The sequence below is a fragment of the Streptomyces sp. NPDC051109 genome (assembly GCF_044455885.1).
Taxonomy (GTDB): Bacteria; Actinomycetota; Actinomycetes; order Streptomycetales; family Streptomycetaceae; genus Streptomyces.
In genome coordinates, this window is the sequence record NZ_JBITFF010000016.1 from 55408 (window position 1) to 112710 (window position 57303).

Here is a 57303-nt window from a genome sequence, read left to right on the forward strand (position 1 = left end):
TTGGTGACGTCCACGATGGAGTGCGGACCGGGGCCGGCGATCCGGGCCATCTTGATCTGCCGCAGCGAGCGTCCGATGCCCGGGTGCGACCAGGTCAGCCAGGCCCCGTCGGGCGAGAACGCCAGGTCGGTGACGGGGCCGTTGACGGACCGGATCAGCTCGGTGACCTCGCCGCCGGATCCCTCGCCGCCGGACCCCTCGCCATCGGACCCCTCGCTCGCGTCGATGAGCAGCAGCCGCCCGTCGTTGGAGGCGATCGCGAGCCGCTCTCCGTCCGGATCGGAGAGCAGTTCCAGTACGCGGCCCAGCTCGCCGGAGGCCAGCCGGCGCGGCTCCCGGTCCCCGGAGGCCCGCGGGAGGTAGGCGATCTCGATCGCGTCCTCGCCCTCCGCGTCCGTCACGTACGCGACCTGCCCGCTGCTGCCGAGCATTTCGGGCAGCCGGACCCGTACGCCCGGGGTGTCGGCGATGGTCCGGGCGGGCCCGTCGCGGTGGGTGAGCCAGTACAGGCTGCCGCGGACGACGACCGCGCTGGCCCGCCCGGTGGCGTCGACGGAGAGCGAGTCGACGTGGCTGGCGGCCGGGACCTGGTACGTACGGCGGCCCGCCCGCGGACCTCCCAGCCTGATCGGGAGCCGGCGGGGGACGGCCTCGGGGGCCAGCGAGTCGACGAGCCAGAGGTCCCCGCCGCACTGGTACACGACGCGGGAGCCGTCGCTGGAGGCGTGCCGGGCGTAGAACTCCCCGTGGTCGGTGTGGCGGCGCAGGTCGGTGCCGTCGGGCAGGCAGGAGTAGAGGTTGCCGATGCCCTCGTGGTCGGAGAGGAAGGCGATCCGGCCGCCCACGAACATCGGGGCGTCGAGGTGGCCCTCCAGGTGTTCCATCAACTGCTTGCCGTGCAGCCACAGCCGGCCGGTGGCGCCGCCGCGGTAGCGCTTCCAGGCGGCGGGCTCGTGCGGGGGCTTGCCGGTCAGCAGCAGGGTGCGCCGCTCGCCCGCGGCCCCGTCGCGGACCTCGTCGTGGACCGCGATGTCGGAGACCGGGCCCCAGGGGAGCCTGCCGCCGGGCGAGCCGTCGGTCGGCACGCTGTAGGCCCAGGCGTAGTACGAGAAGGGCTGGCCGTGCGAGGACACGGCGAGGATGTCGCTGTGGCCGTCCTTGTCGGGCGGGGTCCAGCCGCAGACCCGGGTGTCGGTGGCGCCCCAGTAGCTGAGCTGGCGGGCCGGGCCGCCGGCCACCGGGACGAGGTGGATCTCGGGGTCGAGGCTGCGCCAGGTCGTGAAGGCGATCTGCCGGCCGTCGGGGGAGAAGCGGGGGTGGCCGACTCTGGTCCGGTCGACGGTGATCCGCCAGGCCCGGCCGGGCGTCCCGCCTTCGGGGACCAGCGGGGCGACCCAGAGGTCGTCCTCGGTCGCGAAGCACAGCAGATCGTCGTGGAGGTGCGGGAAGCGGAGGTACGCGCCGTCGTGACTCACCCCACAATGCTTTCCGCGCCGAGGGGGCCTGGCAACTCGTACAGGTGAGCCATGCCCGCGGCAGGTGACCCACGCCACGCGCCGAAGCGAAACGGAACGGTTTCGTTTCGTTGGTGGCAGGGGTATCCTCGTGGTGTACGAAACAGTTTCGTTCGCAAGGGAGGTGCCGGAGATGTCCGAAGAAGTCTCGCCAGAGGTCTCGGCGCGGCGCAGCCGGATCACCCCCGAGCGGGAGGCCGAACTCCACGAGGCGGTCCTCGACCTCCTCCGCGAGGTCGGCTACGAGGCGCTGACCATGGACGCGGTCGCCGCCCGTACCAAGTCCAGCAAGGCCACCCTCTACCGCCAGTGGGGGAGCAAGCCCGAGCTGGTCGCCAGGGCCCTGCGGTGCACCCAGCCGACCTCCCTCCGGGAGATCGACACGGGCTCGCTGCGCGGCGACTTCCACCGCATGGTCGAGCTCTCCGACAACGCGCAGATGGCGAAGGACACCGCACTGCTGCGGGGCCTCGCCCATGCCGTCCACGAGAGCCCCGAACTGCACCAGGCACTGCGCAGGCTGCTCATGGAGCCGGAGATCTCCGGCCTCGACGAGATCCTGCGGCGCGGAGTGGAGCGGGGCGAGATCGCCCCGGACCGCCCCGCCGTCCGTTTCGTGCCGCACATGCTGATCGGCGCCTTCATCGCGTTGCCGCTGATGGAGGACCGATCCGTGGACCAGGCGTTCCTCGCCGACTTCATCGACTCCGTGGTCTTCCCCGCCCTCGGCGTCTGAGTCTTCTCCACTCGGAGTCGACTCTTCCTGCTGCTCCTGACACGCCGCTCTCGTCGTCGGGCCGGCTTTCCACGCCCTGATCCGTCCGGATCCACCACGACCTGAACGGGAGAACCGCCTCCGTGGCTACCTTCCTCTACCGACTCGGCAGGGGCGCCTTCCGGCGCCGCGGCCTCGTCGCCCTCCTGTGGGTGGCGCTGCTGTTCGCCGCCGGCTTCGGCGCGGCGACGGCGTCCGCACCGACCTCCGGATCGTTCTCGATACCCGGCACGGAGGCCCAGAAGGCCTTCGACGTGCTGGACAAGAAGTTCCCGGGCATGGCCGCCGACGGCGCCACCGCCCGCATCGTCGTCAAGGCGCCCGCGGGCTCCTCGGTCAACGACGAGAAGAACAAGACCGAGGTCGAGAAGATCGTCTCCGGCCTGAAGGACGGCCCGGGCAAGGCCCAGGTCGCCACGGTCGCCGACCCGTACCAGGCCCAGGCGGTGAGCCGGGACGGCTCCACCGCGTACGTGAGCGTCAAGTACACCGTCAGCGGCATGGAGTTGAAGGACGAGACGCGCGACGCGCTCAAGGAATCCGGTACCGCGGCCCAAGCCGCCGGGCTCACCGTCGAGATCGGCGGCGACGCCCTGATGACGGCCCCCGAGACCGGCTCCGGCGAGATCGTCGGCATCCTGATCGCGGCGATCGTGCTCGTCATCACCTTCGGCTCGCTGGTCGCGGCCGGGCTGCCGCTGCTGACCGCGATCATCGGCGTGGGCATCGGCGTCTCCTCCATCACCGCGCTCGCCAACGTGCTGGACCTCGGCACCACCACCTCCACCCTCGCGATGATGATCGGCCTCGCGGTCGGCATCGACTACGCGCTCTTCATCGTCTCCCGCTACCGCGTGGAGCTCGCCGAGGGCCGCGAGCGGGACGAGGCCGCGGGCCGGGCCGCCGGAACCGCCGGCTCCGCCGTCGTCTTCGCCGGCCTCACCGTGGTCATCGCCCTCGTGGGCCTGGCCGTCGTCAACATCCCGATGCTGACCAAGATGGGATTCGCGGCCGCGGGCACCGTGGTCATCGCCGTCCTCGTCGCGCTGACGCTGGTCCCGGCCATCCTGGGCTTCGCCGGCAAGAAGGTCCTGCCCGCCGGAAAGAAGAGCAGGCTGTTCGGCAAGGGCAAGCCGGCCGGCGCCGAGCCCAAGGCCAACGGCGGCACCCGCTGGGCCCGCTTCGTCCTGCGCCGCCCGGTCATGGTGCTGCTCGTCGGCGTGATCGGCCTCGGCGCCATCGCGATCCCGGCGAGCAAGCTGGAGATGGGCCTGCCGGACGACGGCGCCCAGCCGGTCTCCACCACCCAGCGCAAGGCGTACGACCTGCTGTCCGAGGGCTTCGGCCCGGGCTTCAACGGCCCGCTGATGGTGGTCGTCGACGGCGGCAAGAAGCTCGCCGACGAGACGGTCGACCGGATCAAGGGCCTGGAGGGCGTGGCCGCGGTCACCCCGCCGACCCCGAACCAGGACGGCGACGCCGCGGTGATCACGGTGATCCCGAAGGACCGCCCGTCCTCGGTGGAGACCGAGAACCTGGTCCACGAGATCCGCGACGGCAGCGGCGACGACGTCCTCGTCACCGGCGCGACCGCGATGAACATCGACTTCTCGCAGAAGATGAACGACGCGCTGCTGCCCTACCTGGCGCTCGTGGTCGGCCTCGCCTTCCTGCTGCTGATGCTGGTCTTCCGCTCGGTCCTGGTCCCGCTCAAGGCGGCCCTCGGCTTCCTGCTCTCGGTGGTCGCCGCCCTCGGTGCGGTCGTCGCGGTCTTCCAGTGGGGCTGGCTCGGCTCGCTCTTCGGAGTGGAACAGACCGGTCCGATCATGAGCATGATGCCGATCTTCATGGTGGGCGTCGTCTTCGGTCTGGCCATGGACTACGAGGTCTTCCTCGTCACCCGCATGCGTGAGGCGTACGTGCACGGCGAGCGCCCGGGCCAGGCCATCGTGACGGGGTTCCAGTACAGCGCGCGGGTGGTCGTGGCGGCCGCCGTCATCATGATCGCGGTGTTCTCGGGCTTCATCGGCGCCAGCGAGCAGATGATCAAGATGATCGGCTTCGGTCTCGCGATCGCGGTCCTCTTCGACGCCTTCGTCGTCCGCATGGCGATCGTCCCGGCGGTGCTCGCGCTGCTCGGCCACAAGGCCTGGTGGCTGCCGCGCTGGCTGGACCGGCTGCTGCCCAACGTGGACGTGGAGGGCGAGAGCCTGCGCAAGCACCTCGAAGGCTCCGCCGATTCCTCGGAGGGTCCGGACAAGGACCGCGAGCTGGTCAACGCCTGACCTGAGCCGGATCCGCATCCGCCCGGCCCCGCACCTGATCCAGGTGCGGGGCCGGGCCTGTTGTGCGCCGGTCCCGTTCCGGCCGGGTCCGATGCGGCCGGTCTGATGCGTTCGGGCCCGTTACGCCTGTCGGGTGACGGCGGCGTTCGTACGGCGCAGGAAGCGGCGCAGTGCGGCGATGTCGAACTGGATCACCGCGACGCCCTCGGGGGAGTGGAACTCGACGACCGCCTGGACGCGGCCGCAGGGCCAGACGCGTACGTCGCCGGTGCCGGTCGGCGCCTGCAGGCCTGCTTCGAGGAGAGCCCGGGGGAAGACCCACTCGTTGTCGGTGCCCTCGGGGGAGAGCCCCGCGGGGAAGACGATCCGTACGGCGAGCGGCTGCGCGGGGGCGAAGCGCAGGGCGACCGGGATCTTCCGGAAGAGCGGGTCGTCGCTGATCACGCGGGCGGTGACGCGGTCCTCGACGGCGGCGGCGACGGCTGTGGCGACGGCGGTGGCGGCTGCGGCCGCGGGGGGATCCTCGGCGGTGGCTGACACGACAAGACTCCTCGAATCGGAACATATGAGTCCGTATTGCCCCCAGCCTCGCACATTCCCACGAATCCGCGCGGGCGTATTTATGGTGCGGACGCTCTTGCCAACGGTTTGCAAGTGGGCACTATTCTTAAGCGGTTAAAGGTTTTGCCAGCTCAAAAGACCGCAGGAAGCGGAGCAGCCACATGCATGTGCCCGACGGCTTCATCGACGCCCCCGTCTCCATCGCCGCAGGTGTCGCCGCCGCGGGCGCGGTGGCCGTGAGCCTGCGCGGCGCCCGCCGAGAGCTCGACGAGCGGGCGGCGCCGCTGGCCGGGCTCGTCGCCGCGTTCATCTTCGCCGTCCAGATGCTGAACTTCCCGGTCGCCGCCGGCACCAGCGGACACCTGCTGGGCGGGGCGCTCGCCGCGATCCTCGTGGGCCCCTACACGGGTGTGCTGTGCGTGTCCGTGGTCCTGCTCATGCAGGGCGTCCTGTTCGCCGACGGCGGGCTGACCGCCCTCGGGGTCAACGTCGTGAACATGGCCGTCGTGACCGTGGTCGTCGCGTACGCCGTCTTCCGCGGGCTGCTGAAGCTCCTGCCCGACACCCGGCGCTCGGTCACCGTCGCGGCCTTCGCCGGAGCACTGCTCTCGGTGCCCGGCGCGGCCGTCATGTTCACCCTCCTGTACGCCCTCGGCGGGACCACCGACGTCCCGCTCGGCAAGGTGTTCACCGCCATGGTCGGCGTGCACGTGCTGATCGGCATCGGCGAGGCCGTCATCACCGCCGCGACCGTGGGCGCCGTACTGGCCGTACGGCCGGACCTGGTGCACGGCGCGCGCGGGCTGGCCGCGCCGCTGAAGCTGCGCGTCGGCGGCGAGCTGGTCGACGCGCCGGCGGCGGCCCCGGTCGCGGCGCCCGCCGCCGCCCGCTCCACGAAGCCCGTGTGGATCACCGGCCTGGCCACCGCCCTCGTCCTGGCCGGGTTCGTCTCCTTCTACGCCTCCACCAGCCCCGACGGCCTGGAGAAGGTCGCCGCCGACAAGGGCATCGACCAGAACGTGAAGGAGCACGCGACCGCCGACTCCCCGCTCGCCGACTACAGCGTCAAGGACGTCGGCGACGCCCGACTCTCCGGCGGCCTCGCCGGGGTCATCGGCGTGGGCGCGACCGTGGCCGTCGGCACCGGGATCTTCTGGACCGTACGCCGCCGGCGCGCGGAAGACCTGACGGCCGCCTCCGCCGCCTCGACCGCCTCCACGGCGGTCTGAGATGGGCGCGGGCCACGCCCACAAGCTCTACCGGCACGGGCACTCGCCGATCCACGCCCTGCCGCCGCACTGCAAGCTGGCCGCGGCCTTCGCCTTCGTCGTGGCCGTCGTCTCCACACCGCGCGAGGCGGTGTGGGCGTTCGGGCTCTACGCCGTCCTCATCGCGGCCGTCGCGGCCGCGGCCCGGATCCCGGCCGGCTTCCTGCTGCGGCGGCTGCTGATCGAGGTCCCCTTCGTGGCCTTCGCCGTGCTCATGCCGTTCGTGGCGCAGGGCGAGCGGGTGGAGGTGCTCGGCATGTCGTTGAGCGTCTCGGGCCTGTGGGGCGCCTGGAACGTCCTGGCCAAGGGCACGCTCGGGGTCGCCGCGTCCGTCCTGCTCGCCTCGACCACGGAGCTGCGGGCGCTGCTGCTCGGGCTCCAGCGGCTGAAGCTGCCGCCGCTGCTGGTGCAGATCGCCTCCTTCATGATCCGGTACGGCGACGTGATCACCGACGAGCTGCGGCGGATGTCGATCGCCCGGCGCTCGCGCGGGTTCGAGGCCAGCGGGATCCGGCACTGGGGGGTGCTGGCCAAGACCGCCGGAGCCCTGTTCATCCGCTCCTACGAGCGCGGCGAGCGGGTCCACCTCGCTATGGTCAGCCGCGGCTACGCCGGCTCGATGCCGGTGATCGACGAAGTCGTGGCCACGCGCGCCCAGTGGGCGTACGCGGCCGTACTCCCGGCGGCGGCGCTCGCCGTCTGTCTGATGGGATGGACCCTGTGACTCCCTCTCCCTCTCCCTCCCCCTCCGCCTCTCCTGCCTCCCTTGAGGTCTCCGGCCTCGCGTACGCCTATCCGGACGGGCACCAGGCCCTCTTCGGTGTGGACCTGTCCGTCGGACAGGGCGAGCGGGTGGCCCTGCTCGGCCCGAACGGCGCCGGCAAGACCACGCTGGTGCTGCACCTCAACGGCATCCTCGGCGGCGGCGTCGGCACCGTGACGGTGGCCGGGCTGCCGGTCGAGAAGCGGAACTTCGCCGAGATCCGGCGCCGGGTCGGCATCGTCTTCCAGGACCCGGACGACCAGCTGTTCATGCCGACCGTGCGGGAGGACGTGGCCTTCGGCCCGGCGGCCGCCGGCATGCGGGGCGCGGAACTTGAGGCGCGGGTCCGGGAGGCGCTGGCGCAGGTCGGCATGGAGGCCTTCGCGGACCGGCCGCCGCACCACCTGTCGTTCGGGCAGCGCCGCCGGGTCGCGGTGGCGACCGTGTTGGCCATGCGGCCGGAGATCCTGGTCCTGGACGAGCCCTCGTCCAACCTGGACCCGGCCTCGCGGCGCGAGCTCGCCGACATCCTGCGCTCGCTGGACGTGACGGTGCTGATGGTGACCCACGACCTGCCGTACGCGCTGGAGCTGTGCCCGCGGTCGGTGATCCTGAGCGAGGGGGTCATCGCGGCCGACGGGCGCACGCAGGACCTGCTGTGCGACGAGGAGCTGATGCGGGCGCACCGGCTGGAGCTGCCGTTCGGGTTCGACCCGCGCTCGGTGTCGGTGGCATAAGTCCCACCGGCTGGTTGTTGGACCGCTCGTGGAGATCCAGGGTGAGGTGACGGCGGGCTTCGAGGCCGTCCGGGACGCTTTCGTACGCAACTTCGAGGTGCTCGGGGACCGGGGCGCGGCGGTGGCCGTTTACCGGGACGGCCGCAAGGCCGTGGACCTGTGGGCGGGTCCGAAGGACGTGGACGGGGGCGCCGGCGGCGAGCCCTGGGCGGCCGGCACCGCGCAGGTGGTGCGCTCGGCCACCAAGGGCGTGGCCGCCGTCGTACCGCTGCTGCTGCACCAGCGCGGGCTGCTGGACCTGGACGCCCCGGTCGGGGCGTACTGGCCGGAGTTCAAGGCGGGCGGCAAGGAGCGGACACTGGTACGGGACCTGCTCGCGCACCGGGCGGCCGTGCCGGCGCTGGACGCTCCGCTGACCCCGGCGGAGGCCGTCGACGGGCTTTCGGGGGCGCGTGCGGTCGCCGGGCAGCCGGCCTTCTGGGAGCCGGGCTCCGCGCACGGCTACCACGCGCAGACGTACAGCTGGCTGCTGTCGGAGCTGGTGCTGCGGGTGACCGGGGCCTCGCTGGGCCAGTGGCTGGCGCAGGAGGTCACGGGCCCGCGGGGGCTGGAGTTCTGGATCGGCCTGCCGGCGGGGGAGACGGGGCGCGTGGGCCGGGTGGGGCCGGTGGAGCCGCCTTCGCAATCGGCGGGTGTACTCAAGACGCGTCCGCGGAGAAACGTTTCGGAAGCCTGGGCGGACCCGTCCTCGCTGACACGGCGGGCGTTCGCCGCGATCACCCCGCTGCCGGACGAGAACGCTCCGGAGTTCCGTGCGGCCGAACTCCCCGCTTCGGCGGGCATCGGCACGGCGCGCGGCTTGGCGGGCGTGTACGCGGCGCTGCTGGGCGACACGGAGGACGGGGCGGGGGTGTTCTCCCCCGAGACGCGCCGGCTGGCGGGCGCGGAGCTGTCGTCCGGGCCGGACCGGGTGCTGGTGGTCAACACGCGCTTCGGCCCGGGGTACATGCTGCACAGCCCGGCGTCGCCGCTGCTGTCGGCGGGGTCGTTCGGGCATCCGGGGCGCGGCGGGTCGCTGGGCTTCGCGGACCCGGAGACGGGCGTCGCCTTCGGCTACGTGACGAACGCCCACGCCCAGTCGGTCACCGCGGACCCCCGGGCCCAGTCCCTGCTGCGGGCCGTCCGCGCCTCGCTCTGACCGTCCGGGGGGATCCCAGGGGCCCCAGGGTCCCCAGGGTCCCCTGGGGCCCCGGCCGCGGCCGGGGCCCCCGGACCGTCAGGAGGCGTTCAGGACCGCCGCGACCAAGGGGCCCGCCGCGTCGCCGCCGTGGCCGCCGGCCTCGACCATCGCCGCCGCGGCCACGTCGCCGCTGTAGCCCGTGAACCAGCTGTCCGGGCTGCCCGCGCCGTCGACCTCCGCCGAGCCGGTCTTGGCTCCCTTGTCGGAGCCGCCCACCGAGCTCATCGCCTGCGCCGCCGTGCCGCTGGTCGCCGTCAGCTTCATCATCCGCACCAGCTGCTGCTGGACCGAGGGCTTCATCTGCCGCGCCGCCTGCGCGATCGGCCGACCGTCGAGCTCCGGCGAGACGAGCAGCGGCTGGTGGAAGCTCCCGCTGCGCGCGGTGGCCGTGAACGAGGCGACGTTCAGCGGGTTCATGGTGATCCGGCCCTGCCCGATGTACTCGGCGGCCGCCTCCGCGCCCTTCGCCTCCGGCACCTGGCCGTCCGTCGAGCGGATGCCCGTCTTCCAGTTGTCCAGCCCGAGGCCGAAGACCTCCCGGGCCTCCTTCGCGAGCGCGGCGTCGTCGTCGACGTCGTCGATCTGCTTGATGAAGGCGGTGTTGCAGGATTTGGCGAAGCTGGTCGCGAAGTTCGCGCCGGGCAGTTCGAAGTCGTTCAGGTTGTGGAAGGTGCGGCCGCCCCATACGGCGTCCTTGGTGCACTCCGCCGGCCGGTCCGCCGCCGCCTTGCCCCGGTCGATCAGCATCGCCGCCGTCACGACCTTCATCGTCGAGCCGGGTGCCCGCCGCCCCTCCATCGCCGCGTTGAAGCCGTCCTTGCGGTTGTTGGCGACGGCCAGGATGTGCCCGTTGCCCGTCTGGACGGCGACCACCGAGGACTCCGGGTACTTGGCGACCGCCTTCTCGGCCGCCGCCTGCACCTTCGCGTCCAGGTAGGTCTTCAGCGTGCTCGGCTCCCCCTCCACCAGTGTGAGCAGGGTCCGCTTCGGCGCGTCCTGCGCCGCCGGCTCGATCCACAGCTCGGCCCCGGTCTTGCCGCCCACCTTGCCGCCGTACGTCTGGCGCAGCTGGTCGAGGACGGGCCGCAGCGACGGGTACTTCTCGGCGCTGAGCTCCTCGCCGTTGCGGTCGACGGCCTTGACCGGCGGGGCCGCGGGCGCGCCCGCGCGCAGCTTCTCGTCCTTCTGCAGCTGCGGGTGGATCACCGAGGGCTGCCAGTCGACGAGCGGCTTCCCACTGGTCAGCCCGCGTACGACGGTCAGCTTGGACTCGTACGCGAGCGGCTTGGCGGCACCCCCGAAAGTGATCTCCGCGGCGACGGAGAACGGGATGGTCGTACCCGTCTGCGCCCCCGGAGTGATCACGGCCTTGGACACGTACGCCTTGGCCCGGTAGTCGGCCACGGCGGTCTGCGCGGCCTGCACGTTGTTCGTCAACTCGGCTGCCGCCCGCGCGTCCCCGGCCGCCCAAGCGGCGAAGAAGGCCTTCGCGGTCTGTGCGGCCTCCTTGTCGGTGACCGGCCCGCTGCCCTTCTCCGCCCGCACGGCGGTGTCGCCGTTCTTGCCGTCGTCGCCGCTGTCCCCGACCAGCGCGTACACCCCGTACCCGGCCCCGCCCACCATCGCGAGGAACACCCCGCCGACGATGGCCCCTTTCGCCGCCCCGTTCACGTAACTTCCTCCCCAGATCCCCGTATTCTCTGAACGCGTTCAAAGAACCTCTGGTGTGGACCTTACGCTGTGCCAACGGAGCGCGTACAGCTTGTTATGAGACCGGAACACCGTGGCCGGTCAGCTGACCGCCACCCTGGTCCCGTCGGGGAGCACGCACCAGTATCCGCTGTAGGGCTGGCTCGTGACCGTCCCACCCTGAGCCGTGCACTCCGGGGACGTGATGGTCGGGGATGTCGCCGCCTGGGCCGTCGCGGCACCAAGGGCGCTCATGCCGACGAGGGTTGCCGTGGCAAGAGCGAGGCCGAGCAGTCGTCGTATGCGCATGACGCACCACCTCTTCCTCTTTCCAGCATGGGCACCCGTCGACGAGCCCGCGAACGGTGGGCGGCCTCGTCGCGCACGCGGCTCGCGGACGCGGGTCGCGGACGAGCTTGCGGCGGTCCGCTGGCTCACACTGGACGAAGCCGAGGGCGTCATGAAGGAAGTTTGTGCCGTGCGCGTTGCGGAGGCCCTGGACGGTGAGGCGCCGCACGTCCGGTTTCATGGCGGAGTACGGCTCGCTGTCTGACGAACAGCTCTAACGACCCTCGTCGGGTGAGGACGGTGCTCGTGGTTTCACCGTCCAGACGAAGTAGCCGTCCTCCTCGACGTCCATTCCCCTTTGGTCTGGGCGGAGGGTGGGTCGAGCCGACAGGTTCGTTGCGTGGGCCAGGTGCGATGTGTCGGAAACGTATGCAGGTTCCGGGCCGGGCTCTTCTCCGTCCTCCTCTGCTGATGCCAGCGCCCAGAGCCGCTTGAAGAACACGAACTCCTGGGCTGGATCGACGTCCTTATCGAAAGATGCCAGCCCCAAGATGACATTCTTCAGGTGATCTCGTCGCTGTTTATGTGGCTCTGTCATGATTCGATGCACGGTCGTTTGCGACAGATTGCACCGCTGGCCGATCTCCGAGAGGGAAGGATCGCCGCAGCGCCGGCGGAGCCAGCGAAGCGCACGGCGAAGGTCTTCCCGCGCTTTCGTGCCCGTCACGCTTCGGGTGGGTGGAATGTCCACGCAGCTCTCTCCTCCCGGGAACACGCCAGACCTCTTCCCGGATCGTTTCAGGTTTGTCCGCCACCGAGGCGGAGTTCGCCCGAACCCAAGTCACCTCGCCCGCGGCGTGGGGGCTCGCCCGAAGGTGGGCACGGCGCGGATCCTCCGTGCCATTGAGGAGCGAGCTCATGTTGAGGACAGCCCCCGCCTGGGTGCGACAGCGTTCGGCGATGATCGGGGGCAAGATCCAGGGGGCGCAGCGTGTGCTGTTCAAAGGGATCGCGTACGGCGCCGGAACAGCCCTCGGGGGTTATCTGATGTCGGAGGTGATCGGTTGCTGGAAGTAGCCGACTGCCTGGGACGTCTGTGGGCCGTCAAGGGGTGGCCCACGACGGTCGGCCACCACCGACAACGACGACGGCGGGCCCGGCACCATCAGGTGCCGGGCCCGCCGTCGTCGCTGCTAGACCCAGCTGTCCAGCCACATGCGGCCGCGCCAGGAGTCCATCGGGAGCGTCTGGCCCGTGTAGATCGGCCAGAAGTAGATGAAGTTCCAGACGATCAGGAGGACCAGTACGCCCGCCGCGATCGCGCCCAGCGCGCGCCTGCGCTCCGTCGAGCCCGACGGGCCCAGCAGGGCGCCGATCATCATCGCCACCGCCAGACACAGGTACGGGACGAAGACCACCGCGTAGAAGAAGAAGATGGTCCGCTCCTGGTAGTTGAACCAGGGCAGCAGGCCCGCACCCAGCGCGCACGCGATCGCGCCCGCCCGCCAGTCGCGGCGGAAGAACCACCGCCACAGCACGTACAGCAGCGCGAAGCAGCCCGCCCACCACAGCAGCGGCGTGCCCAGGGCCAGCACCTCGCGGGCGCACTTGCCCGCTTCCGTCGCCGGGCAGCCGTCCGTCCCCGGTTCGGGGGACTCGTAGAAATAGGAGACGGGACGGCCCAGGACCAGCCAGCTCCACGGGTTGGACTCGTACGTGTGCCCGGAGGTCAGGCCGACGTGGAACTTGTAGACCTCGGTCTCGTAGTGCCACAGGCTGCGCAGCCACTCCGGCAGGAACGACAGCGAACTGCCCTGGTCGTTCTTGGCCGCCCAGTCGCGGAAGTAGCCGCCCTTGCCGTTGTCGGGGGACAGGATCCAGCCGGTCCACGAGCCCAGGTACACCGCGACCGCCACCGGCACCGTCGACAGGAAGCCCGGCAGCGCGTCGCGGCGCAGCATCGCCGCGGACGGGGCGCCCGCACCGGCGGTGCGGCGCGCGGCCGCGTCCCACAGGACGGTCAGCACGCCGAAGAACGCCAGCACGATCAGGCCGTTCCACTTCGTCCCGAACGCCAGGCCCAGGCAGACGCCCGCCAGGATCCGGTACGGGCGCCAGCCCAGGCGCAGCGTCTCGGCGACGGTGGCGTCCGGGCGGGTGCGCCCCTCCTCGTCCACCGGGAGCGCGTCGGCGAGTCTGGCCCGCGCCCGGTCCCGGTCGATCAGCAGCGCCCCGAAGGCGGCCAGCACGAAGAACATCAGGACCAGGTCGAGGAGGGCCGTCCGGCTCATCACCAGGTGCAGGCCGTCCACCGCGAGCAGCGCGCCCGCCAGGCAGCCCAGGAAGGTGGAGCGGAAGAGGCGGCGCCCGATCCGGCACAGCATCAGCACCGACAGCGTGCCGAGCACGGCCGTCATGAACCGCCAGCCGAACGGGGTGAAGCCGAACATCCACTCGCCGAGCCCGATGACCCACTTGCCGACCGGCGGGTGCACGACGTACCCGGGGTCCAACGGGAGGGCGACCCCGTCGGGGTTGGCGAGGATCGACTTGTCGATGTCCTTGGGCCAGCTCGCCTCGTAGCCCTGCCGGATCGTGGCCCAGGCGTCCTTGGCGTAGTACGTCTCGTCGAATATCACCGCCTTCGGGCTGCCCAGGTGCACGAAGCGCAGCACCCCGGCCACCAGCGCCACCAGCACCGGCCCCGCCCAGGCCAGCACGCGCTGCCAGGTGCCCGCCGCGGAGAGCGGGATGCCGAGCGCCGTCCACAGCTGCACCGAGGGCCGGGCGTACGGGGGCACCAGGCGGGCGCGGACGTCCGGGCTCGGGGCGTCCGCGCGCCCGAGGCCCGGGCGCCGGGCGTGGGCGGGCGGCGCGTAGCCGAAGCTGCGCAGGCGGCGCAGCCAGGTGGACGGCTGGTCTACGCGCCCCGCCGTCGGGGCGGGCGGGGCCCCCGCGGGGCTGGGCGGCGGCGTCGCGGTACTGGTCACCGGGTCATCGTAGGGAACGCACCTGTGCGAACCCCAGCGCCGGGGACCGTCGATGCGTGTGCCGGGTGGGACGGACGACGTGTTTGCCGGTGGGACGGATGACGTCTGCCGGGTGGGAGGGCTGAGAGGATGGGCCGGTGACGACTGACCAGCCCACCGGCTCCGAAACCCCCGCTTCCGCCTCCGCCGCGGCCTCTTCTCAGGAAGGTTCCGCAGGTTCCGCAGGTTCCGCGGGTGCCGCAGGCGCGGCGGGCTCCGCGGGCGTGCTCGTGCTCGCCGGCACCCCGATCGGCGACCTCGCCGACGCCCCGCCGCGGCTCGCGGCCGAGCTGGAGCGGGCAGACGTGGTCGCCGCCGAGGACACCCGCCGGCTGCGCCGGCTGACCCAGGGGCTCGGCGTGCACACCACCGGGCGCGTCGTCTCGTACTTCGAGGGCAACGAATCGGCGCGCACCCCGGAGCTGGTCGAGGCGCTGGAGCAGGGCAAGCGGGTGCTGCTGGTGACCGACGCCGGCATGCCGTCCGTCTCCGACCCCGGCTACCGGCTGGTCGCCGCCTCCGTCGAGAAGGACATCAAGGTCACCGCCGTGCCCGGGCCGTCCGCGGTGCTCACCGCGCTCGCCCTGTCGGGACTGCCGGTGGACCGCTTCTGCTTCGAGGGGTTCCTGCCGCGCAAGGCGGGCGAGCGCCTCGCCCGGCTCCGCGAGGTCGAGGGCGAGCGCCGCACGCTCGTCTACTTCGAGGCCCCGCACCGGCTCGACGACGCCCTCGCCGCGATGGCCGAGGTCTTCGGCGCCGACCGGCGGGCCGCGGTGTGCCGCGAGCTGACCAAGACGTACGAGGAGGTCAAGCGCGGCGGGCTCGGCGAGCTGGCGGCCTGGGCCGCCGAGGGCGTGCGCGGCGAGATCACCGTCGTCGTGGAGGGCGCACCCGCGGCCCGGCCCGGCGACGTGGACGCCGAGGAGCTGGTGCGCAGGGTGCGTGTGCGCGAGGAGGCCGGGGAGCGGCGAAAAGAAGCCATCGCGGCGGTCGCGGCCGAGGCGGGAGTACCCAAGCGGGAGGTCTTCGACGCGGTCGTGGCGGCAAAGAATGCGGCTCAAAAGATGCTGTAAGACGGTAAAGAGCTAACCTGAAAAGCAAAGCTCAGACCGCGCACCGGGCGTCTTGGGGCATGAGTCGCCCAAAGACGGTCCAACAGTAGACAGGGCCTGATGCGCTCCCGCCCGAAGAGGCGTCCACTGGCAATGGCACCAGTGGAACAAGAGGAGCTGGCATGAGTGAGATCGCAGACACCTCGGTACCCGTACCCGCGCCCGCAGTGGCCGCACCCGTCTCCGTGCCGAGGCCTGGTGTGCACACCGTGCACGAGGCGTACTCCTTCGCGTGCATGAAGTGCGGCTACGCCTGGGAGCAGGGCTACGAGATCGAGCACCACGTCGACGGCCAGGGCCAGCCCTTCATCATCTACACCGTCCAGGGCGAGCGGGTCCCTTCCCCGCTGTCGAACCCGACCTGCCACAACTGCGGCGGGCACGTGGTGCGGATCATGCGCGAAGGCCAGGTGTCCTCGGTGCTCGGCACGATCGACAAGCTCTACCACCACCGCATCTCGCCCGGGATCGCCGGCCCGGTGCCGGCCGGCGCGAACGTCCCGCGGGCCCCGAAGCAGCGCAAGGCCCCGCTGCACGACGCCCCCGGGCCCGTCCCGGCGGACGGGGCCGGGGAGCGCGGGGGCCTGTTCTCCCGGCTCCTGAGGCTCTTCCGCCGGTCATGAGCACCCGGTCATGAGGGCCCGGTCATGAGGACCCGGTCATGAGGGCCCGGTCATGAGGGCCCGGTCATGAGGACCCGGTCATAAGATCGGCCCCATGAGCACTGCCGCCAAGGACGCCTCCAAGGACACCCCGCCACCGCTGCCGGAACCCCTCCGGGTGGCGGTGGCGGACTCCCACACCCACCTGGACATGCAGCGGGGCACCGTCGAGGAGGGCCTCGCCAAGGCCGCCTCGGTCGGCGTGACCACCGTCGTGCAGGTCGGCTGCGACGTGAAGGGGTCCCGCTGGGCGGCCGAGACCGCCGCCGCCCACGACAACGTCCACGCGGCCGTGGCCCTTCACCCGAACGAAGCGCCCCGCATCGTGCTGGGGGATCCCGACGGATGGTCCCGGCAGGGGGCGCGGGCCGGCGGCGGCGAAGCCGCGCTCGACGAGGCGCTGGCCGAGATCGAGGAGCTCGCGAAGCTCGCGCACGTCAAGGCCGTCGGCGAGACCGGGCTGGACTATTTCCGCACCGGGCCCGACGGAATGGCCGCGCAGGAGCGTTCCTTCCGCGCCCACATCGAGATCGCGAAGCGGCAGGGCAAGGCCCTGGTCATCCACGACCGCGAGGCCCACGCCGACGTCCTGCGCATCCTGCGCGAGGAGGGCGCGCCCGAGCGCACCGTCTTCCACTGCTACTCCGGAGACGCCGAGATGGCGCGCGAGTGCGCCGCCGCCGGGTACTACATGTCGTTCGCCGGCACCGTGACGTTCAAGAACGCCACGCCGCTGCGCGAGGCCCTCGCCGCGGCCCCGCTTGAGCTGGTGCTCGTCGAGACCGACGCCCCGTACCTCACCCCGGCGCCGTACCGCGGACGGCCCAACGCGCCGTACCTCATTCCGCTGACCGTACGGGCGATGGCGGCCGTGCGGGGGATCGGCGAGGACGCGATGGCCACCGCCCTGGCGGCGAACACGGCCCGCGCCTTCGACTACTAGGGGGTGTTTTGCCGCCGCGAGCCCGGCATGACCGGCCAGACACCCCCCAGGGCCGTCGGCCCGACCCGCGAGGCCCGACACGCAGGGTAGTCATACGACTTTTGCGAGTGACGGACGTCCGCTAGGGTGCCGTGCCCGAACCGATGGGGCCGGACCAGTGGAGCGAGCGTCGTGAGCGAGAGTCCTTTCACCGGGGTGTACGGGAACGAGGCCGTCGTCCCGGATCCCGAGCCCGCCGTCGTGCCCGCCCCGCGCACGGGGGACCGGCGGGCCGCCCGGCGCCGCAGGAGCGCCGAGGCCGCCGCCGTGCTCCCGGCCCCGACCGGACGGCGCCGCGCGCCCGCCGGGGCCACGGACCTCGCGGCGCCCGCCGGCCCCGGACCGGGAGCGGGCCCCGGCACGGGCCGCCGCCGCAGCCCGGACCCCGGCCCCTCCGCCCCCTTCACCACCGCCCCCACGGGGCGGCGCCGCCGCAGCGCCCCCGCCGCAACGGCCGCGGGCCGCGACAGCTGGCGGCGGATCGTCCCGCAGGCCCTGGTCGTCGCCTTCCTGGCCGGCGGCACCACGGCGTTCGTCGCCGCCGACAAGTCCGTACGGCTCACCGTGGACGGAGAGCCCCGGACCCTGCACACCTTCGCCGACGACGTCGGCGAACTCCTCGCCGCCGAGGGCCTCGGCGTCGGCCCCCACGACCTCGTGGCCCCCGCCCGCACCGAGGCCCTCGGTGACGGCGACGAGATCGTCGTCCGCTACGGCCGCCCCCTGCGCCTGACCCTCGACGGACAGCGCCGCCAGGTGTGGACCACCGCCGGCACCGTCGAGGGGGCGCTGCGCCAGTTCGGCGTCCGCGTCGAGGGCGCCTACCTCTCCGCCCCCCGCACCGCCCCCGTGCCCCGGGCCGGGCTCACCCTTTCCGTCCGCACCGAACGCAGCGTGACGTTCATGGCGGACGGCCGCGAGAGCACCATCCGCACCAACGCCGCCACCGTCCAGGAGGCCCTCGGCCAGGCCGGGATCACCCTCCAGGGCCAGGACACCACCTCGGTCCCGCCCGCCTCCTTCCCGCGCGACGGCCAGACCGTCACCGTGCTCCGCATCACCGGCACCCGCGAGGTCCGCGAGGAGCGCATCCCGTACGAGATCGAGACGACCGAGGACGACGGCCTGTTCGCCGGCACCGAAGTCGTCGAGCGGGCCGGCCGGCCCGGAGCGCGCCGGGTCACGTACGTGCTGCGCACGGTCAACGGGGTCCAGCAGAAGCCCCGCATGGTCGCCGAGGAGACCGTCCGCGAGCCCGTCACCCAGCTCGTCAAGGTCGGCACGAGGCCGCTGCCGGCCTCCGTGGCCGGGGCCGACGGCCTCGACTGGGCGGCTCTGGCCCAGTGCGAGTCAGGCGGCCGTCCCTCGGCCACCGACGCCTCGGGCACGTACGGCGGCCTGTACCAGTTCGACGTCCGCACGTGGCAGAGCCTCGGCGGCTCCGGCCGCCCCCAGGACGCCCCGGGCCAGGAACAGACGTACCGGGCGAAGAAGCTCTACGTACAACGGGGCGCGACTCCGTGGCCCCACTGCGGCCGTAGGCTTTACCGGTGAGCACCGCAGAGCAGCAGCCCGAAAGCACGACCGGCACGACCTCCGACGCCCTCCTCGGGCCGGCGGACATCCGTGAGCTGGCCGCCGTACTCGGCGTACGGCCGACGAAGCAGAAGGGCCAGAACTTCGTCATCGACGCCAACACGGTGCGCCGCATCGTGCGCACCGCCGAAGTGCGGCCCGACGACGTCGTCGTCGAGGTCGGGCCGGGGCTGGGGTCGCTGACGCTCGCGCTGCTGGAGGCCGCCGACCGGGTCACCGCCGTGGAGATCGACGACGTCCTGGCCGCGGCGCTGCCCGCCACCATCGAGGCGCGGATGCCGGAGCGCAAGGACCGCTTCGCACTGGTGCACTCCGACGCGATGCTGGTGGAGGAGCTGCCCGGGCCGGCGCCGACCGCGCTCGTCGCGAACCTGCCGTACAACGTGGCCGTGCCGGTGCTGCTGACCATGCTGGACCGGTTCCCGACCATCGAGCGCACGCTGGTGATGGTGCAGGCGGAGGTCGCCGACCGGCTGGCCGCCAAGCCGGGCAACAAGGTGTACGGGGTGCCGTCGGTCAAGGCGAACTGGTACGCGGACGTGAAGCGGGCGGGGTCCATCGGCCGCAACGTGTTCTGGCCCGCGCCGAACGTGGACTCGGGCCTGGTCTCGCTGGTGCGGCGGGCCGAGCCGATCAAGACGACCGCCTCGAAGGCGGAGGTCTTCGCCGTCGTCGACGCCGCCTTCGCGCAGCGCCGCAAGACGCTGCGCGCCGCACTGGCCGGCTGGGCCGGCTCGGCGGCGCGCGCCGAGCAGGCGCTGGTCGCCGCCGGGGTGTCCCCGCAGGCGCGCGGGGAGTCCCTGACGGTGGAGGAGTTCGCGGCGATCGCCGAGCACAAGCCCGCCGCCGAGAGGCCCGCGCTGTGAGCAAGCCGAAGAGCGTGACCGTACGGGTCCCCGCAAAGGTCAACGTGCAGCTCGCCGTGGGCGCGGCCCGGGCGGACGGGTTCCACGACCTGGCCAACGTCTTCCTCGCGGTGTCGCTGTACGACGAGGTGACGGTCACTCCGGCCGACACCCTCACCGTCACCTGCGCCGGTCCGGACGCGGACCAGGTCCCGCTGGACCGTACGAACCTGGCGGCGCGGGCGGCGGAGGTCCTCGCGGCCCGCCACGGCCTCTCCGACGCCGTGCACCTCCACATCGCGAAGAACATCCCGGTGGCCGGCGGCATGGCGGGCGGCAGCGCCGACGGCGCCGGCGCCCTGCTGGCCTGCGACGCACTGTGGGGCCTGGGCACTCCGCGCGCCGAGCTCCTGAAGATGTGCGCGGAACTCGGCAGCGACGTGCCGTTCAGCCTGGTCGGCGGGGCCGCTCTCGGCACCGGGCGCGGGGAGCTCCTCACCCCGGTCGAGGCGGGCACCTTCCACTGGGTGTTCGCGGTCGCCGACGGCGGCCTGTCGACTCCGGCGGTGTTCCGCGAGTTCGACCGCCTGGCCGAGGGTCGGACCGTGCCGGTCCCGGAGGCCTCGCCGGCGCTGCTCGCCGCCCTCGCCTCGGGGGACCCGGACGCCCTCGGCGCGACCCTGGCCAACGACCTGCAGCCGGCGGCGCTGTCGCTGCGCCCGCAGCTGGCCGCGACGCTGGAGGCGGGCACCTCCGCCGGAGCGCTGGCGGCGCTGGTCTCCGGCTCCGGTCCGACGACGGCTTTCCTGGTCCGCGACCCGGAGTCCGCGCTCAAGGTGGCCGCGGCCCTCGAAGCCTCCGGCACCTGCCGCACGACCCGTACGGCCACCAGCCCGGCACCGGGGGCCACGGTCCTTCCGTCCTGACGTCCCCCGGTACCCAGGGCGAAGTGAGTATCCGCGCTCTGTTCCCGCCCGGGCCCCGGGCGGGAACGTGCACCCATGGGATACGCCGCACACACCGTCAAGGACCTCGCCGAGGCCACCCCCGACAGCCGGGACCGGTACGTCGACCTGCTGCGGGTCGCCTCGCTCGGGACCGTGCTCCTCGGGCACTGGCTGATGGCCGCCGTCAGCAGCGAGGGCATAGGCAACCTGCTCGCCCTCGTCCCCGCGCTCCAAGTGCTCACCTGGGCCCTGCAGATCATGCCGGTGTTCTTCTTCGTCGGCGGGTTCTCGCACGCCCTGTCGTACCGGTCCCTGGCCCGGCGCGCCGACGGGCGGCCCGTCTACGCCGCCTTCCTGCGGGCCCGGCTCCAGCGGCTGCTGCGGCCCACCCTCGTCTTCGTCCTCCTCTGGACCGCCGGGGCACTCGCCGTGCAACTCGCCGGAGGCGGGCAGGGGAAGCTGACCGGGGCCGCCCTGCGGCTGGTCACCCAGCCCCTGTGGTTCATCGGGATCTACCTCGCCATGGTCGCGTTCACCCCGGCCATGCTGAAGCTCCACCAGCGGTGGGGCTGGGGGGCCTTCGCCCTGGCGGCCGGGTCCGCGGCCGCCGTCGACGCACTGCGCTTCGCGCTCACCGTCCCGTACGTCGAGTTCCTGAACTTCGCCTTCGTCTGGCTCGCCGTCCACCAGCTCGGCTTCCTGCGCGCCGACGGCCGGATCACCCGGCCCGGGCTGCTCGCCGCCGCCGGGCTGACCGGCGCCGTACTGCTCGTCGCGTACGGCCCGTACCCGCTGTCCATGGTCGGGATGCCGGGCGAGAAGGTGTCCAACATGGCCCCGCCCACCCTCGCCCTGCTGGCGCACGGGATGTGGCTCGTCGGAGCCGTGGAGCTGCTCAAGGCGCCCGCCGCCGCCCTGCTCGCCCGGCCCCGCGTCTGGCGCCTCGTCGTCGCCGCCAACGGGATCGCCATGACCGCCTTCCTCTGGCACCTCACCGCCATGCTCGCCGTGTACGCCGCCCAGCTCGGCCTCGGCCTGAGCCTGCCCGAGCCCGCCACCGCCGCCTGGTGGGCCCAGGTCCCCGTCCGGCTCGCGGCCGCCGCCGCGCTGACCGGCGTGCTCGTCGCCGTCTTCCGCCGCTTCGAGGCGCCGGGCCGCGGCGGCGTCCGCCCCGGATCCGGGCCCGGCGCCGCCCTCGGCATCACCCTGTGCCTGCTCGGCGTCCTCGGCCTGTCCATGACCGGGCTCGGCGGCCTGCTGGAGGGCCACAGCGCCACCCTGATCGCCCTCCCGGTGACCGCGCCCGCCGCCATCGGCATGGCTCTGGGGGGCTGGCTCCTGGTGGAGCGCCCGGCGTCGGTTCGGAGGGTTAGGCTGAGGGGCTGATCCACACCCTTCCCTGGAGCGCGTCTGATGGCCGTCAATCTGGTCAATGTCGAGGCAGTCGGCAAGGTGTACGGAACCCGTGCCCTGCTCGACGGCATCTCCCTCGGCGTGTCCGAGGGAGACCGGATCGGTGTCGTGGGCCGCAACGGCGACGGCAAGACCACCCTCATCCGCATGCTCGCCAAGCTGGAGGAGCCCGACACCGGCCGGGTCACCCAGAGCGGCGGCCTGCGCATGGGCGTCCTCACCCAGCACGACTCCCTCGACCCCGCGGCGACCATCCGCCACGAGATCATCCGGGACATGGCCGACCACGAGTGGGCCGGCAACTCCAAGATCCGCGACGTGCTCACCGGACTCTTCGGCGGCCTCGACCTCCCCGGCTTCGACCAGGGCCTCGACACCGTCATCGGGCCGCTCTCCGGCGGCGAGCGGCGCCGCATCGCGCTCGCCCAGCTGCTCATCGCCGACCAGGACCTCCTCGTCCTCGACGAGCCCACCAACCACCTCGACGTCGAGGGCATCTCCTGGCTGGCCAAGCACCTCCAGGAGCGCCGCTCCGCGCTCGTCTGCGTCACCCACGACCGCTGGTTCCTCGACCAGGTCTGCACCCGCATGTGGGACGTCCAGCGCGGCTCCGTCTACGAGTACGAGGGCGGCTACAGCGACTACGTCTTCGCCCGCGCCGAGCGCGAGCGCATCGCCGCCACCGAGGAGTCCAAGCGGCAGAACCTGATGCGCAAGGAGCTGGCCTGGCTGCGCCGCGGCGCCCCCGCCCGGACCTCCAAGCCGCGCTACCGCATCGAGGCCGCCAACGAGCTCATCGCCGACGTCCCGCCGCCGCGCGACAAGTCCGAGCTGATGCGCTTCGCCAACGCCCGCCTCGGCAAGACCGTGTTCGACCTGGAGAACGTCAGCGTCCAGGCCGGTCCGAAGGTGCTGCTCAAGCACCTCACCTGGCACCTGGGCCCCGGCGACCGCATCGGCCTCGTCGGCGTCAACGGCGCGGGCAAGACCTCGCTGCTGCGCGCGCTCGCGGAGGCGGCCCGTACGCAGGGCGACGTGCAGCCGGCCGCCGGGTCCGTCACCGTCGGCAAGACGGTCAAGCTGGCGTACCTCTCCCAGGAGGTCGGCGAACTCGACCCGTCCCTGCGGGTCCTGGAGGCCGTGCAGCGGGTCCGCGACCGCGTGGACCTCGGCAAGGGCCGCGAGATGACGGCCGGTCAGCTGTGCGAGCAGTTCGGCTTCACCAAGGAGAAGCAGTGGACGCCCGTCGGCGACCTCTCGGGTGGTGAGCGCCGCCGACTGCAGATCCTGCGGCTCCTGATGGACGAGCCCAACGTGCTCTTCCTCGACGAGCCCACCAACGACCTCGACATCGAGACCCTGACCCAGCTGGAGGACCTCCTCGACGGCTGGCCGGGCTCGATGATCGTCATCTCCCACGACCGGTTCTTCATCGAGCGCACCACCGACACGGTGATGGCCCTGCTGGGCGACGCGAGCCTGCGGATGCTGCCGCGCGGCCTGGACGAGTACCTGGAGCGCAGGCAGCGGATGATCGAGGCGGCCGCCCCGGCCCCCGCCCCGGCCGCCGCCAAGTCGTCTGCTTCCGGGGACTCCCGTGCGGCGAAGAAGGAGCTCCAGAAGATCGAGCGGCAGCTCAACAAGATGTCGGACCGCGAGACGAACCTGCACGCGCAGATCGCCGAGAACGCCACCGATTTCGACAAGGTGGCCAAGCTCGACGCCGAGCTGCGTGAACTCATCGCGGACCGGGACGAATTGGAGATGCGCTGGCTGGAGCTGGCCGAGGAGGCCTAGATTCCGCCGGCCGAAGGCGCCAACCGACCGGATAACGGCGTTGTCACGGGCCGGTCCTCCCTTGGGAACAGGGGCTGGACCGGCCCGATGTAAGGGTGTTGTCAGTGATAGAAAGGTCATCCCCCTACGCCACCCGACGCCGAAGGTATGCGCTGATGACCGAGCCGCCCCAGCCGCCGAACCAGCCGCCCACACCTTCCGGTTACGGTCACCTGCCCGGCCCGCCGCAGCCCGGGTACGGGTACCCGCAGCAGGGTGAGAACCCGTACGCGCAGCAGCCCCCGACGCAGCCCATGCAGCCCATGCCGCCCATGCCGCAGCAGGGCCACTTCCCGCCGCCCCCCGGCATGCCCACCGTCGGCATGCACCAGGCCGGCGGCGCGCCCCAGCCGCCGAAGAAGAAGACGGCCGTCGTCATCGCCGCGGCCGTCGCAGGCGTGCTCGTCCTCGGCACCGGCGGCTACTTCGCCTTCTTCGGCAGCGGGGGCGGGGGCCCGAAGGAGCCCGTCGCGCAGAGCTCCGCCCCGGCCGACGGCAAGCCCTCCGCCGACGTGGACAAGGGCGACGGCAGCGGCACCGGCGCCAAGGACACCGAGGACCTCAACGCCGGCCGCAAGCAGGGCGAGGACAAGACCCTCTGGCTCAAGATGGCCAAGGTCGACGGCCCCGGCCTGGGCGTGGACTCCGCCGGCCAGTGGATCGTCGGCGACACCGTCGTCAAGAGCGTCTGGAAGAACCTCACCGCGTACGGGGTCACCGACGGCAAGGAGAAGTGGACGCTCGCCTTCCCCGCTCCCATCTGCTCCGTCACCAAGCAGACCACCGCCGAGGCCAAGACCGTCGTCATGTTCAAGGACGGCGACGGCGACTCCGCGACCTGCAACCAGATGAAGCAGGTCGACCTCAAGGCGGGCAAGGAAGGCTGGACGAAGGAGGTCCCCAAGGAGGGCCTCTTCGACATCATGACCAGCCCCAGCCTGGGCATCACCGGCGACACCGTCGCCGTCAGCCGCAGCGGCACCGCCAGCGCCTTCAAGGTCAGCACCGGCGACAAGCTGTTCGGCAGCGCCACTGCCGAGGGCTGCAAGCCCGACTCGTACGTGGCGGACAAGGGCAAGATGATCGCCATCTCGACCTGCTACGACGACGCCCTGTCCAGCGAGGTCTCGGACGCCGACCCGACCACCGGCAAGAAGACCTGGACCTTCAAACTGCCGGCCAAGTACAAGGTCGGAGCCGTCTACTCGCTGGACCCCCTCGTCCTCGACATCGGCAACCAGGACAAGAAGGAGCGCGCCATCGTGGTCCTCGGACCCGACGGCAAGCAGCGGGCCACCGTCAGCGGCGAGGGCAGCTTCGCCACCGAGTGCACCAACGGCCTCTTCCGCTCCGTCGAGGTCTGCTCCACCACCGCCGTGGACGGCAACACCCTCTACATGCCGACCGTCGCCGAGTCCCGCAAGGCCAACGAGATCGTCGCCTTCGACCTGGGCACCGGCAAGGTCAAGTGGCGCACCCCCGCCGGGGACGGCCGCACCATCACCCCGCTGAGCGCCGCGAACGGGCAGCTGATCGCCTACCGCAAGGCCACCGACGACCAGGGCGGCGAGGTCCTCTCGATCCCGGCCGCCGGCGGTACGCCCACGGCGCTGCTGCGCAACCCGTCGGGTACGTCCGCTCCGATCGAGAGCTCCTTCTTCACCCCGATCGTCGACTACGCGGACGGCCGGCTCTTCGTCTCCCAGTCCCGCCTCCTCGCCAAGGGCACCGCCGAGAAGCTCCTGATGGTCTTCGGCAAGTGACGAGCAGCGAATCCACCGAGCCGCCCAACGAGAGGCAGTAGCAAGCGATGAGTACCCCGCCGCCCCCCAACCAGCCGCCCGCCGGCGGCTTCGGAGCGCCGCAGGAGCCCGCACCCGGGGGCTTCGGAGCGCCGCCGCCCGTGCCGCCGGCCGCTCCGCAGCCGCCGCCGATGCCGCCGACCGCACCCCAGCAGCCGTCCGTACCGCCGACCGCGCCGGCGGCGCCCGGTGTACCCGCGCAGGGGCAGCCGGCGTACGGCTATCCCCAGCAGGGATACGGCTACCCGCAGCAGCAGCCCCCCGCCGGGGCCGGAGCCCCGCCGTCCTACGGCGCGCCCACGGCCCCGATGTACGCGGCCCAGCCCCCGTCCCCGGCCGGCGCGGCCGGCGGCGGCAACGACAAGCGCACCCAGCTGATGATCGTCGGGGCGGCCCTGCTGGCCATCGTCCTGATCATCGCGGGCGGCTTCTGGTACGTCTCCGGCGATGAGGGCGGCAGCGACAAGCAGCCCACCGCGAACGGCACCACCGGCGGCGACAAGCCCGGCTCCGGCACCCCCGGTTCGGAGAAGGCGCCCGCCAACACGAAGTCGAAGCCGCTGTTCAACCAGCCGAACCCGACTCCGGAAGAGGTCGTCACCGTCGCGGGCTCCTGGCTCACCGACTCGACGTACATCAAGTCGGACGTGGCGAAGGTCGTCGGCTACAACACCGTCGACGGCGGAAAGAAGTGGGAGATCCCGCTCCCGGGCGAGCTCTGCGGCGCCACCAAGCACGTCAGCGACAACAAGACGGCGGTCCTCTTCCGGCCGACCAAGCCCACGCCCGACAACAAGTACCCGGCGTGCACCGAGGTCGGCGTGATCGACCTGAACGCCGGCAAGCTCGTCTGGTCCGGCAACGCCAAGGGCGCCACCACCGGCGACAAGCCCGCCTCCTACTACGAGGTCACCCTCAGCGGCCAGACCGTCGCCGCGGGCGGCACCAGCGGCGGCGCCGCCTGGAACCTCGCCGACGGCAAGTCCCTGTGGACGCCCAAGGTCGACGGCGAGGGCTGCTACGACAGCGGTTACGCCGGCGGCGAGGCCCTCGCCGTGATCCGCAAGTGCGGCCGCGGCGACAACCAGTCGCTGTACGCGCAGACCCTGGATCCGGCCACCGGCGCGCAGACGTCCTCGTACAAGCTCTCGCCGGGCATCGAGTGGGCGTCCATCGTCTCCACCAAGCCCCTGATCGTCGCCGCCGACGTCGGCAAGACCGCCAAGAACGCCACCGGCGTCAGCGACCTCTTCGTCGTCGACCCCAAGGGCGAGCTGAAGGCGCGCATCTCGCTCGCCTCCGGCAACTTCGGCGGCAAGTGCGGCGGCACCGAAGTCGAGAAGTGCGCCGGCTTCGTGGTCGGCAACGGCAAGGTCTACCTCCCGTCGATCGAGCACCAGGGCAAGGCGGAGGTCGGCCGCACCAACGAGCTGGTCTCCTTCGACCTGGAGACCGGCAAGCAGACCACCGACCGCGCCGACGCGGGCGAGCGGTACACCATGTTCCCGCTCCGCATGGACGGGTCGAGCATCATCGCGTACAAGGAGCCCCCGTACGACAAGGGCGGCCAGGTCGTCAGCATCGACGGTACGACGATGAAGGAGACCGTCCTCATGGAGAACCCGGCGGAGAAGGCCAGCCGCACCGCCGAGACCGGTTTCTCGCCGGACTACTCCGAGTACCGCTACCACAACGGCAAGCTCTTCATCTCCCGGACGACGGCCAGGAAGCCGTACTCCGACAAGGGCGACCCCGAGTACCTGTTCGTCTCCTTCAGCGCCAGCTGATCCCCGGCCGATCCCGGCCGTTCACCACAGCGGGCAGAAGCCCCCGGAAGGTCCGCCTTCCGGGGGCTTCTGCGCGGTATCCGCCGCGCACCGTCGAACAAGCGTGTAGCTTGCCGGGTCAGAAGGGTCGGGGGTGGGTGCGCGATGGGCGTACGGGTCATGGTGCTCGACGAGCACCGGCTGCTGGCCGAGGCGCTGGCCTCGGCCCTCAAGCTGCGCGGGCACCGGGTGCTGGCCGCGGCCGCCCCGGCCGCGGGCGCCGCCGAGCTGGTCATCAGCCGGGCGCCGGAGGTCTGCCTGCTGGGCACCGCCACGCCCGCCGAGCCGGGGGTCTTCGAGCCGGTCGTCCGCATCAAGCGGGAACGGCCGCAGATCGCCGTGGTCGTGCTCGGCCCGGTGCCGAGCCCGCGCGGGATCGCGGCCGCCTTCGCCGCCGGCGCCTCGGGGTACGTACGCCACGACGAGCGGATCGAAGGGGTGGAGCGGGCGCTGGCCAAGGCCCGGGCGGGGGAGGTCGCGATCTCCCCGCAGCTGCTCCAGGGGGCCTTCGCGGAGCTGCTCAACCCCGCCGTCCAGCCCGACGACGAGGGCAGCCGGCTGCTGCGGCTGCTCACCCCGCGCGAGGTGGAGGTGCTGGTCCGGGTCGCCGAGGGCGAGGACACCCGGCTCATCGCGGCGGGCATGGAGATCGCGCCGAGCACCGCCCGTACGCACGTGCAGCGGGTGCTGATGAAGCTGGGCGTCGGCTCCCGGCTGGAGGCGGCCGCGCTGGCCGCCCGGACGGGTCTGCTGGACCGGGCGGGGCCTTCCGCGGCGGCCGCCGATTTCCCCGTGGGGCCGTAATCCGGTAAGCCAGTGACCGGCATGTGCACGCGCCCGCGTGCATCCCACCGCGAGAGGCAGTAGACGAGTGAGCGAGACGGCGACTTCCAAGACGGCGGCTTCGGAAACGGCGACTTTCAAATACATGGTCACCGGCGGCGCCGGATACGTCGGCAGCGTCGTCGCGGCGCACCTCCTGGAGGCCGGGCACGAGGTCACCGTCCTCGACGACCTCTCGACCGGCTTCCGCGAGGGAGTCCCGGCGGGCGCCGCCTTCATCGAGGGCCGGATCCAGGACGCCGAGCGGTACCTGGACGCCTCCTACGACGGGGTGCTGCACTTCGCGGCGTCCTCGCAGGTCGGCGAGTCCGTCGCCAACCCGGGCAAGTACTGGGAGAACAACGTCGGCGGCACGCTCGCCCTGCTGGCCGCGATGCGCGGGCACGGTGTGCGCAAGCTGGTGTTCTCCTCCACCGCCGCCACCTACGGAGAGCCCGCCGAGGGCCTGCTCACCGAGGACTCGGTCACCAAGCCCACCAACCCGTACGGCGCCTCGAAGCTCGCCGTCGACCACATGATCGCCGGCGAGTGCGCGGCGCACGGCGTCGCGGCGGTCTCGCTGCGCTACTTCAACGTGGCCGGCGCGTACGGCGAGTTCGGCGAGCGGCACGACCCCGAGACCCACCTGATCCCGCTGGTGCTCCAGGTGGCCCTGGGCGAGCGGGCCTCGATCTCGGTGTTCGGCGAGGACTACCCGACCCCGGACGGCACCTGCGTACGCGACTACATCCACGTCGCCGACCTCGCGGAGGCCCACCTGGCCGCCCTGGAGGCCGCCACCGAGGGCGAGCACCTGATCTGCAACCTCGGCAACGGCAACGGCTTCTCGGTCCGCGAGGTCGTCGAGACGGTCCGCAAGGTCACCGGCGCCGAGATCCCCGAGGTCGTCGCCCCGCGCCGGGCCGGCGACCCGGCGGTGCTCGTCGCCTCCGCGCGCACCGCCCACGAGCGGCTCGGCTGGACCCCGGCCCGCTCGGACCTCACCGGCATCATCACGGACGCCTGGAACTTCACCCGCAAGCACCGTTCCTGACCCGTGCCCCGCCCTCACCCGCGCCCCCCGCACCCGACGGTACGGGGGGCGCGGTGCGTCCGGCGCCGCGCGTACGGCGGCGTGCGCGGGGGAGCGCGGACGGGTGGGGGCGCCGTGGGCGGGCGCGGTGCGCGGGCGCCCGACGTGCACACGCCGGGTGAAAAGCCCTTCGTGCAACTGCCCGCGGCACGGGCCTGCCGGAAACCGTCTTCCAAACCGTCCGTATGGTCGAATTCAGGCCACGACAAACCCGGTTCGCGCCTGCCAAGCCGGAAAATCGCTCGGAAAACTTCTGCTATTCGGCCAACCGCGAGCCGCCCCCCGTTCTACGCTGATGCGTGACACCGGTGGGGGCCGGCGTTGATTCAGGGGTCGAGACACGCCGGGTACGGCGTCCGGTCCGGGGTAGTGCAGAGATGTCTCGGCGGCGGCCGCGGCAGCTGCGGATCACCCGGTCCGGGCGCCGTACCCGCAGTCGTCCGTTCCCCGACCCTTGGGGGTTTTGTGGTTCGCATCCGGGTTCTCGTGGTCGACGATCACCGCATCTTCGCCGAATCGCTCGCAGCCGCGCTCGCGGCCGAGCCCGACGTGGACGTGTCCGCGGCCGGCAGCGGCCCCGCCGCGCTGCGCTGCCTCGAACGGGCGGTGGCCGAGGGCCGCCGCTTCGACGTCCTGCTCGTCGACGCCGATCTCGGCGCCGCCGCGGGGACCGTGCCCGCCCAGCGCGAATCGGGCTCCGGTCCGCCGCCCGGCGCGGACGGGATCGCGCTGGTCGCGGGGGTGCGGGTGTCCCACCCCGGGGTCCGCACGGTCGTGCTCGCCGAGCGCGACGATCCGCGCCGGGCCGCGCACGCCCTCCAGGCGGGGGCTTCCGGCTGGGTGGCGAAGGACTGCTCGCTCTCGCGGCTGCTGGCCGTCGTCCGCGGGGTCCTGCGCGAGGAGACCCACCTGCCGCCCGCGCTGCTCACCGGAGTGCTCCGCGAACTGACCGCCGCGCGCAAGCACCGTACGGACAGCGAGCGGCTCGTCGAGTCCCTGACGCCTCGGGAGCACGAGGTGCTGCGCTGCATGGTGGCGGGGCTGGGCCGCAAGGACGTGGCGGCGCGGCTGTTCCTGTCCCCGCACACCGTCCGTACGCACATGCAGAACGTGCTGGGCAAGCTCGGGGTGCACTCCACGCTCGCGGCGGTGGCACTGGCCCGGCGGGCCGGGGTGCGGCCGGCCGACCTAGCCGGGGATGTTGTCGAACGGAGCGGTCAACTGGCGTAGCAGCGCCGCGAGATCACCGCGCTGGGCCTGGGAGAGCTGAGCGAGGATCGCCCTCTCCTGGGCCAGCAGGCCGGCCAGGGCCTGGTCGGCGCGGTCACGCCCCTCGGGGGTGAGCCGGACCAGCACTCCGCGCCGGTCGTTGGGGTCGGGCAGCCGCTCGACGAGGCCCTTCTTGGCGAGCCGGTCGATGCGGTTGGTCATGGTGCCCGAGGTGACCAGGGTCTGCGTCAGCAGCTGGCCGGGCGAGAGCTGGTAGGGCGCGCCGGCGCGGCGCAGCGACGTCAGGACGTCGAACTCCCAAGGTTCCAGGCCGTGCTCGGAGAAGGCCAGCCTGCGGGCGCGGTCGAGGTGCCGGGCAAGCCTGCTGACGCGGCTCAGCACTTCGAGCGGTTCCACGTCGAGGTCAGGGCGTTCCCGCCGCCATGCCGCAACCAATCGGTCGACCTCGTCCTCCATGCCGATCAGTGTAAGGGGTCTGTCGACATGAAGTCTCTTCAGATCGAGGATCTCGGGGATAGATAACTCGATCCCGTGAATCTTGACATCGAGATATATTTTGAGCGACGATGGGCATGGAGGGTGCCGGAACCGCTTCCGCTTCCGACGCCCGCCAGTAGGGAGGCTCGAACATGCATTCCGATATTGCCTCGGCAAGGATCCCCGCCCCCACCACCCACACCGCGCCCACCTGGGACCCCCAGCAATACCTCCGGCACGCCGGACACCGAACCCGTCCGTTCCTCGACCTCCTGAACCGGATACCCGAGCTCCCCAGCCGCCCTGCCCGCATCGCCGACCTCGGCTGCGGCCCCGGCAACGTCACCGCGCTCATCGCCGAACGCTGGCCCGAGGCCGACATCACCGGCTTCGACCTCTCCCCGGAGATGCTCCGTCGCGCCACCGGCGAGTACGCGGGCAGGACCTCGGGCGGCGGCCGCCTCGACTTCCGCCACGGCGACCTCGCGAGCTGGCTGCCCGAGGAGCCCTACGACCTGATCGTCTCCAACGCGGCCCTCCAGTGGGTCCCGAGCCACCCCGGCTCCTTCGCCGCCTGGATCCACGGACTGCGCCCCGGCGGCACCTTCGCCTTCCAGATCCCCGCCAACTTCACCGCCCCCAGCCACGCCCTGCTCGCCCGGCTCTGCGACACCCCGCGCTGGCGGGGCCGCCTGGCCGGCCACGGCGCCCGATACACCCACCTCCTCGAACCCGCCGAGTACCTGGCCCGGTTCATCGAGCTGGGCTGCACGGTCGACACCTGGGACACCACCTACCACCAGCTGCTCACCGGCCCCGACCCGGTGCTCGACTGGGTCAAGGGAACAGCCCTGCGGCCCGTCCTGACCGCCCTCGGGGACGACCGGGACGCCGTGGACGCCTTCCTCGCCGAATACCGCGACCTGCTGCGCGAGGCCTACCCGCCCGGCCCGCGCGGCACCGTCTTCCCGTTCCGCCGCATCTTCGCCGTGGCCCGCAAGGAGACCTGACCGTGCTGAGCGCAGTCGACCACGTCCAACTCGCAGCGCCGCCCGGCTCGGAGGAACGGCTGCGCGCGTACTACACGCACGTCCTCGGCATGACCGAGGTGCCCAAGCCGCCCGTCCTCGCCGCCCGCGGCGGCTGCTGGTTCGAGGCCGGGCCGGTGCGGCTGCACCTGGGCGTCGAGGAGGACTTCCGCCCCGCCCGCAAGGCGCACCCGGGGCTGCGGGTGACGGGGATAGAGGCGTACGCGCGGAGACTGTCGGACCGCGGCGCCCAGGTCGTCTGGGACGACGACCTGCCGGGGCACCGCCGCTTCTACTCCGAGGACCCCGTGGGCAACCGGATCGAATTCCTGGAAGAACACAGCCCGCAGCCCCCCGCCTGAGCTCCGCCCGTCCCGGTGGACGCGACGGCGCCCCGCCACCGGAGATCCGGTGGCGGGGCGCCAACGCGTGCCGGTGCGCCTCGGCGCCGCTCAGCTCCTGCGGTGGCCGACCAGCCGCGGCTTGGACTCCAGCCCGTCCAGCCCGTGCCAGGCCAAGTTCACCAGATGCGCCGCGACCTCGGCCTTCTTCGGCCGGCGCACGTCCAGCCACCACTGCCCGGTCAGCGCGACCATCCCGACCAGCGCCTGCGCGTACAGCGGCGCCAGCTTCGGATCGAACCCGCGCGCCTTGAACTCCAACCCGAGGATGTCCTCGACCTGCGTGGCGATGTCACTGATCAGCGAGGCGAACGTACCCGTCGACTGGGCGACCGGCGAGTCCCGGACCAGGATGCGGAAGCCGTCCGTATAAGACTCGATGTAGTCGAGCAGCGCGAATGCCGCCTGCTCCAGCAGCTCGCGCGGATGCCCGGCCGTCAGCGCGCCGGTCACGCCGTCCAGCAGCTGGCGCATCTCCCGGTCCACGACGACCGCGTACAGGCCCTCCTTGCCGCCGAAGTGCTCGTACACCACCGGCTTGGAAACCCCGGCCTTCGCCGCGATCTCCTCCACCGACGTGCCCTCGAAACCCTTCTCCGCGAACAGGGTGCGGCCGATGTCCAGCAGTTGCTGACGCCGTTCGGCGCCCGTCATCCGGACCCGGCGGCCACGCCGGGGCTTGTCGCTGCTGGAACTGCTGCCGTCGATCGCCACGTCCCCCATCATGCCGCGTTCGACGCGTTTTCCCTGCGCCGGGCGTCGATGCGGTCCTTGGACGGCCAGCGCACGTCCGTCGCCCACCCCGCCAGCTCGAACCAGCGGATCAGCCGGGCGCTGGAGTCGACCTGGCCGCGCAGCACGCCGTGCCGGGCCGACGTCGGGTCCGCGTGGTGCAGGTTGTGCCACGACTCCCCGCACGAGAGCACCGCCAGCCACCACACGTTGCCGGAGCGGTCCCGCGACTTGAACGGACGCTTGCCCACCGCGTGGCAGATCGAGTTGATCGACCACGTCACGTGGTGCAGCAGCGCGACCCGAACCAGCGAGCCCCAGAAGAACGCCGTGAACGCCCCCCACCACGACATCGTCACCAGACCGCCGACCAGCGGCGGGATCGCCAGCGACACGACCGTCCACAGGATGAAGTCACGCGAGATGCGCCGGATCGCCGGGTCCTTGACCAGGTCCGGGGCGTACTTCTGCTGGTTGGTCTGCTCCTCGTCGAAGAGCCACCCGATGTGCGCCCACCACAGCCCCTTCATCAGCGCCGGGACCGTCTCGCCGAACCGCCACGGCGAATGCGGGTCGCCGTCGTGGTCGGAGAACTTGTGGTGCTTGCGGTGGTCCGCCACCCAGCGCACCAGAGGCCCCTCCACCGCCATCGAACCCATCACGGCCAGCACGATCCGCAGCGGCCGTTTCGCCTTGAAGGAACCGTGCGTGAAGTACCGGTGGAAGCCGATGGTGATCCCGTGGCAGGCCAGGAAGTACATGAACACCATCAGGCCGAGATCCAGCCAGCTCACCCCCCAGCCCCAGGCCAGCGGGATCGTCGCCAGCAGCGCCAGGAAGGGAACGACGATGAACAGCAGCAGGGCGATCTGTTCGACGGAGCGCTTGCTCTCGCCTCCGAGTGTCGCGGAGGGCACGGGGGAGTCGGAATCGGAGGCCGCCGAGGCGTCCTTGATCAGCTCGGGACTGGTGGTCATGAGGGTCCCCTGGGGGGTGAGGAAACGGCAGGCGCCCCTGGCGCCACCCGGGCTACGGATCCGTAACCTACGGCAACGTAAGTATGGCAAAGCCGCCGCCCGGGGCAAGAGGAGCACGGCCGGTTCCGAGGCGCTCTCAAGGGCGCTTGCAGCGGCCCGCGCGCCGCCTGGTGAGACGTTTGGCGAGGCACGAGGCCCGGACACCTATCCTGGTGTCGTCGGACAGCGCGGTCCGTACGGGCAGCCGAGCTGCGCACCAGGTGGGGGACACCCACCGGGCCCCTCCCGGCGACAGTCGGGGAAGGAGTCCGGGCACACCCCCGCGCACCTCGGAGCCCACCTCCCAGTAGCGCTCGAACACTGCAAGGAGCCGCACCTGTGAGCAGTGCTGACCAGGCCTCCTCCACCCCGGCCAACGCCCCGGCCACCGCCGTCGCCGCCGCCAACGCGGAGCTGCGGGCGGACATCCGCCGCCTCGGCGACCTCCTCGGCGAGACCCTCGTACGCCAGGAAGGGCAAGACCTCCTCGACCTCGTCGAACGAGTGCGCGCCCTGACCCGCACCGACGGCGAAGCCGCCGCCGCGCTCCTCGGCGACACCGACCTGGAGACCGCCGCCAAGCTCGTACGGGCCTTCTCCACCTACTTCCACCTCGCCAACGTCACCGAGCAGGTCCACCGCGGCAAGGAGCTGCGCGCCCACCGCGCCGCGGAGGGCGGGCTCCTCGCCCGCACCGCCGACATGCTCAAGGACGCCGACCCCGAGCACCTGCGCGAGACGGTCAAGAACCTCAACGTCCGCCCCGTCTTCACCGCGCACCCCACCGAGGCGGCCCGCCGCAGCGTCCTCAACAAGCTGCGCCGCATCGCGGCCCTCCTGGAGGAGCCCGTCACCGGCGCCGGCGAACGCCGCCGCCACGACCTGCGGCTCGCCGAGAACATCGACCTCGTATGGCAGACCGACGAGCTGCGCGTCGTACGCCCCGAACCCGCCGACGAGGCCCGCAACGCCATCTACTACCTCGACGAGCTGCACGCCGGCGCCGTCGGCGACGTACTCGAAGACCTCGCCGCAGAACTCCAGCGCGTCGGCGTCGAGCTGCCCGCGGGCACCCGCCCGCTCACCTTCGGCACCTGGATCGGCGGCGACCGCGACGGCAACCCCAACGTCACCCCCGACGTCACCCGCGACGTACTGATCCTCCAGCACGAGCACGGCATCACCGACGCCCTCGAACTCGTCGACTTCCTGCGCGGACTGCTGTCGAACTCCATCCGCTACACCGGCGCCACCGAGGAGCTCCTCTCCTCCCTCCAGGCCGACCTCGAACGCCTCCCCGAGATCAGCCCGCGCTACAAGCGGCTCAACGCGGAGGAGCCGTACCGCCTCAAGGCCACCTGCATCCGGCAGAAGCTCGTCAACACCCGCGAGCGCCTCGCCAAGGGCACCCCCCACGAGGAAGGCCGCGACTACCTCGGCACCGCCGAGCTCCTCACGGACCTCACCCTCATCCAGACCTCCCTGCGCGAACACCGCGGCGCCCTGTTCGCCGACGGCCGCATGGACCGCACCATCCGCACGCTGGCCGCCTTCGGCCTCCAGCTCGCCACCATGGACGTCCGCGAACACGCCGACGCCCACCACCACGCCCTCGGCCAGCTCTTCGACCGCCTCGGCGAGGAGTCCTGGCGCTACGCCGACATGCCGCGCGACTACCGGCAGAAGCTCCTCGCCAAGGAGCTGCGCTCGCGCCGCCCGCTGGCGCCCACCCCCGCCCCGCTCGACGCCGCAGGCCAGAAGACCCTCGGCGTCTTCTCCGCCATCAAGGACGCCTTCGAGAAGTTCGGACCCGAGGTCATCGAGTCGTACATCATCTCGATGTGCCAGGGCGCCGACGACGTCTTCGCCGCCGCCGTCCTCGCCCGCGAGGCCGGCCTCGTCGACCTCCACGCCGGCTGGGCCAAGATCGGCATCGTCCCGCTCCTGGAGACCACCGACGAGCTGCGCGCCGCCGACGTCATCCTCGACGCCATGCTCGCCGACCCCTCCTACCGGCGCCTCGTCTCGCTGCGCGGCGACGTCCAGGAGGTCATGCTCGGCTACTCCGACTCCTCCAAGTTCGGCGGCATCACCACCAGCCAGTGGGAGATCCACCGCGCCCAGCGCCGACTGCGCGACGTCGCCCACCGCTACGGGGTCCGCCTTCGCCTCTTCCACGGCCGCGGCGGCACCGTCGGCCGCGGCGGCGGCCCCTCCCACGACGCGATCCTCGCCCAGCCCTGGGGCACCCTCGAAGGCGAGATCAAGGTCACCGAGCAGGGCGAGGTCATCTCCGACAAGTACCTCGTACCGTCACTGGCCCGCGAGAACCTGGAGCTGACCGTAGCGGCCACCCTCCAGGCCTCCGCCCTGCACACCGCCCCCCGCCAGTCCGAGGACGACCTCGCCCGCTGGGACGCGGCCATGGACACCGTCTCGGACGCCGCGCACACCGCGTACCGGGCGCTCGTCGAGGACCCGGACCTGCCGGCGTACTTCTTCGCCGCCACCCCCGTCGACCAGCTCGCCGACCTCCACCTGGGCTCCCGCCCCTCCCGCCGCCCCGACTCCGGCGCGGGCCTGGACGGACTGCGCGCCATCCCGTGGGTCTTCGGCTGGACCCAGTCCCGCCAGATCGTCCCCGGCTGGTACGGGGTCGGCTCGGGCCTCAAGGCCCTGCGCGAGGCCGGCGGCGAATCCGCCCTCGCCGAGATGGGCGCACGCTGGCACTTCTTCCGCAACTTCCTGTCCAACGTCGAGATGACGCTGGCCAAGACCGACCTGCGGATCGCCCGCCACTACGTCGACACCCTCGTCCCGGACGACCTCAAGCACGTCTTCGCCTGCATCGAGGCCGAACACGAGCTCACCGTCCGCGAGGTCCTGCGCATCACCGGCGGCCAGAAGCTCCTGGACTCCAACCCGGTCCTCCAGCAGACCTTCGCCGTCCGCGACGCCTACCTGGACCCGATCTCCTACCTCCAGGTATCCCTGCTGGCCCGCCAGCGCGCAGCGGCCGCCCGCGGCGAAGACCCCGACCCCCTCCTGGCCCGGGCCCTCCTCCTCACGGTCAACGGCGTGGCGGCGGGCCTGCGCAACACCGGCTGACGCCGCGCCCCGGTGTCCGCGTCCGTCGCCCTTCGTGACGACGGACGCGGATACCGGGCCGCACAGGCCCGGGCATGCGGGCCTACGAGTTGTAGGCGGACTGGGCGCGCTCCAAGCCCTCCGCGATCAGGCATTCCACGGAGTCGGCGGCCCGGTCCACGAACCAGTCCAGCTCCTTGCGCTCCGTGGACGAAAAGTCCTTCAGGACGAAGTCCGCGACCTGCATGCGGCCCGGCGGGCGCCCGATGCCGCAGCGCACCCGGTGGTACTCCGGGCCCATCGACTTCGTCATCGACTTCAGACCGTTGTGCCCGTTGTCCCCGCCGCCCAGCTTCAGCCGCAGCGTCGGATAGTCGATGTCCAGCTCGTCGTGGACCGCCACGATCCGCTCCACCGGCACCTTGTAGAAGTCGCGCAGCGCCGTCACCGGCCCGCCCGACAGGTTCATGAACGACATGGGCTTCGCCAGCACCACCCGGCGGTTCGCCGGTCCCGGCGGGCCCAAACGCCCCTCGACCACCTGCGCCCGCGCCTTGTGCGCCTTGAACTTCCCGCGCATCCGCTCGGCCAGCAGGTCCACCACCATGAACCCGATGTTGTGGCGGTTGCCCGCATACTCGGCCCCGGGATTACCGAGGCCGACGATCAGCCACGGCGCCGTGTCGTCCGACATCCATGCTCCTTAACGAGGACGACCGCCGTCCCGCTCCCAGTGGAGCCGGACGGCGGTCGATCAGCAAGTGCTGAGGGGGAAGGGCGAGGCTCAGGCCTCTTCGCCCTCGGCGGCCTCGGCGGCCGGCTCCTCGGCCTGCGGGGCGACGACCTGCAGGACGGCGGTCTCGCCGTCGACGGCCAGCGTGGTGCCGGCCGGCAGGACCAGGTCCTTGGCGTGGATGGAGGCACCGGCCTCGAGGCCCGCGATGGAGACGGTGACCTCGGTCGGGATGTGGGTGGCCTCGGCCTCGACCGTGATGGTGGTGAGGAGGGTCTCCAGCATGTTGTTGCCGGCGGCCAGCTCGCCCTCGGTGACGACGGCGACCTCGACGGTGACCTTCTCGCCCTTCTTGACGATCAGGAAGTCGACGTGGGACAGCGAACGCTTCAGCGGGTGCTTCTGCACGGCCTTCGGGATGACCAGCTCGGTGCCGTCGCCCTCGATGTCCAGGGAGATCAGGACGTTCGGGGTGCGCAGCGCCAGCGCCAGGCCGTGGCCCTCGACGTTGACGTGCTTCGGGTCGTTGCCGTGGCCGTAGATGACACCGGGAACCATGGCGTCGCGACGGGCCTGGCGGGCAGAGCCCTTGCCGAAGGTGTTGCGGAGCTGGGCGGAAAGCTTGACCTCGGACATGCTCACTCCTCGTGGGGTGACGGAAATGGACAACGGTCACCCGGCCTGAACGGCCTGCTACGAAGAGCGCGTCGATAACGGAGCGCCGACACCGAAAAGGTGCGGCCTCCCTCGCCGAGCAACTCGTGGAGTCTACCCGGCGCGGAGGCCGCACCCAAAAGGATCTCTGTACTGACCGGTTACTGCTGCTCTTCGAACAGGCTGGTGACCGAGCCGTCCTCGAAGACCTCGCGCACCGCGCGCGCGACCATCGGGGCGATCGACAGGACCGTGATCTTGTCGAGCTCCAGGTCGGACGGGTCCGGCAGGGTGTTCGTGAAGATGAACTCGCTGACCTTCGAGTTCTTCAGGCGGTCCGCCGCCGGCCCCGACAGGATGCCGTGCGTGGCCGTCACGATGACGTCCTCCGCGCCGTGCGCGAACAGCGCATCGGCAGCGGCACAGATCGTGCCACCCGTGTCGATCATGTCGTCGACCAGGACGCAGACGCGGCCGCGGACCTCGCCGACGACCTCGTGGACCGTCACCTGGTTGGCGACGTCCTTGTCACGGCGCTTGTGCACGATCGCCAGCGGCGCGTCCAGACGGTCGCACCAGCGGTCGGCGACGCGCACGCGGCCGGCGTCCGGGGAGACGATCGTCAGCTTCGTGCGGTCCACCTTCGCGCCCACGTAGTCCGCGAGGACCGGCAGCGCCGACAGGTGGTCCACCGGGCCGTCGAAGAAGCCCTGGATCTGGTCCGTGTGCAGGTCGACCGTCAGGATGCGGTCCGCACCCGCCGTCTTCAGCAGATCGGCGACCAGACGCGCCGAGATCGGCTCGCGGCCCTTGTGCTTCTTGTCCTGGCGGGCGTACCCGTAGGAAGGGATGATCACGGTGATGGAGCGAGCCGACGCGCGCTTCAGCGCGTCGATCATGATCAGCTGCTCCATGATCCACTTGTTGATCGGAGCCGTGTGGCTCTGGATCAGGAAGCAGTCCGCGCCACGAGCCGACTCCTGGAAGCGGACGTAGATCTCACCGTTCGCGAAGTCGAAAGCCTTGGTCGGCACGAGGGCAACGCCCAGCTGATGCGCAACCTCCTCGGCCAGCTCGGGGTGGGCGCGGCCGGAGAAGAGCATCAGCTTCTTCTCGCCGGTCGTCTTGATCCCGGTCACAGCACAGTCTCCTCAGACGTGTTGAAAGCTGCTCGCCCCCGTGTGCGTCCGTCCCGCACACGGTGAGCCAGCCGAATTGCGTGCACCTATCACGGTACGCCCTGCCGGGCCTACCTGTTTCCGGTCAGTTCACCTCAACGAGGCCTCAGCGGGGGTCGGAATCCTCCGGGACCGCCGACTGTGCCGCCGTCGCCGCGGCGCTTCCCGGACGCTTGCGAGCCACCCAGCCCTCGATATTGCGCTGCTGGCCGCGGGCCACGGCCAGCGCACCCGGCGGCACATCCTTCGTGATCACCGAACCGGCCGCCGTGTAGGCGCCGTCCCCGATCGTGACGGGCGCCACAAACATGTTGTCCGAACCCGTCTTGCAGTGTGAGCCGACGGTGGTGTGGTGCTTGTGCTCACCGTCGTAGTTCACGAACACGCTCGCCGCGCCGATGTTCGTGTACTCGCCGATCGTCGCGTCGCCCACGTACGACAGGTGCGGCACCTTCGTGCCCTCGCCGATCGTCGCGTTCTTCATCTCCACGTACGTGCCGGCCTTCGCCTTCAGGCCCAGGTTCGTGCCGGGACGCAGGTACGCGTACGGGCCGACGGACGCCGACTCGCCGATGACCGCCGTGTCCGCGACCGTGTTGTCCACGCGCGCCCCCGGGCCCACCTGCGTGTCCTTGAGCCGCGAGTTCGGACCGACCTCGGCACCCTCGGCGACGTGCGTCGCGCCGAGCAGCTGCGTACCCGGGTGGATCAGGGCGTCCTGCCCGAAGGTCACCGTCACGTCCACGAACGTGCTCGCCGGGTCGACGACCGTCACGCCCGCGAGCATCGCCTGCTCCAGCAGGCGGGCGTTGAGCAGCGCGCGGGCCTCGGCGAGCTGGACGCGGTTGTTGATCCCCAGGATCTGGCGGTGGTCGCCGCCGACGGCCGCACCGACGCGGTGACCGGCCTCGCGCAGGATGCCGAGCACGTCGGTGAGGTACTCCTCGCCCTGGCTGTTGTCGGTGCGCACCTTGCCGAGCGCGTCCGAGAGGAGCGCGCCGTCGAAGGCGAAGACCCCGGAGTTGATCTCCCGGATCGCACGCTGGGAGTCGGTGGCGTCCTTGTGCTCGACGATGGCGGTGACGGCGCCGTCCGCGCCGCGGATGATGCGGCCGTAGCCGGTGGAGTCCGGCACCTCGGCGGTGAGCACGGTGACGGCGTTGCCGTCGGCCTCGTGCGTCCGCGCGAGCTGCTTGAGGGTCTCGCCGGTCAGCAGGGGGGTGTCGCCGCAGACGACGACCACGGTGCCGTTCTGCTGTCCGCCGAGCTCTTCGAGGGCCATGCGGACGGCGTGACCGGTGCCGTTCTGCTCGTACTGGACGGCGGTGCGGACGCCGGCGTCGATCCCGGCGAGGTGCGCGGTGACCTGCTCGCGGGCGTGGCCGACGACGACCACGAGGTGTTCGGGGTCCAGCTCGCGCGAGGCGGCGACGACGTGGCCCACGAGCGAGCGCCCGCAGATCTCGTGCAGAACCTTGGGAGTGGCCGACTTCATGCGGGTGCCTTCACCCGCTGCGAGTACGACGACGGCTGCCGGGCGGTTGGCGCTCACGGGGATGCCCTTCGGCTTCGGGTGGTGGACCCGTGAAGGATACCGGGGGGCCGCACCCCGGAAACGAAGCCGGGTCCCGACCGAGAGGTCAGGACCCGCGCGTACATGAGCTCCCCCGCCAGGACTCGAACCCGGACATAAGGCACCAAAAGCCTCAGTGCTGCCAATTACACCACAGGGGACCATTCGGCCTAATCGGACATATGTGTCTGCCTGATCAAGTCGACGGCATCTACTATGCCGCACCAGGCGCCCTCGACGCGACGGTAGATGTCGGCGCTTTGGCTGACGTAAAGGACCAGGCAGCCCCGGTAGTTCTCACCGGTGTTCCGTCGGGTGGTCTTCGGGTTGTGCTTCTTGAGGGTGGCCTTGGCGAACTGGCCCCTGTCTCCCCCGACCGCGGCGATCCAGTACTCCTCGGCCGCCCCGACGTCGGCGGATTCGTGGATCATCACGCGGTAGCGAATTCGCTCCCTGGGGACGCCGATGAGGTCCAGCCAGGCGAGGAACACCTGGATGACGCCCGGGTCGCTGTTGACGAAGTGAACCTTCTCGCGACGGTCGTACGACTTGTCCTTCGCGCCTTCCGCCCAGTACAGGGCGACTCCGGCGAGGAAGAGCTCTCTGTCGGTGAGCTGTCCGATTTCGGTTCGCGACGACTGTTTGACCCGGGCTCGCTGTTCGTTCCGGACGTTGTTCTCGTGGTCCCATCGTTTGCGTGAGGCGAGTCGAGCCTGTTCCGCGGGGGTGCGCTGTGCCGCCGGTTTGGGGAGGTCGCGGACCCAGAGGGAGATCGAGCTCTTCGAGCAGCCCAGCTCGACCTGGATCTGGTCGTAGGTCATGCCCTGGAGGCGGAGTTCGCGGGCTCTGGCGCGCAGGCCGTCCTTCGCGTTCGGGCGCTTGGTCCATTCGGGGGCGGGCTCGCCGTCCAGGAGGCGGTTCAGGATGTCGTTGTTGTGGACGTGCAGGCGGTCGCGGATCTGGCGGCGGCTGAGGCCCTCGCGGCGCAGGGCCACCGCTTGCTCGCGGAGGGCTTCGAAGGTCGCGGCTCCGGTGCGGAGGCCGCCCGTGCCGTCGCCGGGGCGACGTCGAATTTCGGTCATGTCGCCAATGTCGTCCGGAATGTGAGATTCAGGTCCCGCTCAGCGGACGAATCATCCGTACGTGCGATTACCCCGGGATCGCCGGAATTCCGTTCGCGTGTGTGCTGGGGGCGCTGCGTACGCTGGACGGCATGACCAGTACGGGGGAAGAGCGGGGCGGGGCCGGGCGCGACGGGCCGTGGTGGTGGGAGCGGCGGCGGGGGGCCGTGCTCGATGTGGGACTGGCGGCCGTGTCGGCCGTCGAGTGCGCCGTCGAAGGGGTGCCCTTCGCGCACGAGGCCGGGCTTCCGGTGCCGGTCGGGGTGCTGTTCGGGCTGCTCGTGGGGTCCACGCTCGTCCTGCGGCGGCGCTGGCCGATCGCCGTGGTGCTGGTCGGGATCGCCGTGTCGCCGGCCGCGATGGGGTTCCTGCTCGGGGTGGTCGGGCTGTACACGCTCGCCGCCTGCGAGGTGCCCCGGCGGATCACCGCGACGCTGACCTCGATGTCGCTGCTGGCGACCCTCGTGGTGATGTACGTGCGGACCAGTGGGGACCAGGGGGCCTCGCAGTCGCTCGTCATCGTGCTGTCGGTGTTCGTGGCGGTGGCGCTGACCGTGCCGCCGGTGCTGCTCGGTCTGTACATAGGGGCGCGGCGGCGGTTGATGGAGAGCCTGCAGGAGCGGGCGGATTCGCTGGAGCGCGAGCTGTCGCTGCTCGCGGACCGGGCGGAGGAGCGGGCCGAGTGGGCCCGTACGGAGGAGCGGACGCGGATCGCGCGGGAGATGCACGACGTCGTGGCGCACCGGGTTTCGCTGATGGTGGTGCACGCGGCGGCGCTGGAGGCGGTGGCGGCCAAGGACCCGGAGCGGGCGGCGAAGAACGCCGCGCTCGTGGGGGACATGGGGCGGCAGGCGTTGACGGAGCTGCGGGAGATGTTGGGGGTGCTGCGGGCGGCGGAGTCGCCCAAGCGGGTCCCTTCCGCGGCTGCGCGGGTGCCGGTGGCTGCCCTGGTGGGCAGTTTCGAGGACGGGCCCGGGCCTTCGCTGGGTGAGCTGGAGGCGCTGGTCGGGCAGTCGCGGGCGGCCGGGATGGTCGTGGAGCTGGATGTCCGGGGTGCGGGGGCGGGGTATCCGGCGGAGGTGGAGCAGACGGCGTACCGGGTGGTGCAGGAGGCGCTGACGAACTGCCACAAGCATGCGCCGGGTGCGCGGGTGGTGGTGCGGCTGGCCCACCGGGAGGGTGAGGTGGCCATGCAGGTCGAGAACGGGCCGTGCGGGGCGGACGGGGTGCAGCCCGGCCTGCCGAGCGGTGGGAACGGGCTGGTCGGCATGCGGGAGCGGGTGCTCGGGCTGGGCGGCGTTTTCGTGTCCGGTCCGACGGACGAGGGCGGCTTCAAGGTCTCGGCGGTCCTGCCGGGCGCTCCGCGCGGGGGGTAGGGCGTCTGAACGGCCCGGTGGGGCCGGGGTCGGGGCGGGGTGCGGCCAGGCCGCGATGCCGGCCGCGCCTCGGCCCCCGACCCTGGTCCGGTGCCCGGCCCCCGGCCTCGGTCCGGCCCCGCTTCGCCCCCGGTCCCGTCCGGCCCCGGGCGCGATCGTGGCCCTGATCGGGCCCCGGTCCGGCCCCGGCCTCGGTTCGGCTCCGGCCTCCCAGCGCCGGTTCGGCTCCGGCCCCCGGCCCCCTGCCGCGGTCCGGCCCCGCTCGACCCCCGGCCTCCGGCCGCGGTCCGGCCCCGCTTCGACCCCCGGCCCCGGGCGCGATCGGGCCCTGATCGGGCCCCGGTCCGCCCGGCTCCGGTCCGGCCCCCGGCCCCGTCCGGCCTCGGCCTCGGTCCGGCCTCGGCCTATGGGGTCGTGGTGAGGCGGGTGGGCTGGAGGCCTGTGAGGAGGAGGGTGAGGGCTTCGTCCACGTCCGCGCCCAGGTACCAGTCGCCGGTGTGGTCGATGCCGTAGACGCGGCCCTCGCGGTCGATGGCCAGGTGCGAGCCGCCGTCGGAGTCCGTGCCGAGCGGGCAGAGCTGGGTGGAGAGGGCGCGGCCGAGGTCGGCGAAGGTGCGGGCCAGGTGGAGGCCGGTCAGCGGGTCCAGGCGGACCGGGACGGGTGCGGTCTGGCGGCCGGGTCCGGGCGCGGTGACGGTGAGCCCGCCGAATTCCGCCCAGGCTTCGACGGCGGCCGGGAAGACGGTGTGGCGGTGGCCGGCCGGGGTGGTGTGGTCGCGCAGGGCGTCGGCCCAGAACTCGGCCTGCTTGATGTCCCAGCGGCCGGGCTCCCAGCCGGCGGTGCGCAGGGCGGTGTCCACGGGGCCCGGGAAGCGGGTGGCCGAGGAGCGGTCGTAGGAGGCGGAGGAGGTGGTCATGGTGGCGGGAGTCAGGCCTTCTCTGACGCGGGGGTGAGGTCGACGGCGCGGACGCCGAAGTGGGCGAGGAGGGCTTCGCAGGAGCGGCAGGGTGGTGCGTAGCTGCCGTGGAGCGGGTCGCCGTCCTCGCGGATGCGGCGGGCGGTGATCTTGGAGTGCTTCAGGGAGCGGCGGGCTTCGCTCGCGGTGAGCGGTTTGCGGGAGGCGCGCCTGCTGCGCGCGCCCTCGACGGCGGTGAGGTGGCGGGAGAGCAGTATCGCCTCGGGGCAGCGGCCGGTGAACCGTTCGCGCTGGCCGCTGGTGAGGGTGTCGAGGAAGTCCTGGACGAGGGGGTGCAGGGCGGGCGCCTGGTCGGCCTTGCCCGCGGTGCCGGTGAGGGTTTCGCCGCGTACGGAGAGGGCGGCGGCGATGGTGGGGAGGATGCCGTCGCGGCGGAAGCGCAGGACGGGTGCGGCGGGTCGGCCGTCGGTGCTGCTCCAGCGCAGGCGGGGGTCTCCGGCCGCGGGCGTCCCCCCGGTCGGCGGGCCGGCTGCCGGGTCGCCCTGGTCGCCCCGTCCCGAGGCGCCGTCGGCCGTGTCCGTGCGTGTCGCCGTGTTCTGCATGGTCGCGTCTTCCCTCCCGTGGCGGCGGTGGTGGCCGCTGTCGCGCACGCCCCCGTGCTGAGGGGACAGCCTGTCAAATGTCCCCTGTCGTGTGGAAGCGGGGTCGAATATTCGTATCAATTCGGATGTTCCTGGCCGTCGTGCGGGTGCGGGGGTCGCGGGCGGGTGCCGCCCTTGCCCGACCACATAGGCTGTGGTGAACCAGCCAGATCCAGCAGGGGGCTACCGCCATGACGACAGGTCGGCTCGGGCAGCAGGCCGCGCCACCCAACGCCGCGTACTCCGGGCAGGTCGTGCATTTCCCGGACCCGGTCCGGGCCGCTCGGCATCCCCACGGGGTACGGATGGACGCGGACGGACATCCCGACTTCTCCCCGTACGCGCGCGCGGCGGTGGAGATCGCCGAGCCGCCGGAGGGCTTCGGCGTGGACGAGTTGAGGCTGACGGACTGCGTCTCCGCGAACGCGGCGATGCACGCGGCCGGCCACGCGCTGTGGGACACCGTCGGACCGGTGGCGACTCCGCACGGCTGGACCTGGCACCACGTGGCCGGGACGCGGCGGATGGAGCTGGTCCCGGTCGAGGTGAAGGCGCTGCTGCGGCATCACGCGGGGCTGGCGACGGCGCCGGTCGACCACGGCAAGCGCGGGACACGGCCGTTGCAGGAGCTGCGCCCGGTGCACTTGGGGCTGCCGAAGACGGTGGTGTCGGTCTCCGAGGAGGCGGTGCAGGGTGTCGAGGAGGACCTCGGCTACCGGCTGCCGGAGGCGTACCGCGCGTTCCTGAAGGCGGCGGGAGGCTGTGCGCCGGTGGGCGCCGGGCTCGACGTGGATCTCGGTCTGCTGGTGGACCAGCCCTTCTTCACGGTGCGTGAGGAGGCGGCGGTCAACGACCTCGTGTACGTCAACAAGTGTCTGCGGGACCACCTGACGAAGGACTACCTGTGTGTGGCCTTCGTGCAGGGCGGTCTGCTCGCGGTGAAGGTGAAGGGCGAGGCGATCGGCTCGGTCTGGTTCTCTCCGTACGACGACGCCCGCGACCAGGACGGCTGGTCGGTGCAGGAGCGCGTGGAGCGTCTGTTGCTGCCGTGCGGTGCCGATTTCGATGCCTTTCTGGAGCGGTTGGCGGGCAATCCGCCGGAGTTGGAAACGGTGGCCGGTCTGATGGTGGACGGCGGATTCGCACGCTCGGTTCCCGTGTCCGGTGCGGCACCGGTGGAGGGGTGACGGCGCGATGGTGACGTTTGCGCAGGCGCAGGAGCGCGCCGAGGAGTGGATCAACGGGGACGTCCCCGCGTACCAGCACCGGGAGGTGCGCGTACGGGAGTTCGGACTCGGGTTCGTGGTGTGGGCGGAGGACCGCGCGGCGGGTCCGGTGTCCGGCGGCGGTCGGCAGCGGCTGGTCATCGCGCGGGACAGCGGCGAAGTGACGCTGTGGCCCGGGCTGCCGGTGGGTGAGGTGATCCGCCGGTACGAGGAGGAGTACGGGGCTGCGGCCGCGCCGGTGGCGGAGGCCTCGGTGCCGACGCCGCGGATCGACTCGGAGCAGACCTCGTTCATGCTGAGCCCGCCGGAGTGGCTCCAGGAGGCGGCGGACCGGGCGGGGATTGCGCCGGCGCCCGTGCCGACGCCGACGCCGGCTCCCGCCGCGGCCGCGGCCGAGCCCGCGCCTGCTCCGGAGCCTGCCGCCCCGTCTCCTGCTCCTGCTCCCGTTGCGGTGGAGGCGGTTCCGCTGCGCCGCGAGGTGCCGTACGAGCCGTCCGCGAACGACGGGGTGCCCTCCGGGGCCACGCCGTGGGCCGGGACCGATGTGAACCCCGGCGCGGACGACGTGTCCGTACCGCTGCCCGCGACGGTGTTCGCACCGCCGCTGTCGGGCTCGGACCTGGACGACGTGGCGCCGCCGCCCGGTGCTGCCTCGGAGGCCAAGACCGCGCTGATCCCCGGGGGCAGCCGGCTCCCGAAGACGGCGATCGCCCCCGCGCTGGACCTCGGGGCGGATGCGGGCGGCGGCTCGGATTCCGGGTCGATCGCCGATGCGCCGACGAGCAAGGCCCAGGTCTCCCGGCCGGGTGCCGCTCCGGCGACGCCTCCCGGTGCGCCCGGTGCGCCCGGTGCGCCGGGGGGCGGGCTCGACCATGCCGCGACGATGCTGGCCGGTCCGGCCGTGACGGGTCAGCCGCCGGCGCCTCCGGGTCCGCCCGGTGCTCCGGGTGCGGGTCAGCCGCCGGCGCCTCCGGGTCCGCCCGGTGCTCCGGGTGCGGGTCAGCCGCCGGCGCCTCCTGGTCCGCCGGGGGCTCCGGGTTCGCTGGGGCGTGGGTTGGATCATGCCGCGACGATGTTGGCGGGTCCGGCCGTGACGGGTCAGCCGCCGGCGCCTCCGGGTCCGCCCGGTGCTCCGGGTGCGGGTCAGCCGCCGGCGCCCCCCGGTCCGCCCGGGGCTCCCGGAGGGTCTGCCCATCACGCCGCCACGATGCTCGCGGGTCCCGGCGTACCCCAGCCCCCCGGTCCGCCCGGTCCGCCCGGTCCGCCCGGGGCTCCCGGTGTGCCCGGGGGAGGGCTCGACCATGCCGCGACGATGCTGGCCGGTCCGGCCGTCACGGGTCAGCCGCCCGCGCCCCCCGGTCCGCCCGGGCAGCCGCAGGCCGGTCCCGGCCCCGCGGCGGCGCAGCCTCCGGCGCCCACCGGTGCGCCCACCGTCGGCCCGGGCTACCAGGCCGTACTGCGCTACCGCGCGCCCGACGGCTCCGAGCAGCAGCTCATCCGGCGTTCCGCACCCGGCACCCCGCACCCCGAGTGGCAGATCCTGTACGAGCTGCGCGCGATGAACGTGCCGCCGCAGCAGGTGCTGGAGCTGCACACCGAGCTGGAGTCCTGTGAGCTGCCGGGCGGTTACTGCGCGCGGATGATCCGGGAGACCTGGCCGCAGGTGCGGATCACGAGCGTGGCCCCGTACGGCAAGGACCATGCGGGCCGTCAGCAGGGCATGCGTCATCTGCTGACCCATCAGGGTGAGCTGCACCAGGTGGCGGACGGTCCGGCGCGCCCCGCGCCGGTACGGGTTCCGGTCCAGCAGGTGCCGCTGCAGCCGGCGATTCCGCTGGATGCCATCGGCGCTGAGCTGGCCGGGGCGTTCGGCCCGCAGGGGGTGTTCCGCTTCGATCAGCGTGCGGTGTCGCGCCAGGGTGTGCCGGAGATCGTGGCGCAGACCCTGGTGTGGGCGGGTCTGCCGACGGACTTCGGGCCGTTCTTCTGGGCGCAGGCGGTGCCGGGCCAGCCGGTGCCGACGCTGGCGGAGCTGGCCGCGCAGCGGCAGGTGCAGCCGGCGTCGGACGCGGGCTCGTACCTGGTGGTGGGCAGCGACTTCGGCAAGGCGCTGTGCGTGCAGTACGGGACGGCGCACATAGTGGCGGTCCCGGTGGAGGCCGGTCCGGGCGGTGCGCCGGTGCCGCCGCAGTTCGTGAATTCGAGCCTGCCGCAGTTCGCGCGGTCGCTGGCGATGCTGGGTCACATGTGGCGGCTGCGGCAGCACCTGACGCCGGAGCAGGCGGGGCGCTGGACCGTCGATTTCCAGACGAATCTGGCGGGGCTCGACAGTGCGGCGCTGGCGTCGCCGGAGAGCTGGTGGTCGGTGCTGCTGGAGCAGATGTGGGACGGGCTGCTCTGATCGGACGATCGGGCGGATGGCCGGGCCGGGACCCTCGTGGGGGGTCCCGGCCCGGCCATTCCGGCTTCCGGCCGCAAATGGCGCATCCTTGACGGGAATCCCCCCGAGAGAGGCGCTTCCAGGATGACTGCACCCATGTCACCTCACGGACCGGGCTTCGCGACCGTACGAGGTCGCGGCTACCGCGTGGAAGAGGTCGACCGGTATCTGGCCCGGCTCTCCGGCAGCCGGGACGAGGCATGGGAGCGGGTGGCGCGGCTGACGGTCCTCGCGAAGCGGATGGAGGCGGAGGCGGAGCGGCTGCGGGAGGCGGTGGCCGCGCTTGTTCCGCAGACGTACGACGAGCTGAGCGAGCGGGCGCGGCGGATCCTGCTGCTGGTGGAGGAGGAGGCGGACACCGTACGGCGGGACGCGCGGGCGGACGCGGTGGATGCGAGGGGCGCGGCCGAGGCGTACGCGGACCGGACGGCGGAGCTGGCGCGGCAGGACGCGGAGGCGGTGCGCGAGCAGACGGAGGTCCGGGCGCGCCAGGGGCTGTTGCGGGCGGGCCGGGAGGCCGACGCGGTCCGGGCGGAGGCCAGGGACGAGGCGGCGGAGTGGCGGGCGCAGGCGCAGGCGGCGCTGACGGAGATGCGGCGCCGGTCGGAAGCGCTGCTCGCGGAGCGCGAGCAGGAGCACGTGGAGCGCTGGGACGCGGCGGAGCGGGAGCTGGCGGCCCGGGAGGCCGATCTGGAGGCCCGGCACGCGGAGCTGGAGCGGCTCGCGCAGGCCCGGCTGGCGGAGGCGCGGCGCGGGTACGCGGAGGCGGAGGAGGCGGCGCGGCACGGGCAGGAGGACGCGGAGGCGCAAGCCGCGGAGCTGTTGGCGCAGGCGCGGGTGCAGGAGGAGCGGACGGGCCGGGAGACGGAGCGGATCCTGCGGGAGCACGCGGAGGCGCAGGACGAGATGCGGGCGCACATGAACCACGTCCGCTCCAGCCTGGCGGCCCTGACGGGCCGGGCTCCGGCCGAGGGCTGACCCGGCGGTCTGCGGTCGGTCGCGGGTGAGCCGGCCGGACCCGCGGCCGGGGCGGTTCGGGGTTTGTGTGGGGGGGCGTAGTGGCGGGGCGCGCGGGCGCGGTTGCCGCAGGCCGAGGCTCCGCACCAGCGGCGCCTGGGGTGCGCCGGGAGGAACAGCGGGGCGCAGTCCGGCCCTTCGTACTCCCGTGCGTCCCGCATCCGGGTGCCGTCGGGAGTGCGGCCGCGGCGTCAGCCGGCTCCGCCGCGCCGGGGCGCCCGTGCGGTGCGGGCGCCGCCTGGCCGGTTTCCGCGGTCCGGGCGGGCTCGCGGTGGCCGGGGCGCGGCCTCGCCCCGTTCCGCGCGGGCCGCCGGCCAGGGCCGCTCGCCGGGCCGCGCTGCTGTGCTCGCCGCGCCGGCCCCCGCCGCGTAGCCGCCCCCCGCCTGCGCGGCCCCGTTCAACGCGCGCGCGGCCCCGTTCAGCGCGCGCGGCGCCGGCCAGGGCCGCTCGCCGCGCCGCGTTGCTGCGAGCGCCGCCCCGGCTCCGCGCCGCGTACTACCCCACCGGCCGCGGGTCCGGGGTCGGTGCCGGCGTCGTCGGGGCCGTCGGGGCGTGGCGGTACGGGTCGCTGCGCAGGCCGCGGGAGGTGACCACCACTGTGAAGGCGGCGGGCGCGGGGGCCGGGAGCCCGGCGGTCAGGGTGCCCGTCGCGGGGTCGTACTCGGTCGGCAGGGCGGCGGAGTCGAGCTCCACCCGGGCTTCCGGGCCGAAGCCGCCCCCCTCGACGAACAGCGCGGCGCCCGTCACCGTCACGTCCGTGATCACCGGGTTCGCGCGGGTGGCCATCTTGTTCACCAGGTACGCCCCGGCCGGGGCGCCGGTCAGCGCCCAGATCTCGGCGGGGAGGCGGGGGAGTCCGCCGCCCACGTCGGAGAGGAAGAACAGCACCACGTACAGCATGGTGACCGCGCTGAGCACCACGTACTGGAGGTCGACGAGGTCGGTGCGGCCGCTGTCGTTCGCGACCAGCTCGCGCAGCGGCCGCTGCCCGGAGCCGGTCGGTTTCGGGGCGGGCTTGGCCATGCTGCCGTTCTCGACGCGGATCCCGACGACCGTCTTCGCGGCGATCATGGCCACGTACGGGCCCCCGAGCAGTGGCAGGTACACCGTGGTCAGGGAGGACAGCGGGCCGTGCTCCCCGCTGAACCAGCCGATGCCGCCGCCCGCCGTCAGCCCGTACGCGAGGATCGTGAGCAGGAGCCAGACCAGGATCACCGTCCAGGCCAGGGCCAGGGTGGTGGAGGTGGAGAGGCGGCCGTCGCGGCCGGTGACGAAGCCCGGACGGCGGCGCAGCCGCAGGCCGAGGGGCCCGGCGAGGGCTGCCAGTAAGGCCAGTGCGAAGAGTGCGGAAGCCATGTCGTCCCCCCGGAACGGATTTCGGATGCAGGACTCCGAGGTCTACTCCGTTGACCGGGGTCATGACAAGCGGGATCCCGGCGCGGCGGCCCGCTACGTGTCGCTCCGCTCCTTCTCCTGGTGCTCCTCAAGTATCGGGAACCGCCGCGGTGCCACCAGGAGCAGGACGAGAAGCGCCGCCACGGCCGCGGCGGTCGCGCCGAGGAAGACGTGGTCCACGGCGGAGGCCACCGCCTGGCGCAGGTAGTCGGCGGCGGCCCGCGGGAGCAGGTCCGGCCGGTCGAGGGCCTTGGAGACGTCGTCGAGGTGGTCGGGCAGCCCGGACATCGGGGCGTGCGCCAGCCGGGAGGCGATGGTCGCGTTGGCGACGGCCCCGAGCAGCGCGGCCCCGAGGCTCTGGCCGACCTGGCGGCAGAACAGCACCGAGGCCGTCGTCGTACCCCGCTCGGACCAGCCGACCGTGGATTGGACCCCGACGATCAGCGGCAGTTGGAAGAGGCCGAGGGCCGCGCCCAGCAGCAGCATGATCAGCGTGGGCTGCCAGGGCCGGGCGGGGTAGGGGAGCAGCGTGAAGGAGAACAGGATCACGGCGGCGAGCGAGCTGCCGACGGCCGCGGAGTTGCGGAAGCCTATGCGCCGGTAGACATGCTGGCTGAAGGCGGCGGAGACCGGCCAGGTGAGGGTCATCGCGGACATGACGAGCCCGGCGCTGACGGCCCCGAGGCCGAGTACGGACTGGGCGTACGTGGGGACGAAGACCATCGGCGCGATCATGAGCACGCCGAGAGCGCCGAGGGCCAGGTTCACGGCGGCGATGGTGCGCCGGCGCCAGACCCATCCCGGAATGATCGGCTCCGCCGCCCGGCGTTCGATCCGGACGACGACGGCCGCCAGCAGCGCGCTCGCGCCCAGCAGTCCGAGGGAGGGCGCGGACAGCCAGGGCCAGGCGACCCCGCCCTGTACGAGGGCGAAGAGCAGCAGCCCGCCGCAGGCGAAGACGCCGAGGGCGCCCGCCCAGTCGATCGGGCCGCGGCGCCCGGGGGAGCGTACGGGCTCGACGAGGTGGCGGGCGAGCATCCACAGGGCCAGGCCGCCGAGCGGCAGGTTGATCAGGAAGATCCAGCGCCAGTCGGCGTACGAGGCGATGAGCCCGCCGAGCGCCGGGCCGGCCACGGCGGAGGCGGCCCACACGGAGGACATCCGGGCCTGGATCCGCGGGCGGTCCTTGAGCGGGTAGAGGTCGGCGGCCAGGGTCTGCACGGTGCCCTGGAGGGCGCCGCCGCCCAGCCCCTGGACGAGGCGGAAGGCGATGAGGGCGGCCATGTTCCAGGCGAGCGCGCACAGCAGCGAGCCGACGATGAACAGGGCTGCGCCGAAGAGCAGTACGGGCTTGCGGCCGAAGGTGTCGGAGAGCTTGCCGTAGACGGGGAGCGTGACGGTGACGGCGAGCAGGTAGCCCGCGAAAAGCCAGGAGAAGACGGAGAAGCCGCCGAGGTCGCCGACGATCTGGGGGACGGCGGTGGAGACGATCGAGCTGTCGAGGGCGACGAGGGACATCGCCAGCATGAGGGCGCTGACCAGGGCGGTACGGGGCGTCCGCCCGCCGGGAGCCGCCGCGTCGGCCCCCGGTCGGGCCCCGGTGCGCTCGCCCGTGCTCTTCTCTGCGCCCACCAAGATCCTTTCACCGTGCACGTATCTGCGGGGAACACCTTCTCATCACGGGGTTTTCGGCGGTATCCCCCGGTATCCCCCAGAGGTGATCCGCCAAAAGGTGCAGCACCCCTAGGGGTTGCTCCTCACAAGGGCCCAGGGGTCGTTCGTCCCGGCGGAGGAGGAGGACGGCCCGGCGAGGTCCTTAACTGGTTCCTACGGGCGGGGGTGGGGTTAACCCCCCGGTGGATACGGCGATGGGCACCAGCGCGCCGACCGCCTCCGCCCCGCAGACTTCACGACGGCAAGACAGCCGGATCCGGCCGCATCGCGGCAGCGCGAGCACGCATCAACGAGGGGAAGCACCGTGACAACGGCTATGACCGAAACCAGGCACGGGGGTACTGGAGGGCATGGAGCCGTCGCCGCCCGGGCGCGCAAGGTCGTCAAGGCCTACGGCTCCGGGGAGACCCGCGTGGTCGCCCTCGACGAGGTGGACGTGGACATCAAGCGCGGCCAGTTCACGGCGATCATGGGCCCCTCCGGTTCCGGCAAGTCCACGCTGATGCACTGCCTCGCCGGCCTCGACACGGTGACCAGCGGGCAGATCCACCTGGACGACACCGAGATCACCGGGCTGAAGGACAAGAAGCTCACCCAGCTGCGCCGCGACCGGATCGGCTTCATCTTCCAGGCCTTCAACCTGCTGCCCACGCTCAACGCCCTGGAGAACATCACGCTCCCCATGGACATAGCGGGCCGCAAGCCCGACGCCGAGTGGCTCAACCGAGTCGTCGAGACCGTCGGCCTCGCCGGGCGCCTCAAGCACCGCCCGACCGAACTCTCCGGCGGCCAGCAGCAGCGCGTGGCCGTCGCCCGCGCCCTCGCGGCCCGTCCGCAGATCATCTTCGGTGACGAGCCCACCGGAAACCTGGACTCCCGGGCCGGCGCCGAGGTCCTCGGCTTCCTGCGCCGCTCGGTGGACGAGCTCGGCCAGACCATCGTCATGGTCACGCACGACCCGGTGGCCGCCTCGTACGCGGACCGGGTGATCTTCCTGGCCGACGGCCGGATCGTGGACGAGATGTACGCGCCCACCGCCGACCAGGTGCTGGACCGCATGAAGGACTTCGACGCGCGCGGGCGGACCTCGTGAGCGCGGGCACCGTACTGAAGACCTCGCGGCGCAACTTCGTCGCGCACAAGGGGCGGATGGCGCTCTCCGCCGTCGCCGTCCTGCTCTCCGTGGCCTTCGTCTGCGGCACCCTGGTGTTCACCGACACCATGAACACCACCTTCGACAAGCTGTTCGGCGTCACCAGCGCCAACGTGACGGTCACCCCGAAGGGGGCCCAGGGCGGCGAGGACAACCCGAACCGCGGCAAGCCCGAGGTGCTGGCCGCCTCCGCCGTCGAGCAGGTCGGGAAGGCCGAAGGCGCCAAGAGCGCCGAGGGTGCCGTCGTCTCCATGTCCGTCACGGTCGTCAACGCCAAGAACGAGAACATGGGCTCGACCACCGGCGCCCCGACCATCGCGGGCAACTGGAACGACAACGAGCTCAAGTCGATGAAGATCACCTCCGGCCGGGCCCCGCGCGGCCCGACCGAGATGATGGTCGACGCGGACACCGCGAAGAAGCACCACCTGGGGATCGGCGACGAGCTGCGCACCATCGCCATCACCGGCGACATCCGCGCCAAGATCAGCGGTATCGCCACCTTCACCGTGACCAACCCGGGCGCGGCCGTCGTCTACTTCGACACCGCCACCGCGCAGGAGAAGCTGCTCGGCGGCCCCGGCCTCTTCACGCACGTCAACGTCACCGCGAAGGACGGGGTCAGCGACGAACAGCTGAAGGCGAACGTCGCGAAGGCCGTCGGCGCGGACGCGTACAAGCTGCAGACCGCCAAGGAGTCCGCGGACGCCAACCGCAAGGACGTCGGCTCCTTCCTCGATGTCATGAAGTACGTGATGCTCGGCTTCGCCGGGATCGCCTTCCTCGTCGGCATCTTCCTCATCTTCAACACCTTCTCGATGCTGGTCGCCCAGCGCACCCGAGAGATCGGCCTGATGCGCGCCATCGGCGCCGAAAGCGGCCAGGTACTCAAGTCCGTGATCGTCGAGGCCTTCCTGCTCGGCCTGGTCGGCTCGCTCCTCGGGGTCGGCGCCGGTGTGGGCCTGGCCGTCGGCCTGATGCAGCTCATGGGCCAGATGGGCATGCACCTGTCCACCGACGACCTGACCGTCGCCTGGACCACCCCGGTCGTCGGCCTGGTGCTCGGCATCGTCGTCACCGTCGTCTCGGCCTTCATCCCGGCCCGCCGGGCCGGCAAGGTCTCCCCGATGGCCGCCCTGCGCGACGCCGGCACCCCCGGCGACAAGAAGGCCGGCCGCATCCGGGCCGCCGTGGGCCTGGTCCTCACCGGCATCGGCGGCGCGGGCCTGTTCCTCGCCGCGGGCGCCGACAAGGCCGCCGCCGGCTCGCTCTGGCTGTCCCTGGGCGTGCTGTTCACCCTCGTCGGCTTCATCGTGATCGGCCCGCTGCTCGCCGGGCTCGTGGTCCGGCTGCTCTCCGGCCTCGTCCTGCGGCCCTTCGGGTCCGTCGGCCGCCTCGCCGAGCGCAACGCGCTGCGCAACCCGCGCCGTACCGGCGCCACCGCCGCCGCGCTGATGATCGGACTGGCGCTGGTCGCCTGCCTGTCGGTGGTCGGCTCCTCGATGGTGGCCTCCGCCACCGACGAGCTCGACAAGTCGGTCGGCGCGGACTACATCGTCCAGTCCCAGACCGGCCAGCCGATCATGCCGCAGGCCGAGCAGGCGCTGCGCGCCACCAAGGGCCTCGACCACGTCACCGCGTACCGGGAGGTGGAGGCGAAGGTCACCGCCCCCGACGGCTTCGTCAGGGAAGGCGGCGTGAGCGTCAACGACCCCACGTACGCCCAGGACGTCCGGCGCAAGATGATCGCCGGCGAGCACGCGGCGGCGTACGGCAAGGACGCGATGTCGGTCGGCTCGATCTTCGCGGACGAGCACCACGTCAAGGTCGGCGACGAGCTGACGGTCGCCTTCACCGGCGGCCGGACCACCAAGCTGAAGGTCGCCGCGATCACCTCCGACGAGGGCAACCTCGACAAGGGCGTGATGTACACCAGCACCGCGACCGCCGAGCAGTTCCTTCCGGCCGACCGGATGCCGCGGCCGTTCATGCTCCTGGCCAAGGCGGCCGACGGGAAGGCGGACACCGCGTACACCGCCGTCAAGGGCGCGCTCGCGGAGTACCCCCAGTACCAGGTGCAGAACCAGACCGACTACAAGAAGTCCCTCAAGGACCAGGTCGGCCAGCTGCTGAACATGGTCTACGGGCTCCTCGGCCTCGCGATCATCGTGGCGGTCCTGGGCGTCGTGAACACCCTGGCCCTCTCGGTGGTCGAGCGGACCCGAGAGATCGGCCTGATGCGCGCCATCGGGCTCTCCCGCCGCCAGCTGCGCCGCATGATCCGCCTGGAGTCGGTGGTCATCGCCCTCTTCGGCGCCCTGCTCGGCCTCGGCCTGGGCATGGGCTGGGGAGCCACCGCCCAGCAGCTGCTCGCCCTGGAGGGCCTGAAGGTGCTGGAGATCCCCTGGCCGACGATCATCGGCGTGTTCGCCGGGTCGGCCTTCGTGGGCCTGTTCGCCGCCCTGGTCCCGGCCTTCCGGGCGGGGCGGATGAACGTACTGAACGCGATCGCGAGCGAGTAGCGGGCTCGGCGTTCGTTCGGGGGACCGCCGGTCCCGGTCAGCCCTTCGGGGGCCGGCCGGGACCGACGGCGTTCCGGGGCCGGCGCTCCGAGCGGTGGCCGCAATCCCTCGCGCGGGGGGCCGGGGGGCGTCGTAGGGTGGGAAGCCCCGGCCCGTGAGACGTGTCGGGTCCTTCGCGTTGCCCCTTCACCGGACGGAAGCCTCCTTTCATGAGCCTGCACGGACTGCTCGACGCCGTCACCCGGGACCCGGCCCTCGCCGAGGCGGTCACCGCGGCCGGGGACGGCAACCGCATGCACGTGGACCTCGTCGGACCCCCGGCCGCACGGCCCTTCGCCATCGCCGCGCTGGCGGCCAAGACGGAGCGGACCGTGCTCGCGGTCACCGCCACCGGGCGCGAGGCCGAGGACCTGGCCGCCGCGCTGCGGTCCTTCCTGCCGCCCGACGAGGTCGCCGAGTACCCGTCCTGGGAGACCCTTCCGCACGAGCGGCTCTCCCCGCGCAGCGACACCGTGGGCCGGCGGCTCGCCGTACTGCGCCGGCTCGTGCACCCGAGCAAGGACGACCCGGCCGCGGGGCCCGTCTCCGTCGTCGTCGCGCCGATCCGGTCGGTGCTCCAGCCGCAGG

48 protein-coding genes and 1 tRNA gene (2 of these 49 cut by a window edge) are annotated in these 57303 nt (G+C 72.3%); 30 read left to right on the forward strand and 19 right to left on the reverse strand.

The window, feature by feature from the left end; translation table 11 throughout:
• Positions 1-1475, reverse strand: the 5' portion of a protein-coding gene (locus ACIBAD_RS26615; protein WP_134073695.1) for a S41 family peptidase. The gene continues 1849 nt to the left of window position 1, outside the view; the window shows 1475 of its 3324 coding nt (coding positions 1-1475); it begins with the start codon at positions 1473-1475; its stop codon lies off the left edge, out of view.
• A 172-nt stretch (positions 1476-1647) separates the two neighbouring features.
• On the opposite strand from ACIBAD_RS26615, the gene ACIBAD_RS26620 reads away from it, so the two are divergent.
• Positions 1648-2250, forward strand: a complete 603-nt coding sequence (locus ACIBAD_RS26620; protein ID WP_134073697.1) for a TetR/AcrR family transcriptional regulator — start codon at positions 1648-1650, stop codon at positions 2248-2250.
• A 122-nt stretch (positions 2251-2372) separates the two neighbouring features.
• Positions 2373-4574: an MMPL family transporter gene (locus ACIBAD_RS26625; RefSeq protein WP_134073699.1), complete on the forward strand. Its 2202-nt coding sequence runs from the start codon at positions 2373-2375 to the stop codon at positions 4572-4574.
• 120 nt (positions 4575-4694) lie between these two features.
• Here the strand turns inward: ACIBAD_RS26625 and ACIBAD_RS26630 are convergent, their stop codons facing one another.
• A complete protein-coding gene (locus tag ACIBAD_RS26630; protein WP_398908914.1) occupies positions 4695-5114 on the reverse strand; it encodes an SsgA family sporulation/cell division regulator in 420 nt (139 codons plus the stop codon).
• Between the two features lie 182 nt (positions 5115-5296).
• Between ACIBAD_RS26630 and ACIBAD_RS26635 the strand changes: the two genes are divergently transcribed.
• The 4 genes from ACIBAD_RS26635 to ACIBAD_RS26650 are packed head-to-tail and all read left to right on the forward strand — an operon-like array spanning position 5297 to position 9101.
• Positions 5297-6364 (forward strand): energy-coupling factor ABC transporter permease, encoded by a 1068-nt coding sequence (locus ACIBAD_RS26635; RefSeq protein ID WP_134073703.1) that lies wholly within the window; start codon positions 5297-5299, stop codon positions 6362-6364.
• Position 6365: 1 nt separating this feature from the next.
• The gene (gene cbiQ / locus ACIBAD_RS26640) at positions 6366-7127 is read left to right on the forward strand and encodes a cobalt ECF transporter T component CbiQ (RefSeq protein ID WP_134073705.1); all 762 of its coding nucleotides are present in this window, start codon (positions 6366-6368) and stop codon (positions 7125-7127) included.
• Positions 7115-7903 (forward strand): energy-coupling factor ABC transporter ATP-binding protein, encoded by a 789-nt coding sequence (locus tag ACIBAD_RS26645; protein ID WP_398908917.1) that lies wholly within the window; start codon positions 7115-7117, stop codon positions 7901-7903. The genes cbiQ and ACIBAD_RS26645 overlap by 13 nt, the downstream gene beginning before the upstream one ends.
• 28 nt (positions 7904-7931) lie before the next feature.
• Positions 7932-9101: a serine hydrolase domain-containing protein gene (locus tag ACIBAD_RS26650; RefSeq protein ID WP_134073709.1), complete on the forward strand. Its 1170-nt coding sequence runs from the start codon at positions 7932-7934 to the stop codon at positions 9099-9101.
• 78 nt (positions 9102-9179) lie between these two features.
• Here the strand turns inward: ACIBAD_RS26650 and ACIBAD_RS26655 are convergent, their stop codons facing one another.
• The 3 genes from ACIBAD_RS26655 to ACIBAD_RS26665 all read right to left on the reverse strand — a co-directional run bounded on the left by ACIBAD_RS26655 (position 9180) and on the right by ACIBAD_RS26665 (position 11871).
• Positions 9180-10814, reverse strand: a complete 1635-nt coding sequence (locus tag ACIBAD_RS26655; RefSeq protein WP_134073711.1) for a penicillin-binding transpeptidase domain-containing protein — start codon at positions 10812-10814, stop codon at positions 9180-9182.
• A gap of 120 nt (positions 10815-10934) precedes the next feature.
• Positions 10935-11141, reverse strand: a complete 207-nt coding sequence (locus ACIBAD_RS26660; RefSeq protein ID WP_398908920.1) for a hypothetical protein — start codon at positions 11139-11141, stop codon at positions 10935-10937.
• Positions 11142-11394: 253 nt separating this feature from the next.
• Complete coding sequence (locus ACIBAD_RS26665; RefSeq protein ID WP_134073715.1) at positions 11395-11871, reverse strand: hypothetical protein; 477 nt, start codon at positions 11869-11871, stop codon at positions 11395-11397.
• Positions 11872-12038: 167 nt separating this feature from the next.
• Here ACIBAD_RS26665 and ACIBAD_RS26670 point away from each other — a divergent pair, with 167 nt between their 5' ends.
• A complete protein-coding gene (locus tag ACIBAD_RS26670) occupies positions 12039-12197 on the forward strand; it encodes a hypothetical protein (protein ID WP_166682088.1) in 159 nt (52 codons plus the stop codon).
• Between the two features lie 116 nt (positions 12198-12313).
• Here the strand turns inward: ACIBAD_RS26670 and ACIBAD_RS26675 are convergent, their stop codons facing one another.
• Complete coding sequence (locus ACIBAD_RS26675; RefSeq protein ID WP_398908923.1) at positions 12314-14110, reverse strand: dolichyl-phosphate-mannose--protein mannosyltransferase; 1797 nt, start codon at positions 14108-14110, stop codon at positions 12314-12316.
• A 263-nt stretch (positions 14111-14373) separates the two neighbouring features.
• On the opposite strand from ACIBAD_RS26675, the gene rsmI reads away from it, so the two are divergent.
• From rsmI to ACIBAD_RS26740, 13 genes are all read left to right on the forward strand, one after another.
• Positions 14374-15222, forward strand: coding sequence for a 16S rRNA (cytidine(1402)-2'-O)-methyltransferase (gene rsmI, locus ACIBAD_RS26680; RefSeq protein ID WP_208329111.1), 849 nt, complete (start codon positions 14374-14376; stop codon positions 15220-15222).
• 161 nt (positions 15223-15383) lie between these two features.
• Positions 15384-15884, forward strand: coding sequence for a hypothetical protein (locus ACIBAD_RS26685; protein WP_398908925.1), 501 nt, complete (start codon positions 15384-15386; stop codon positions 15882-15884).
• A gap of 94 nt (positions 15885-15978) precedes the next feature.
• A complete protein-coding gene (locus ACIBAD_RS26690; protein ID WP_134073719.1) occupies positions 15979-16866 on the forward strand; it encodes a TatD family hydrolase in 888 nt (295 codons plus the stop codon).
• A gap of 171 nt (positions 16867-17037) precedes the next feature.
• Positions 17038-18459, forward strand: coding sequence for a ubiquitin-like domain-containing protein (locus ACIBAD_RS26695; protein ID WP_398908927.1), 1422 nt, complete (start codon positions 17038-17040; stop codon positions 18457-18459).
• A complete protein-coding gene (rsmA, locus tag ACIBAD_RS26700) occupies positions 18456-19367 on the forward strand; it encodes a 16S rRNA (adenine(1518)-N(6)/adenine(1519)-N(6))-dimethyltransferase RsmA (protein WP_134073721.1) in 912 nt (303 codons plus the stop codon). The genes ACIBAD_RS26695 and rsmA overlap by 4 nt, the downstream gene beginning before the upstream one ends.
• Positions 19364-20272 carry a 4-(cytidine 5'-diphospho)-2-C-methyl-D-erythritol kinase gene (locus ACIBAD_RS26705; RefSeq protein ID WP_398908929.1) on the forward strand — a complete coding sequence of 303 codons (909 nt, stop codon included), beginning with the start codon at positions 19364-19366 and terminating at the stop codon, positions 20270-20272. Before rsmA ends, ACIBAD_RS26705 begins: the two co-directional genes overlap by 4 nt.
• Positions 20273-20347: 75 nt before the next feature.
• The gene (locus ACIBAD_RS26710; protein ID WP_398908931.1) at positions 20348-21679 is read left to right on the forward strand and encodes an acyltransferase; all 1332 of its coding nucleotides are present in this window, start codon (positions 20348-20350) and stop codon (positions 21677-21679) included.
• Positions 21680-21706: 27 nt separating this feature from the next.
• On the forward strand, positions 21707-23503 hold the full coding sequence (locus ACIBAD_RS26715) for an ABC-F family ATP-binding cassette domain-containing protein (RefSeq protein WP_134073728.1): 1797 nt from the start codon (positions 21707-21709) through the stop codon (positions 23501-23503).
• A 155-nt stretch (positions 23504-23658) separates the two neighbouring features.
• Positions 23659-25305, forward strand: coding sequence for a PQQ-binding-like beta-propeller repeat protein (locus ACIBAD_RS26720; RefSeq protein ID WP_398908933.1), 1647 nt, complete (start codon positions 23659-23661; stop codon positions 25303-25305).
• A gap of 47 nt (positions 25306-25352) precedes the next feature.
• The gene (locus ACIBAD_RS26725) at positions 25353-27131 is read left to right on the forward strand and encodes a PQQ-binding-like beta-propeller repeat protein (RefSeq protein WP_134073732.1); all 1779 of its coding nucleotides are present in this window, start codon (positions 25353-25355) and stop codon (positions 27129-27131) included.
• Between the two features lie 144 nt (positions 27132-27275).
• Positions 27276-27974 carry a response regulator transcription factor gene (locus ACIBAD_RS26730; RefSeq protein ID WP_134073734.1) on the forward strand — a complete coding sequence of 233 codons (699 nt, stop codon included), beginning with the start codon at positions 27276-27278 and terminating at the stop codon, positions 27972-27974.
• Between the two features lie 124 nt (positions 27975-28098).
• The gene (gene galE, locus ACIBAD_RS26735; RefSeq protein WP_398908936.1) at positions 28099-29046 is read left to right on the forward strand and encodes a UDP-glucose 4-epimerase GalE; all 948 of its coding nucleotides are present in this window, start codon (positions 28099-28101) and stop codon (positions 29044-29046) included.
• A 504-nt stretch (positions 29047-29550) separates the two neighbouring features.
• Positions 29551-30315, forward strand: coding sequence for a response regulator transcription factor (locus ACIBAD_RS26740; RefSeq protein ID WP_134073738.1), 765 nt, complete (start codon positions 29551-29553; stop codon positions 30313-30315).
• Here ACIBAD_RS26740 and ACIBAD_RS26745 read toward each other — a convergent pair.
• Positions 30274-30771 carry a MarR family winged helix-turn-helix transcriptional regulator gene (locus ACIBAD_RS26745; protein WP_030297045.1) on the reverse strand — a complete coding sequence of 166 codons (498 nt, stop codon included), beginning with the start codon at positions 30769-30771 and terminating at the stop codon, positions 30274-30276. The genes ACIBAD_RS26740 and ACIBAD_RS26745 overlap by 42 nt on opposite strands.
• A 173-nt stretch (positions 30772-30944) precedes the next feature.
• On the opposite strand from ACIBAD_RS26745, the gene ACIBAD_RS26750 reads away from it, so the two are divergent.
• Positions 30945-31802 (forward strand): trans-aconitate 2-methyltransferase, encoded by an 858-nt coding sequence (locus ACIBAD_RS26750; RefSeq protein WP_134073740.1) that lies wholly within the window; start codon positions 30945-30947, stop codon positions 31800-31802.
• Positions 31803-31804: 2 nt separating this feature from the next.
• A complete protein-coding gene (locus ACIBAD_RS26755; protein WP_134073742.1) occupies positions 31805-32182 on the forward strand; it encodes a VOC family protein in 378 nt (125 codons plus the stop codon).
• A 90-nt stretch (positions 32183-32272) separates the two neighbouring features.
• On the opposite strand, the gene ACIBAD_RS26760 is transcribed toward ACIBAD_RS26755, so the two are convergent.
• Complete coding sequence (locus ACIBAD_RS26760) at positions 32273-32944, reverse strand: TetR family transcriptional regulator (protein WP_398909020.1); 672 nt, start codon at positions 32942-32944, stop codon at positions 32273-32275.
• A complete protein-coding gene (locus ACIBAD_RS26765) occupies positions 32944-33930 on the reverse strand; it encodes a fatty acid desaturase (RefSeq protein ID WP_134073746.1) in 987 nt (328 codons plus the stop codon). The genes ACIBAD_RS26760 and ACIBAD_RS26765 overlap by 1 nt, the downstream gene beginning before the upstream one ends.
• A 378-nt stretch (positions 33931-34308) precedes the next feature.
• Between ACIBAD_RS26765 and ppc the strand changes: the two genes are divergently transcribed.
• Positions 34309-37077, forward strand: a complete 2769-nt coding sequence (ppc, locus tag ACIBAD_RS26770) for a phosphoenolpyruvate carboxylase (RefSeq protein ID WP_398908940.1) — start codon at positions 34309-34311, stop codon at positions 37075-37077.
• Between the two features lie 82 nt (positions 37078-37159).
• Here the strand turns inward: ppc and pth are convergent, their stop codons facing one another.
• From pth to ACIBAD_RS26800, 6 genes are all read right to left on the reverse strand, one after another.
• Positions 37160-37750: an aminoacyl-tRNA hydrolase gene (gene pth / locus ACIBAD_RS26775; protein ID WP_398908942.1), complete on the reverse strand. Its 591-nt coding sequence runs from the start codon at positions 37748-37750 to the stop codon at positions 37160-37162.
• A gap of 90 nt (positions 37751-37840) precedes the next feature.
• Positions 37841-38425 carry a 50S ribosomal protein L25/general stress protein Ctc gene (locus tag ACIBAD_RS26780; RefSeq protein ID WP_134073750.1) on the reverse strand — a complete coding sequence of 195 codons (585 nt, stop codon included), beginning with the start codon at positions 38423-38425 and terminating at the stop codon, positions 37841-37843.
• Positions 38426-38604: 179 nt separating this feature from the next.
• Positions 38605-39582: a ribose-phosphate diphosphokinase gene (locus ACIBAD_RS26785; protein ID WP_030297029.1), complete on the reverse strand. Its 978-nt coding sequence runs from the start codon at positions 39580-39582 to the stop codon at positions 38605-38607.
• 145 nt (positions 39583-39727) lie between these two features.
• Entirely contained in the window at positions 39728-41173 is a 1446-nt protein-coding gene (gene glmU, locus ACIBAD_RS26790) for a bifunctional UDP-N-acetylglucosamine diphosphorylase/glucosamine-1-phosphate N-acetyltransferase GlmU (RefSeq protein ID WP_134073752.1), read from the reverse strand.
• A gap of 110 nt (positions 41174-41283) precedes the next feature.
• Positions 41284-41355, reverse strand: a tRNA-Gln gene (locus ACIBAD_RS26795).
• Between the two features lie 9 nt (positions 41356-41364).
• Positions 41365-42276, reverse strand: a complete 912-nt coding sequence (locus tag ACIBAD_RS26800) for a hypothetical protein (RefSeq protein WP_398908944.1) — start codon at positions 42274-42276, stop codon at positions 41365-41367.
• A gap of 131 nt (positions 42277-42407) precedes the next feature.
• Between ACIBAD_RS26800 and ACIBAD_RS26805 the strand changes: the two genes are divergently transcribed.
• Positions 42408-43691, forward strand: coding sequence for a sensor histidine kinase (locus ACIBAD_RS26805; RefSeq protein ID WP_398908946.1), 1284 nt, complete (start codon positions 42408-42410; stop codon positions 43689-43691).
• Positions 43692-44095: 404 nt separating this feature from the next.
• Here the strand turns inward: ACIBAD_RS26805 and ACIBAD_RS26810 are convergent, their stop codons facing one another.
• Both ACIBAD_RS26810 and ACIBAD_RS26815 read right to left on the reverse strand, forming a co-directional pair.
• Positions 44096-44608 (reverse strand): SUKH-3 domain-containing protein, encoded by a 513-nt coding sequence (locus ACIBAD_RS26810; protein ID WP_134073758.1) that lies wholly within the window; start codon positions 44606-44608, stop codon positions 44096-44098.
• 11 nt (positions 44609-44619) lie between these two features.
• Complete coding sequence (locus tag ACIBAD_RS26815) at positions 44620-45210, reverse strand: YwqJ-related putative deaminase (RefSeq protein WP_398908948.1); 591 nt, start codon at positions 45208-45210, stop codon at positions 44620-44622.
• Between the two features lie 230 nt (positions 45211-45440).
• Between ACIBAD_RS26815 and ACIBAD_RS26820 the strand changes: the two genes are divergently transcribed.
• The 3 genes from ACIBAD_RS26820 (at position 45441) to ACIBAD_RS26830 (ending at position 49893) form a co-directional block, all read left to right on the forward strand.
• Positions 45441-46436, forward strand: a complete 996-nt coding sequence (locus ACIBAD_RS26820) for an SMI1/KNR4 family protein (protein WP_134073761.1) — start codon at positions 45441-45443, stop codon at positions 46434-46436.
• A gap of 7 nt (positions 46437-46443) precedes the next feature.
• On the forward strand, positions 46444-48876 hold the full coding sequence (locus ACIBAD_RS26825) for an SUKH-4 family immunity protein (RefSeq protein ID WP_398908950.1): 2433 nt from the start codon (positions 46444-46446) through the stop codon (positions 48874-48876).
• Positions 48877-49011: 135 nt separating this feature from the next.
• On the forward strand, positions 49012-49893 hold the full coding sequence (locus ACIBAD_RS26830) for a cellulose-binding protein (protein WP_398908953.1): 882 nt from the start codon (positions 49012-49014) through the stop codon (positions 49891-49893).
• Positions 49894-50427: 534 nt separating this feature from the next.
• Here ACIBAD_RS26830 and ACIBAD_RS26835 read toward each other — a convergent pair.
• Positions 50428-51288, reverse strand: a complete 861-nt coding sequence (locus ACIBAD_RS26835) for a hypothetical protein (RefSeq protein WP_398908955.1) — start codon at positions 51286-51288, stop codon at positions 50428-50430.
• Positions 51289-51381: 93 nt separating this feature from the next.
• Positions 51382-52959, reverse strand: coding sequence for an MFS transporter (locus ACIBAD_RS26840; RefSeq protein WP_398908957.1), 1578 nt, complete (start codon positions 52957-52959; stop codon positions 51382-51384).
• A 358-nt stretch (positions 52960-53317) separates the two neighbouring features.
• On the opposite strand from ACIBAD_RS26840, the gene ACIBAD_RS26845 reads away from it, so the two are divergent.
• The 3 genes from ACIBAD_RS26845 to mfd form a co-directional block, all read left to right on the forward strand.
• Positions 53318-54094, forward strand: coding sequence for an ABC transporter ATP-binding protein (locus tag ACIBAD_RS26845; RefSeq protein WP_398908959.1), 777 nt, complete (start codon positions 53318-53320; stop codon positions 54092-54094).
• A 56-nt stretch (positions 54095-54150) separates the two neighbouring features.
• Positions 54151-56676 (forward strand): FtsX-like permease family protein, encoded by a 2526-nt coding sequence (locus ACIBAD_RS26850; protein WP_398909022.1) that lies wholly within the window; start codon positions 54151-54153, stop codon positions 56674-56676.
• Positions 56677-56885: 209 nt separating this feature from the next.
• Positions 56886-57303 carry the beginning of a transcription-repair coupling factor gene (mfd, locus tag ACIBAD_RS26855; RefSeq protein ID WP_134073768.1) on the forward strand. 3116 nt of this gene lie beyond the right edge of the window, so only the first 418 of its 3534 coding nucleotides appear in the window; its start codon is at positions 56886-56888; its stop codon lies off the right edge, out of view.

Coding starts and splice junctions, on each gene's coding strand:
- ACIBAD_RS26620 (WP_134073697.1), top strand. CDS start 1,648: ATGTCCGAAGAAGTCTCGCCAGAGGTCTCGGCGCGGCGCAGCCGGATC.
- ACIBAD_RS26635 (WP_134073703.1), top strand. CDS start 5,297: ATGCATGTGCCCGACGGCTTCATCGACGCCCCCGTCTCCATCGCCGCA.
- cbiQ (WP_134073705.1), top strand. CDS start 6,366: ATGGGCGCGGGCCACGCCCACAAGCTCTACCGGCACGGGCACTCGCCG.
- ACIBAD_RS26645 (WP_398908917.1), top strand. CDS start 7,115: ATGGACCCTGTGACTCCCTCTCCCTCTCCCTCCCCCTCCGCCTCTCCT.
- ACIBAD_RS26660 (WP_398908920.1), bottom strand. CDS start 11,141: ATGCGCATACGACGACTGCTCGGCCTCGCTCTTGCCACGGCAACCCTC.
- ACIBAD_RS26670 (WP_166682088.1), top strand. CDS start 12,039: ATGTTGAGGACAGCCCCCGCCTGGGTGCGACAGCGTTCGGCGATGATC.
- ACIBAD_RS26685 (WP_398908925.1), top strand. CDS start 15,384: ATGAGTGAGATCGCAGACACCTCGGTACCCGTACCCGCGCCCGCAGTG.
- ACIBAD_RS26690 (WP_134073719.1), top strand. CDS start 15,979: ATGAGCACTGCCGCCAAGGACGCCTCCAAGGACACCCCGCCACCGCTG.
- ACIBAD_RS26710 (WP_398908931.1), top strand. CDS start 20,348: ATGGGATACGCCGCACACACCGTCAAGGACCTCGCCGAGGCCACCCCC.
- ACIBAD_RS26715 (WP_134073728.1), top strand. CDS start 21,707: ATGGCCGTCAATCTGGTCAATGTCGAGGCAGTCGGCAAGGTGTACGGA.
- ACIBAD_RS26720 (WP_398908933.1), top strand. CDS start 23,659: ATGACCGAGCCGCCCCAGCCGCCGAACCAGCCGCCCACACCTTCCGGT.
- ACIBAD_RS26725 (WP_134073732.1), top strand. CDS start 25,353: ATGAGTACCCCGCCGCCCCCCAACCAGCCGCCCGCCGGCGGCTTCGGA.
- ACIBAD_RS26730 (WP_134073734.1), top strand. CDS start 27,276: ATGGGCGTACGGGTCATGGTGCTCGACGAGCACCGGCTGCTGGCCGAG.
- galE (WP_398908936.1), top strand. CDS start 28,099: ATGGTCACCGGCGGCGCCGGATACGTCGGCAGCGTCGTCGCGGCGCAC.
- ACIBAD_RS26745 (WP_030297045.1), bottom strand. CDS start 30,771: ATGGAGGACGAGGTCGACCGATTGGTTGCGGCATGGCGGCGGGAACGC.
- ACIBAD_RS26750 (WP_134073740.1), top strand. CDS start 30,945: ATGCATTCCGATATTGCCTCGGCAAGGATCCCCGCCCCCACCACCCAC.
- ACIBAD_RS26760 (WP_398909020.1), bottom strand. CDS start 32,944: ATGGGGGACGTGGCGATCGACGGCAGCAGTTCCAGCAGCGACAAGCCC.
- ACIBAD_RS26765 (WP_134073746.1), bottom strand. CDS start 33,930: ATGACCACCAGTCCCGAGCTGATCAAGGACGCCTCGGCGGCCTCCGAT.
- pth (WP_398908942.1), bottom strand. CDS start 37,750: ATGTCGGACGACACGGCGCCGTGGCTGATCGTCGGCCTCGGTAATCCC.
- ACIBAD_RS26780 (WP_134073750.1), bottom strand. CDS start 38,425: ATGTCCGAGGTCAAGCTTTCCGCCCAGCTCCGCAACACCTTCGGCAAG.
- ACIBAD_RS26800 (WP_398908944.1), bottom strand. CDS start 42,276: ATGACCGAAATTCGACGTCGCCCCGGCGACGGCACGGGCGGCCTCCGC.
- ACIBAD_RS26805 (WP_398908946.1), top strand. CDS start 42,408: ATGACCAGTACGGGGGAAGAGCGGGGCGGGGCCGGGCGCGACGGGCCG.
- ACIBAD_RS26810 (WP_134073758.1), bottom strand. CDS start 44,608: ATGACCACCTCCTCCGCCTCCTACGACCGCTCCTCGGCCACCCGCTTC.
- ACIBAD_RS26815 (WP_398908948.1), bottom strand. CDS start 45,210: ATGCAGAACACGGCGACACGCACGGACACGGCCGACGGCGCCTCGGGA.
- ACIBAD_RS26820 (WP_134073761.1), top strand. CDS start 45,441: ATGACGACAGGTCGGCTCGGGCAGCAGGCCGCGCCACCCAACGCCGCG.
- ACIBAD_RS26825 (WP_398908950.1), top strand. CDS start 46,444: ATGGTGACGTTTGCGCAGGCGCAGGAGCGCGCCGAGGAGTGGATCAAC.
- ACIBAD_RS26830 (WP_398908953.1), top strand. CDS start 49,012: ATGTCACCTCACGGACCGGGCTTCGCGACCGTACGAGGTCGCGGCTAC.
- ACIBAD_RS26835 (WP_398908955.1), bottom strand. CDS start 51,288: ATGGCTTCCGCACTCTTCGCACTGGCCTTACTGGCAGCCCTCGCCGGG.
- ACIBAD_RS26845 (WP_398908959.1), top strand. CDS start 53,318: ATGACCGAAACCAGGCACGGGGGTACTGGAGGGCATGGAGCCGTCGCC.
- ACIBAD_RS26850 (WP_398909022.1), top strand. CDS start 54,151: ATGGCGCTCTCCGCCGTCGCCGTCCTGCTCTCCGTGGCCTTCGTCTGC.